Origin of the sequence: Nocardia sp. NPDC051463 (assembly GCF_040681975.1) — a bacterium.
In the GTDB taxonomy this organism is placed as follows: domain Bacteria; phylum Actinomycetota; class Actinomycetes; order Mycobacteriales; family Mycobacteriaceae; genus Nocardia.
Map to the genome: position 1 here is coordinate 689,496 of NZ_JBFBAB010000001.1, position 55,889 is coordinate 745,384.

At 65.7% G+C, this 55,889-nt stretch carries 57 protein-coding genes and 1 riboswitch (1 of these 58 only partly in view); of the genes, 38 read left to right on the forward strand and 19 right to left on the reverse strand.

The annotated features are described in order from the left end of the window. Positions 1 to 139 precede the first annotated feature (139 nt). A complete protein-coding gene (locus AB0M74_RS03045) occupies positions 140 to 1,570 on the reverse strand; it encodes a lipase family protein (RefSeq protein ID WP_364900980.1) in 1,431 nt (476 codons plus the stop codon). A gap of 231 nt (positions 1,571 to 1,801) precedes the next feature. Beyond that, positions 1,802 to 2,977: a lipase family protein gene (locus AB0M74_RS03050; RefSeq protein ID WP_364900983.1), complete on the reverse strand. Its 1,176-nt coding sequence runs from the start codon at positions 2,975 to 2,977 to the stop codon at positions 1,802 to 1,804. Positions 2,978 to 3,253: 276 nt separating this feature from the next. On the opposite strand from AB0M74_RS03050, the gene AB0M74_RS03055 reads away from it, so the two are divergent. From AB0M74_RS03055 to AB0M74_RS03075, 5 genes are all read left to right on the forward strand, one after another. Continuing rightward, complete coding sequence (locus AB0M74_RS03055; protein ID WP_364900986.1) at positions 3,254 to 3,562, forward strand: hypothetical protein; 309 nt, start codon at positions 3,254 to 3,256, stop codon at positions 3,560 to 3,562. A gap of 127 nt (positions 3,563 to 3,689) precedes the next feature. Next, complete coding sequence (locus AB0M74_RS03060) at positions 3,690 to 4,265, forward strand: DUF2599 domain-containing protein (RefSeq protein ID WP_364900988.1); 576 nt, start codon at positions 3,690 to 3,692, stop codon at positions 4,263 to 4,265. 46 nt (positions 4,266 to 4,311) lie between these two features. Then, positions 4,312 to 5,007 (forward strand): SDR family oxidoreductase, encoded by a 696-nt coding sequence (locus AB0M74_RS03065; RefSeq protein ID WP_364900990.1) that lies wholly within the window; start codon positions 4,312 to 4,314, stop codon positions 5,005 to 5,007. 32 nt (positions 5,008 to 5,039) lie between these two features. Then, a complete protein-coding gene (locus AB0M74_RS03070) occupies positions 5,040 to 5,342 on the forward strand; it encodes a putative quinol monooxygenase (RefSeq protein ID WP_364900993.1) in 303 nt (100 codons plus the stop codon). A gap of 308 nt (positions 5,343 to 5,650) precedes the next feature. Next, a complete protein-coding gene (locus AB0M74_RS03075) occupies positions 5,651 to 5,878 on the forward strand; it encodes a hypothetical protein (RefSeq protein WP_364900996.1) in 228 nt (75 codons plus the stop codon). A gap of 337 nt (positions 5,879 to 6,215) precedes the next feature. Here the strand turns inward: AB0M74_RS03075 and AB0M74_RS03080 are convergent, their stop codons facing one another. Then, complete coding sequence (locus tag AB0M74_RS03080; protein WP_364900999.1) at positions 6,216 to 7,103, reverse strand: helix-turn-helix transcriptional regulator; 888 nt, start codon at positions 7,101 to 7,103, stop codon at positions 6,216 to 6,218. 88 nt (positions 7,104 to 7,191) lie between these two features. After that, complete coding sequence (locus AB0M74_RS03085) at positions 7,192 to 7,413, reverse strand: DUF397 domain-containing protein (RefSeq protein ID WP_364901002.1); 222 nt, start codon at positions 7,411 to 7,413, stop codon at positions 7,192 to 7,194. Between the two features lie 325 nt (positions 7,414 to 7,738). Between AB0M74_RS03085 and AB0M74_RS03090 the strand changes: the two genes are divergently transcribed. The 10 genes from AB0M74_RS03090 to AB0M74_RS03135 all read left to right on the forward strand — a co-directional run bounded on the left by AB0M74_RS03090 (position 7,739) and on the right by AB0M74_RS03135 (position 18,667). Then, complete coding sequence (locus tag AB0M74_RS03090; RefSeq protein ID WP_364901005.1) at positions 7,739 to 8,536, forward strand: SAM-dependent methyltransferase; 798 nt, start codon at positions 7,739 to 7,741, stop codon at positions 8,534 to 8,536. A 197-nt stretch (positions 8,537 to 8,733) separates the two neighbouring features. Next, on the forward strand, positions 8,734 to 8,970 hold the full coding sequence (locus AB0M74_RS03095; RefSeq protein ID WP_364901008.1) for a hypothetical protein: 237 nt from the start codon (positions 8,734 to 8,736) through the stop codon (positions 8,968 to 8,970). A gap of 267 nt (positions 8,971 to 9,237) precedes the next feature. Then, positions 9,238 to 10,497, forward strand: coding sequence for a helix-turn-helix domain-containing protein (locus AB0M74_RS03100; protein WP_364901011.1), 1,260 nt, complete (start codon positions 9,238 to 9,240; stop codon positions 10,495 to 10,497). Between the two features lie 111 nt (positions 10,498 to 10,608). Then, the gene (locus AB0M74_RS03105; protein ID WP_364901014.1) at positions 10,609 to 11,043 is read left to right on the forward strand and encodes a CBS domain-containing protein; all 435 of its coding nucleotides are present in this window, start codon (positions 10,609 to 10,611) and stop codon (positions 11,041 to 11,043) included. Positions 11,044 to 11,158: 115 nt separating this feature from the next. After that, positions 11,159 to 12,460 (forward strand): aminotransferase class V-fold PLP-dependent enzyme, encoded by a 1,302-nt coding sequence (locus AB0M74_RS03110; protein WP_364901017.1) that lies wholly within the window; start codon positions 11,159 to 11,161, stop codon positions 12,458 to 12,460. Further along, on the forward strand, positions 12,457 to 13,743 hold the full coding sequence (locus AB0M74_RS03115) for a heavy-metal-associated domain-containing protein (protein WP_364901019.1): 1,287 nt from the start codon (positions 12,457 to 12,459) through the stop codon (positions 13,741 to 13,743). The genes AB0M74_RS03110 and AB0M74_RS03115 overlap by 4 nt, the downstream gene beginning before the upstream one ends. Further along, positions 13,740 to 15,329, forward strand: a complete 1,590-nt coding sequence (locus tag AB0M74_RS03120; protein ID WP_364901022.1) for a decarboxylase — start codon at positions 13,740 to 13,742, stop codon at positions 15,327 to 15,329. The genes AB0M74_RS03115 and AB0M74_RS03120 overlap by 4 nt, the downstream gene beginning before the upstream one ends. Next, complete coding sequence (locus AB0M74_RS03125) at positions 15,329 to 16,651, forward strand: pyridoxal-phosphate dependent enzyme (protein ID WP_364901025.1); 1,323 nt, start codon at positions 15,329 to 15,331, stop codon at positions 16,649 to 16,651. Before AB0M74_RS03120 ends, AB0M74_RS03125 begins: the two co-directional genes overlap by 1 nt. Before the next feature lie 94 nt (positions 16,652 to 16,745). Then, positions 16,746 to 17,375 carry a TetR/AcrR family transcriptional regulator gene (locus AB0M74_RS03130; RefSeq protein WP_364901028.1) on the forward strand — a complete coding sequence of 210 codons (630 nt, stop codon included), beginning with the start codon at positions 16,746 to 16,748 and terminating at the stop codon, positions 17,373 to 17,375. A 167-nt stretch (positions 17,376 to 17,542) separates the two neighbouring features. Beyond that, positions 17,543 to 17,714, forward strand: a riboswitch (M-box (ykoK) riboswitch). 233 nt (positions 17,715 to 17,947) lie between these two features. Continuing rightward, positions 17,948 to 18,667 (forward strand): MgtC/SapB family protein, encoded by a 720-nt coding sequence (locus AB0M74_RS03135; protein WP_364901031.1) that lies wholly within the window; start codon positions 17,948 to 17,950, stop codon positions 18,665 to 18,667. Between the two features lie 203 nt (positions 18,668 to 18,870). Here the strand turns inward: AB0M74_RS03135 and AB0M74_RS03140 are convergent, their stop codons facing one another. Next, entirely contained in the window at positions 18,871 to 21,780 is a 2,910-nt protein-coding gene (locus tag AB0M74_RS03140; RefSeq protein ID WP_364901034.1) for a tetratricopeptide repeat protein, read from the reverse strand. A gap of 278 nt (positions 21,781 to 22,058) precedes the next feature. On the opposite strand from AB0M74_RS03140, the gene AB0M74_RS03145 reads away from it, so the two are divergent. The 6 genes from AB0M74_RS03145 to ligD all read left to right on the forward strand — a co-directional run bounded on the left by AB0M74_RS03145 (position 22,059) and on the right by ligD (position 27,194). Beyond that, positions 22,059 to 22,994, forward strand: coding sequence for a hypothetical protein (locus AB0M74_RS03145; protein ID WP_364901037.1), 936 nt, complete (start codon positions 22,059 to 22,061; stop codon positions 22,992 to 22,994). A gap of 91 nt (positions 22,995 to 23,085) precedes the next feature. After that, positions 23,086 to 23,319 carry a hypothetical protein gene (locus AB0M74_RS03150; RefSeq protein ID WP_364901040.1) on the forward strand — a complete coding sequence of 78 codons (234 nt, stop codon included), beginning with the start codon at positions 23,086 to 23,088 and terminating at the stop codon, positions 23,317 to 23,319. 17 nt (positions 23,320 to 23,336) lie between these two features. Further along, positions 23,337 to 24,437: an SPFH domain-containing protein gene (locus AB0M74_RS03155; protein ID WP_328402575.1), complete on the forward strand. Its 1,101-nt coding sequence runs from the start codon at positions 23,337 to 23,339 to the stop codon at positions 24,435 to 24,437. A 30-nt stretch (positions 24,438 to 24,467) separates the two neighbouring features. Then, positions 24,468 to 24,875 (forward strand): cold shock domain-containing protein, encoded by a 408-nt coding sequence (locus tag AB0M74_RS03160; protein WP_364901043.1) that lies wholly within the window; start codon positions 24,468 to 24,470, stop codon positions 24,873 to 24,875. A gap of 232 nt (positions 24,876 to 25,107) precedes the next feature. Further along, complete coding sequence (locus tag AB0M74_RS03165) at positions 25,108 to 26,193, forward strand: ATP-dependent DNA ligase (protein ID WP_364901046.1); 1,086 nt, start codon at positions 25,108 to 25,110, stop codon at positions 26,191 to 26,193. Then, the gene (gene ligD / locus AB0M74_RS03170; protein WP_364901049.1) at positions 26,193 to 27,194 is read left to right on the forward strand and encodes a non-homologous end-joining DNA ligase; all 1,002 of its coding nucleotides are present in this window, start codon (positions 26,193 to 26,195) and stop codon (positions 27,192 to 27,194) included. Before AB0M74_RS03165 ends, ligD begins: the two co-directional genes overlap by 1 nt. Before the next feature lie 14 nt (positions 27,195 to 27,208). On the opposite strand, the gene AB0M74_RS03175 is transcribed toward ligD, so the two are convergent. Further along, positions 27,209 to 27,964: a DUF4190 domain-containing protein gene (locus tag AB0M74_RS03175; RefSeq protein ID WP_364901052.1), complete on the reverse strand. Its 756-nt coding sequence runs from the start codon at positions 27,962 to 27,964 to the stop codon at positions 27,209 to 27,211. A gap of 307 nt (positions 27,965 to 28,271) precedes the next feature. Between AB0M74_RS03175 and AB0M74_RS03180 the strand changes: the two genes are divergently transcribed. Continuing rightward, a complete protein-coding gene (locus AB0M74_RS03180; protein ID WP_364901055.1) occupies positions 28,272 to 28,622 on the forward strand; it encodes a hypothetical protein in 351 nt (116 codons plus the stop codon). Between the two features lie 38 nt (positions 28,623 to 28,660). Here the strand turns inward: AB0M74_RS03180 and AB0M74_RS03185 are convergent, their stop codons facing one another. The 3 genes from AB0M74_RS03185 to AB0M74_RS03195 form a co-directional block, all read right to left on the reverse strand. Beyond that, entirely contained in the window at positions 28,661 to 29,332 is a 672-nt protein-coding gene (locus tag AB0M74_RS03185) for a helix-turn-helix domain-containing protein (protein WP_364901058.1), read from the reverse strand. After that, positions 29,316 to 30,461: an acyl-CoA dehydrogenase family protein gene (locus AB0M74_RS03190; protein ID WP_364901061.1), complete on the reverse strand. Its 1,146-nt coding sequence runs from the start codon at positions 30,459 to 30,461 to the stop codon at positions 29,316 to 29,318. Before AB0M74_RS03190 ends, AB0M74_RS03185 begins: the two co-directional genes overlap by 17 nt. Before the next feature lie 103 nt (positions 30,462 to 30,564). Then, complete coding sequence (locus tag AB0M74_RS03195; protein WP_364901064.1) at positions 30,565 to 30,744, reverse strand: hypothetical protein; 180 nt, start codon at positions 30,742 to 30,744, stop codon at positions 30,565 to 30,567. A 404-nt stretch (positions 30,745 to 31,148) separates the two neighbouring features. On the opposite strand from AB0M74_RS03195, the gene AB0M74_RS03200 reads away from it, so the two are divergent. The 3 genes from AB0M74_RS03200 (at position 31,149) to AB0M74_RS03210 (ending at position 33,939) form a co-directional block, all read left to right on the forward strand. Beyond that, positions 31,149 to 32,606 (forward strand): SDR family NAD(P)-dependent oxidoreductase, encoded by a 1,458-nt coding sequence (locus AB0M74_RS03200; RefSeq protein WP_364901066.1) that lies wholly within the window; start codon positions 31,149 to 31,151, stop codon positions 32,604 to 32,606. A 70-nt stretch (positions 32,607 to 32,676) separates the two neighbouring features. Continuing rightward, positions 32,677 to 33,456: an O-methyltransferase gene (locus AB0M74_RS03205; RefSeq protein WP_364901068.1), complete on the forward strand. Its 780-nt coding sequence runs from the start codon at positions 32,677 to 32,679 to the stop codon at positions 33,454 to 33,456. A gap of 93 nt (positions 33,457 to 33,549) precedes the next feature. Beyond that, positions 33,550 to 33,939, forward strand: coding sequence for a DUF2784 domain-containing protein (locus tag AB0M74_RS03210; RefSeq protein ID WP_364901071.1), 390 nt, complete (start codon positions 33,550 to 33,552; stop codon positions 33,937 to 33,939). A 44-nt stretch (positions 33,940 to 33,983) separates the two neighbouring features. Here the strand turns inward: AB0M74_RS03210 and AB0M74_RS03215 are convergent, their stop codons facing one another. Beyond that, positions 33,984 to 34,757, reverse strand: coding sequence for an alpha/beta fold hydrolase (locus AB0M74_RS03215; RefSeq protein WP_364901073.1), 774 nt, complete (start codon positions 34,755 to 34,757; stop codon positions 33,984 to 33,986). Positions 34,758 to 34,912: 155 nt separating this feature from the next. Between AB0M74_RS03215 and AB0M74_RS03220 the strand changes: the two genes are divergently transcribed. Next, positions 34,913 to 35,332, forward strand: a complete 420-nt coding sequence (locus tag AB0M74_RS03220) for an anti-sigma factor (RefSeq protein WP_364901076.1) — start codon at positions 34,913 to 34,915, stop codon at positions 35,330 to 35,332. Beyond that, entirely contained in the window at positions 35,322 to 36,140 is an 819-nt protein-coding gene (locus AB0M74_RS03225; protein WP_364901079.1) for an RNA polymerase sigma factor SigF, read from the forward strand. The genes AB0M74_RS03220 and AB0M74_RS03225 overlap by 11 nt, the downstream gene beginning before the upstream one ends. A 27-nt stretch (positions 36,141 to 36,167) precedes the next feature. Here the strand turns inward: AB0M74_RS03225 and AB0M74_RS03230 are convergent, their stop codons facing one another. Further along, a complete protein-coding gene (locus tag AB0M74_RS03230) occupies positions 36,168 to 37,055 on the reverse strand; it encodes an LLM class flavin-dependent oxidoreductase (RefSeq protein ID WP_364901082.1) in 888 nt (295 codons plus the stop codon). A 139-nt stretch (positions 37,056 to 37,194) separates the two neighbouring features. Between AB0M74_RS03230 and AB0M74_RS03235 the strand changes: the two genes are divergently transcribed. Further along, complete coding sequence (locus tag AB0M74_RS03235) at positions 37,195 to 38,541, forward strand: CoA transferase (protein WP_364901084.1); 1,347 nt, start codon at positions 37,195 to 37,197, stop codon at positions 38,539 to 38,541. Positions 38,542 to 38,946: 405 nt separating this feature from the next. Here the strand turns inward: AB0M74_RS03235 and AB0M74_RS03240 are convergent, their stop codons facing one another. Next, complete coding sequence (locus tag AB0M74_RS03240; protein WP_364901087.1) at positions 38,947 to 39,525, reverse strand: TetR/AcrR family transcriptional regulator; 579 nt, start codon at positions 39,523 to 39,525, stop codon at positions 38,947 to 38,949. Positions 39,526 to 39,626: 101 nt separating this feature from the next. Between AB0M74_RS03240 and AB0M74_RS03245 the strand changes: the two genes are divergently transcribed. The 3 genes from AB0M74_RS03245 to AB0M74_RS03255 all read left to right on the forward strand — a co-directional run bounded on the left by AB0M74_RS03245 (position 39,627) and on the right by AB0M74_RS03255 (position 42,821). After that, positions 39,627 to 40,835, forward strand: coding sequence for an FAD-dependent monooxygenase (locus tag AB0M74_RS03245; protein WP_364901090.1), 1,209 nt, complete (start codon positions 39,627 to 39,629; stop codon positions 40,833 to 40,835). Between the two features lie 61 nt (positions 40,836 to 40,896). Beyond that, complete coding sequence (locus AB0M74_RS03250) at positions 40,897 to 41,931, forward strand: nucleoside hydrolase (protein WP_364901927.1); 1,035 nt, start codon at positions 40,897 to 40,899, stop codon at positions 41,929 to 41,931. Next, complete coding sequence (locus tag AB0M74_RS03255) at positions 41,931 to 42,821, forward strand: amidohydrolase family protein (RefSeq protein ID WP_364901093.1); 891 nt, start codon at positions 41,931 to 41,933, stop codon at positions 42,819 to 42,821. The genes AB0M74_RS03250 and AB0M74_RS03255 overlap by 1 nt, the downstream gene beginning before the upstream one ends. Before the next feature lie 12 nt (positions 42,822 to 42,833). Here the strand turns inward: AB0M74_RS03255 and AB0M74_RS03260 are convergent, their stop codons facing one another. Then, positions 42,834 to 43,475: an NAD(P)H-binding protein gene (locus tag AB0M74_RS03260; RefSeq protein WP_364901095.1), complete on the reverse strand. Its 642-nt coding sequence runs from the start codon at positions 43,473 to 43,475 to the stop codon at positions 42,834 to 42,836. 121 nt (positions 43,476 to 43,596) lie between these two features. Here AB0M74_RS03260 and AB0M74_RS03265 point away from each other — a divergent pair, with 121 nt between their 5' ends. Continuing rightward, complete coding sequence (locus AB0M74_RS03265) at positions 43,597 to 44,091, forward strand: MarR family transcriptional regulator (protein WP_364901098.1); 495 nt, start codon at positions 43,597 to 43,599, stop codon at positions 44,089 to 44,091. A 42-nt stretch (positions 44,092 to 44,133) separates the two neighbouring features. Here AB0M74_RS03265 and AB0M74_RS03270 read toward each other — a convergent pair whose 3' ends face one another. After that, positions 44,134 to 44,535, reverse strand: coding sequence for a nitroreductase/quinone reductase family protein (locus AB0M74_RS03270; protein WP_364901101.1), 402 nt, complete (start codon positions 44,533 to 44,535; stop codon positions 44,134 to 44,136). 49 nt (positions 44,536 to 44,584) lie between these two features. Here AB0M74_RS03270 and AB0M74_RS03275 point away from each other — a divergent pair, with 49 nt between their 5' ends. From AB0M74_RS03275 to AB0M74_RS03290, 4 genes are all read left to right on the forward strand, one after another. Further along, the gene (locus tag AB0M74_RS03275) at positions 44,585 to 45,178 is read left to right on the forward strand and encodes a TetR/AcrR family transcriptional regulator (protein WP_364901104.1); all 594 of its coding nucleotides are present in this window, start codon (positions 44,585 to 44,587) and stop codon (positions 45,176 to 45,178) included. Positions 45,179 to 45,201: 23 nt separating this feature from the next. Then, entirely contained in the window at positions 45,202 to 45,804 is a 603-nt protein-coding gene (locus AB0M74_RS03280; protein ID WP_364901107.1) for a phosphoribosylanthranilate isomerase, read from the forward strand. 171 nt (positions 45,805 to 45,975) lie between these two features. Next, complete coding sequence (locus AB0M74_RS03285; RefSeq protein ID WP_364901110.1) at positions 45,976 to 46,251, forward strand: hypothetical protein; 276 nt, start codon at positions 45,976 to 45,978, stop codon at positions 46,249 to 46,251. Continuing rightward, on the forward strand, positions 46,251 to 46,928 hold the full coding sequence (locus AB0M74_RS03290; RefSeq protein ID WP_364901928.1) for a respiratory nitrate reductase subunit gamma: 678 nt from the start codon (positions 46,251 to 46,253) through the stop codon (positions 46,926 to 46,928). Before AB0M74_RS03285 ends, AB0M74_RS03290 begins: the two co-directional genes overlap by 1 nt. Before the next feature lie 49 nt (positions 46,929 to 46,977). On the opposite strand, the gene AB0M74_RS03295 is transcribed toward AB0M74_RS03290, so the two are convergent. Next, entirely contained in the window at positions 46,978 to 48,006 is a 1,029-nt protein-coding gene (locus tag AB0M74_RS03295) for an NAD(P)/FAD-dependent oxidoreductase (protein WP_364901111.1), read from the reverse strand. Between the two features lie 134 nt (positions 48,007 to 48,140). Between AB0M74_RS03295 and AB0M74_RS03300 the strand changes: the two genes are divergently transcribed. Next, complete coding sequence (locus AB0M74_RS03300; RefSeq protein WP_364901113.1) at positions 48,141 to 49,085, forward strand: FAD-dependent oxidoreductase; 945 nt, start codon at positions 48,141 to 48,143, stop codon at positions 49,083 to 49,085. Positions 49,086 to 49,233: 148 nt separating this feature from the next. Here the strand turns inward: AB0M74_RS03300 and meaB are convergent, their stop codons facing one another. Genes meaB through AB0M74_RS03315 form a run of 3 tightly spaced genes read right to left on the reverse strand, consistent with a single transcriptional unit; the run spans position 49,234 to position 54,367 of the window. After that, complete coding sequence (gene meaB, locus AB0M74_RS03305) at positions 49,234 to 50,235, reverse strand: methylmalonyl Co-A mutase-associated GTPase MeaB (protein ID WP_364901115.1); 1,002 nt, start codon at positions 50,233 to 50,235, stop codon at positions 49,234 to 49,236. Then, positions 50,232 to 52,511: a methylmalonyl-CoA mutase gene (scpA, locus tag AB0M74_RS03310; RefSeq protein WP_364901117.1), complete on the reverse strand. Its 2,280-nt coding sequence runs from the start codon at positions 52,509 to 52,511 to the stop codon at positions 50,232 to 50,234. Before scpA ends, meaB begins: the two co-directional genes overlap by 4 nt. Next, positions 52,511 to 54,367 carry a methylmalonyl-CoA mutase family protein gene (locus AB0M74_RS03315; protein WP_364901119.1) on the reverse strand — a complete coding sequence of 619 codons (1,857 nt, stop codon included), beginning with the start codon at positions 54,365 to 54,367 and terminating at the stop codon, positions 52,511 to 52,513. Before AB0M74_RS03315 ends, scpA begins: the two co-directional genes overlap by 1 nt. A 182-nt stretch (positions 54,368 to 54,549) precedes the next feature. Here AB0M74_RS03315 and AB0M74_RS03320 point away from each other — a divergent pair, with 182 nt between their 5' ends. Beyond that, a complete protein-coding gene (locus AB0M74_RS03320) occupies positions 54,550 to 55,242 on the forward strand; it encodes a TVP38/TMEM64 family protein (protein WP_364901121.1) in 693 nt (230 codons plus the stop codon). 23 nt (positions 55,243 to 55,265) lie between these two features. Here the strand turns inward: AB0M74_RS03320 and AB0M74_RS03325 are convergent, their stop codons facing one another. Further along, positions 55,266 to 55,889 carry the 3' portion of a trypsin-like peptidase domain-containing protein gene (locus AB0M74_RS03325; protein ID WP_364901930.1) on the reverse strand. The gene runs 279 nt beyond the window's last position, so only the last 624 of its 903 coding nucleotides appear in the window; its start codon lies off the right edge, out of view — the gene reads right to left on this strand; the stop codon is at positions 55,266 to 55,268.

A 55,889-nucleotide genomic window follows, 5' to 3' on the forward strand; every position in this document is an offset into this window, starting at 1 on the left:
GCACGGCAGTCAGCGCTCGCGGCGCTCGACGGAAAGTCTGGGCACCACAACAACGGATAACATGCATCACCATCACGTGTCATTAATCGCCGATTCCACGGCAATCGCAACGAGTAGGCGGGGCAGACCCGACCGAATCTCAGCATTCGTCGGGCGCAGGCACGCCCTGTAGCCGCTGATCCAGCCAGAGCATCGCCTCCGGATAGCCGAGGCCCGCGGCGATGACATGCTCACCGAGCACACTGCGATAGACCGATGGAACACCGAGGTCGCACTGCTCGTGATAGAGATTGCGAGCTCCCTCGGCCGGAATCCAGAATTCCTGCTCACCGTTGTAGATATAGAGCGGCGTCGCCGACTTCATGTCTTCCATTCTGGTCACCCGATAGATCTCCGCGGCAAGCTCGGAGTGCAGCGGGTCGGCGAAGTTCGCGGCCACATCGATCGGCAGCATGAGCACACCGGCGATCCCGAAGCCGTTGCCGCACAGGTCTTTCACCGGCGAGGTCGTCACCCACTGCGCCAGGTTGTTCATTCGCGCCAGTATCTCCGGACGTTCCCTGCCGATGGCGAAGATTGCGGCCATGAACACCCCCGAGGCGAGATTGCCGTTCATGCTGCGCGCGAGGATCTCGAAATCGGCGGGCACCCCACCCAGCGCGGCTCCGACGATCACCTCGGCCAATTCCGGCGCATAGCTGTCGATCAGCTTGACCGCGCCGTGGGTGGCGATCGCGCCGCCGGAATATCCGGTCATCGCGAACTTGCTGTCCCCGAATTCCTCCGGCCGCAGCTCGCGCACCGCGCGAATCGCGTCGAGCACGGCATGACCCGCGACATACGGCTCCGCGTAGGCCATCCAGGGGCCCTCATGGTCAGGAATGAGCACGGCGTACCCGCGCAGCACTGCTAATTGTGTTGTCGGTGGAATGAAATCGGTGAAGCTGGTCTTCGTCGAGAATCCGTGCGCGAGGCTGTAGCCGGGCGTGCAGTCACGCCCGAGGGCATCGATGGGCAGGTTGTCGACCACCACAGGCCTGCCGCCAAGTCCCGCCCACGCGGTGGTCGGCACAACCAGCGTCGCCGTCGCATACGACGGCAGCCCGTGCGCGTCGGTGGTGCGGAACTTCAGCAACAACACCTGCTTGATGGGGACGACGATGAGCGGCCCTGCGGTGGGGGTGATGTCCCTGACCTCGAGCAACTGGCCCTCGCCGAAATCCTCCAGGTTCGCAGGCCACGCGTCGAAAAGGGGATCACCGACCGGTGCAGGCAGCACGGCGCGCCGCAGCGCGGCGAGCGCGGGCGTCAGACCTGTGGCCGACGGCATCGGGTCAGGTTGGGGCGACAGCGCGACCGGGACCGGAGGCGGGGGCACCACCCGGTCGATCCATTCCTGCAAGCCGGGCAGGAGTGAGCCGTTCTGCGGAATCGACAGCTCGGGCAGCCTCGAAAGATCTGATAGCGCAGGCGGTGCGGTCGGTTCGGGCGAAGGCTCAGCGGCCGCGGGCCCGATGGCCGGCGGGCCCACCAGCAACAGAGCGAAGACCAAGGCACGCAAACATCTCATGACACACCCTCTGCGTGCGACGTCGGTTGCCCTGGTGCTGGAGAGGACGGGACTCTCGACCCCGAAATGCCCCCTGTCGCACCGGGGCTCGAGAAGTCAGGCTAACCCGCCGTGCATGGTCCGAGATTCCGCTGTGCCCGAGTTGTGTGTGTCATGTCGCCATATCGCAACAACCGGGCCGAAGGCGATTCGGTGGAATCGCCTTCGGCCCGTTGGTATCCAGCGGGGTCCTCAGCAGTTGCTGGGTGCAGGCTCCCCCTGAAAACGCGCGTTCAGCCAGCTCAGCGCCGCCGGGATGCCGAGCACCGCCGCAGTCAGATGATCGGGCACCGGCGTCACTTGTGCCTCCACCCGCGCCCCCGCCGCACACCAGCGACGGTCGGTGTTGGTGATCGCGTCGACCGGGATGAGCCCATCGATCGGCGAGTGCCATTCGAAGACCGGCGCTTTCGGCACGCCGTCGTAGAGTTCGAGGCTGTTCTCCTCCACCACCGCGCGGGCGTCGCCGTCCTCGATCATCGACGTCGTTTTCGCGAAGTCCATCGCGCCATGTCCGGCACCCGCGGCCAGGATGTCATTGGTGCAGCTGTTGGCCATGGCCGCGCGGGCGGCGAGCCCACGGTCGTTCAGCTGGTCACTGAGCGGAAACCGGTCGGGGTACTCGCGCTCCAGACCGAGCCCGGCGGCCAACGCAAGCCCGAACGCCGGATGCGAACCGAGGCCGAGCGCCTCCAGCATCTTCACCAGGTTCATGGGCACCCCGCCCATGGCCGCGCCGACGATGTCGAGTTCGGGCGCATACCGTGGCGCCAGTGCGGCCGCCCATGCCGTGGCCATGCCACCGCCGGAGTAGCCGACCATGCCCACCTGGCTCTTCTCCACCTGGAGCTCGGATACCTGCTTGACGGCGCGGACACCGTCCAGGGTGATCTGACCACCCAATTTCGCCGCGCCATAGGCGAACTGGGGCCCGAGGTGATCGGGCAGCGCGACCGTCCAACCCTGCTGCAGCAAAACATTCCACGCCGGCGCCTCACGCACGATCAGATTCGGATCGTCGGTGTAGAGCACCCGTGAGACCGAGCATTCTGCGCCGAGACCGTTGATAATGTGCTGATAGGACAGCAGCGGGCCGTCTTTCTTGTGCCCGCGCGGCGTCAGCACCGTGGTGGTCGCCGCGATCGGCTTGCTCTGGGAGTTGGTCGACCGGAACCGCACCACCGTCACGGTGGTGTCCGGGAAGATCGGCAGTGGCGGCATCGTGCGGGTGGCGATGACGTCGCCGGGCTTCATGTCCGCCAGATTCGCGGGGATCGCATAAAACGGATCCGGATCCGCCGCCGGGTAGATCGGTGCGCTGTGACCGGTCCCCGCCACCGCAACCACCATCAGAAGACCGGCGGCCATCGCACCGACTGTGCGCACCACCCCCCTGCCGGATCTCAACTTGCTCATAGAACGTAGGGCCTGCCTCATCGACGATCCTCCAGATGGGTCCAGCGTTGTGACCATCGTTTACAACAACGGACCACAGTTACATATTTGGAGCGAAACATTTTGACAACTCACAAGTTTCGCGTGATCGGTCTGTGACGATAGTGCATCTGCCCTGGTGAGCAGGCCCTATAGCCCGGCATCCACCCTGTGAGATGTCCAACAGCCAGGCTCACCATATTCCCCACAATGGTGGGGACCTACCGTCTCATTACCAGCGTTGTTGCCGCGCTGGTGGCGGAAGGAGACAGTGGCATGGACGGCACTGCGCGAAAACTGACCGAGCGGGAGTACGCCCAAGAGCCACCCACCCGTCGGATCACCGTCTACTTCGATGGACCGACACCCGACCACGCTCTGATCCTCGAATACGCGGCCACCCACGCCGAGGCCGGGGAGTTCACCTCCGCCGCGGCGCAGGCCGGTCTGGTGGTCACCGTGGACAACAAGGTGCGACCCGAACTTCGGCCGCTGCCGTGCCGTTCACTGTGGCACTGAGAATCGGCGGCACCCTGACCTCGCTCTCACCGCGCCCGGTCTGACCTTCCATCGGAATCGCCCACCACGATCACAGGTGCGCGCCGGCAGATGCCGCACCGGCGAGCCTTGGCTACCCTCGGTGGCGATGGCCATGCGCAGGAACGACAGTGACCCAGTGAACACGATTCCGTCCTATTCGGACAGCCGCCGACCGCGCCCGTCGATGCAGTCCGGCGCGGCACTTCTGCTCGGCACCACCCTGCTGCTCGCGATCAGCGGTTGCACAACCGATCGGCCGGTGTCGCCGGCAGCCACGACGGTCGACCCACCCGCCGTGACGACCACCATCGCCGCCAGCGCGACAGCGATCTCGACGTCATCCGCCGCGACTCCCACCATCGATCCCTATGCTGATCAAGCACTGATCGACCACATCGAGTGGGCAGCAGGCATCGATGGCCCGCGGCTGCTCGTCTTCCCGACACCGGCCGGACGGCACACCACGTTTCCCGGCTCCGAGGACCGCGCCTGGCAGGAAGTGCTCGCGCAGTCCGCGGCGGCCGATACACCCGGCATGCGCGACCAGTTCGTGTGCCACTGGAATTGGGCCCGCATGATGGCACCGAACAAACCGAGTTGGAATCTCGAACCGTGGCGTCCAGCGCTCGACTATCAGGCCATCGTCCAAGCCGGTTGCAACCCGGGCGGACCCGAACGCTGATCACCGCGCCGAATATCGCGCGCCACCGACCGGAGAGGACCACCCCATGCGCGTCGTCATCGCAGGCGGACACGGAAAGATCGCACTGCTGCTCGCCGAATTGCTGACCGAACGCGGCGACAAGGTCGGCTGCTTGATCCGCACTCCGGAGCAGGCAGCCGACATCGCCGCCACCGGCGCGCGCGCCGTGGTGATCGACCTCGAACATGCCGCGCTCGGCGACGTTGCCGCAGCCATACACGGCTACGACGCGGTCGTATTCGCCGCGGGCGCGGGCCCGGGCAGCAGTGCAGAGCGCAAGTACACCGTCGACAAGGGCGGTTCGGTCCTGCTCGCCACCGCCGCCGAGCAGGCCGGCGTGCGGCGTTTCGTCCAGATCTCCACAATGGGTGCCGCAGCGCCGCCCGCGGCGGGCAGCGATGAGATCTGGGCGGCCTACATCGATGCCAAAACCCAGGCCGAAGACGACCTGCGTGCCCGCGAACTGGACTGGACGATCCTGCGCCCAGGCCGCCTCCTCGACGTTCCCGCCACCGGCCTCGTGACTCTCGGTCCGCGGCCGCTGCCGCGGGGCACCATCCCGCGCGCCGATGTCGCCACAGTCCTGGCGGGAATTCTGCACGCCCCGCAGACCGCGGGAGCGACACTCGAACTGATCTCAGGCGCCATTCCGGTGGCCTCCGCGATCAAAAATTTAGATAACCAGTCGGTCGCCGAGGGCGGTACCACCCCGACCGATTGACGTGTGCACGTCCCCGATTGGAGTCTGTCACTGTGTTCAGCCGCATCGTGTCCATGAAGATCCGGCCCGGCTCGCGCTCCGAATTTCTGGCCGCCGTCGGCCGCAGCGCCGCCGCATCGGTGCGTGATGAGCCGGGTTGCCTCCGGTTCGATGTCTGTGCCGACCGCGTCGATCCGCACCGGTTCTTCCTGTACCAGGTATATGTCGACGACGAGGCGGCCGAAGCACATCGATTCACCGAGCATTTCATTGCGTGGCGCAGCGCTGCAGACCGATATATCGAGCCGGGCACCCAGGTTCACTACAGCACCGATGTCCTCGTCAACGCCAACTGAGCCGCCCGACGAAACGCGCTTGCGCCACGCGTTCGCGGGCGGTTAGCAGACACGAAATCGCCTCTGCGCATACGCAATCGATCGTGCAGATGTACTTGCATCTGAAAGGCACACCGACCTAAACTCAGTCCCGCAACGCTATATAGGGGACAACCAGGGGAGGCCGCGTGAGCGAGCCAAGGGCCAATGTCGCCGTGGGTTTGCTGCCGCCAGACGTCAGGGGCGTTCTAATGGACCAACCACTTCACGGCGGCCGGCTCGGAATAGCCGAGGCCGCACTGGCCGACCAGCCAGCGAACGGTACAAATATGAGCACACCGTCGTCACGATCGGGCCAGCGGCCTGCCGCACTCACGCGGGAGACTGCCGTCGCGTTCGTGATCCACGCCGTCGAATCCACCGGCGCGGCCACCCGCCACGATTTCGACATCGACCGGATCGTCACCACCGCACATGCGATGGCCGACGACTGGGATCTCGAGGTTTTGCAGCCGGACGCGTTCTGGCGCATCGCCTCCACTTTTATCAAGCAGTGAGGTAGCGCGCGCTCGCGCAGGCACCGAATACTGTTGTGCCACTGTGCGATACCGAGCGCCCCCCTGCGCTTGCGGTGTTGTGCGCCCATCATGCGCCCGCCGCGTCTCGAGGTGTGCGACACCCCGAACGCACGCGCTTATCCCATACCGAGCGGACGCTGCGCCCCACTGATCCCGCAGACATCTGTGCTCCACGAGCGCGCCGACACCACTTTATCGATCTGCGAAGCCAGATCGCTCAACCAGCGACTCCCCCGATCGGGCACCAGCCGGTATGACCGCACACAAAACGGGCGCGATCGAATGACACCCGGGTCCGACGGCGAACCGCCGGACCTCACTCCCCTTGGGCGTACTCCCGGAGAATCTCCACCGACTTCTCTGGACGCTCGGACTGCACACTCAGTCGGTCCATGACCGACAGGTACAGCGCCAGATCTTGCCGACGATCCAGGTACAGCGCACTGGTGAGGTGCTCGAGGTAGACGATATCGGGTAGCTCGGGCTCGGCGAAGCGCAGAATGCTGAACGAGCTGCCTGCCGCCGCGTGCTCCCCTGCCGCGTATGGCAATACCTGTATCGTGACGTTGGGTAGTTCCGAGAGCTTGATGAGATGTTCCATCTGGTCACGCTGGACGCGCGCGCCGCCGACCGGCCGGTGCAGCGCGGCCTCATCGATCACCGCCCACACGACGGGGGGATCCTGCCGGAACAAGATCTCTTTCCTGCGCTGACGCACTGCGACCCGCCGATCCATGTCGGCGTCCTCATAACCGAGGGAGACGACGGCCCTGGCATATTCGGGAGTCTGCAACAGTCCAGGAATCAAATTCGCCTCGTAGGTGCGAATCTTGTTGGCCGCCTGCTCCAAACCCAGGTAGGTGCCGAACCAGGACGGCAGCAGATCGTTGTAGCGATGCCACCAGCCCGGTTCGTTCGCCTGTCTGGCCAGGTCCAGGAATCGCTCCCGCTCCACGGGGTCGTCGACGCCATAGAGGGTCAGCAAATCTCGGATGTCGCGTTCTTTGAAGCCGGTGCGGCCCAGCTCGAGCCGGCTGATCTTGGCGTGCGAACCACGGATGGCGTCGCCCGCGGCCTCCCGGGTGATACTGGCCTTCTCCCGGAGTTTGCGCAATTGGCCGCCCAGTGCGATCCGAAGCACAGTCGGACCACGTTCAGCGACAACCGATTGCACACGACCGTCGTCATCGGGTTCTGCGATCATGAAGTCATCTCCGATACTCGGGTTTGACGACAGTGTGTCACAAACACCCCAGTTCGAAACACACCGCACCGACCGCCAATGTTACCGCTCAGCTAGTCAGATCGTCGAACTCGCCGGCCTTCGCGCCGCGAACGAATGCATCGATCTCTGGACGGGTGTAGAAGAGGACTCCGCCCTCCGGGTCCCTCGAGTTCCGAACGGCCACCAGGTTATTGGTCGCCTCTGCCACTTCGACGCAGTTCCCGCTCGGGTTGCTGAACGAGCTCTTGCGCCAGCTGCCATCGATCTTGTTCGTAGATGTATCCGACATTTCCCCACTCCTCGGTTACGCCAGTGGATCAACTCGAGTCAGTTCTTGCAGATGCACTCTCAAACGTTCTTGCATCTGCACTGACAACGGGGACGATAGCACGATGTTCACCCCCCGTGCCTACTATTTCGGACCCCGCGGTCCGCTCGGCACGAGCGCCCGATCCGACCTGCGAAATACCGTGCTCAGCTCGCCGATCCCGACCGTCTCCTTGGCCCGAATCTTGTACTGTCACAGTGCACATCGGATGTACCAGTCATTAGCGACACCCGCCGCGCCAGCTCGCCCCGCGTGCCGCACCTGCTTTGCTGAGGAGCCCCCACTCATGCCCGACGACCACAGCCCATTGATCCGCACCGACATTCCCCATTCGGCGCGAATCTGGAACTACTGGATGGGCGGCAAGGACTACTACGAAATCGATCAGATAGCCGGTGACGCCGGCGTCGAAGTCGACCCCGACATCACCACCATGGCCGTACAGTCCAGGCAGTTCCTGATCCGTGCCGTGCGCTACCTCGCCGGCGAGCAGGGGATCCGCCAGTTCTTGGACATCGGCACCGGCCTGCCGACCATGCAGAACACCCACGAGGTCGCACAGAGCGTCATCCCCGAAGCGAAAATCGTTTACGTCGATAATGATCCGCTGGTGCTGACACACGCCAGGGCACTGCTGACCAGCACCTCGGACGAGGGCGTGACGACCTACGTCGACTCCGACTTCCACAACCCGGAGCAGATCGTCTCCGACGCGAAGAACGTGCTGAACTTCAACGAGCCGATCGGCGTCATGTTCATGGGCGTGCTCGGCCACGCCAAGACTTATGACGAACTACTGCGGATCGTGCACACGGTGCTCGACGCCGTGCCATCGGGCAGTTACCTCGTCATGTGGGACGGCACCGACGACAGCCCGGCCTACGTCACGTTATGCGAGAACTACACCGGCACCGGCGGCGATCCCTACACGCCGCGGCCGAAGGCCGAAATCCAGGCTGTCTTCGAAGGTCTCGAGTTGGTCGAGCCAGGTTTCGTCTCCATCACGGAGTGGCGGGCAGGCGACACCGAGGTCGGCGATATTCGGCCCATCTCCGCGTACGGCGCAGTCGCCCGCAAGCCATAGTCGGCACGACAACAGTTCGACACCGGCGGTCCTGGGCCATGTGCCAAGGACCGCCGGTGTTTTCATTCGTCGTTCGTGCAAATGTACTTGCATCTGTAAGCGACAACCGCCTAAACTCGGAGCCACAATCCGGGAGGCACGCAGGGAGTTCGCGCCGGCGCGATCAGCCTCCTCATCTCATATGTGAGGGGCGGTCGATGAGTCAGCCATTCCGGACTCCCCACCGGGTCGCGATTGCCGGCGCCACCGGGATCGAATTGTTGCGGCCACGTGCAGTTCCCGACTTCACACCACCGGATTGCGCCACCGAGCCGCGCGCCCTCACCTACCGACTGGCCCGCGAAATCCTGCACCTTCACGACGTTCATGGACCACAGTGCAGGCAGTGGCTCGCCGCGGCCGCCTACCTATCCGCCGGACTCGACGACGAATAGTCACCGCATCGGTTGGCGCGCAATAAAAAACAGACCGGCCGCTCTTATTTTATCGGCGCTAATTCCACGCGACGATCACTCGAACACCTCCGCCACGACGCCGATACTTTCCGGCATCGCAGTGCGACGGGATTTCGCCCCGGACACACGCGGTGCCCGACAACGGATCTCACGGATCCCTACCCACATTCATCACAATTTCGTATAGTGATGCATACGATTCGGGCTCAGTTCGATTACGCCCGATGTGGTACTGGAGCGACGCGTATGACCTTTTCGACGCTGGATCTGTCCATCAACACGCCTGACACGGCGTTGGAAATCGGCGGGCAACCGGCGTCGGTTCCGTTGCAGAACACCGATCGGGTGGCCTCGCGCATGGTGGGCTACTTCGCCACCTGCATGGCCCCCTGCCGCACGCTGCCCGGCGAGCAACTGCGCGGTGACGTCACCAAACTGACCCGCAGCTGTCTGGCGCTCGCCGCCGAAATGTTCGACAAGCGCGCGGCACCCGGCGACGAGCAGCTCGACGAGGTCCGCGAGGCCACGGCGCAATGGGCACGCGAAGCGGTGCCGCTCGGCACCATCTTGCGCGCCTACCACGAGGGACTCCGGATCGCGTTCGGTCTCGTGACCGCGCGGGCCAAGGCCGATGATGTCGACGAGCTGCTCGTCGCCACCGATCTGATGCTCGAGCTGCTCGAAGCGATCACCGCCGCGGTGTCGGACGCCTATGTCGACGAGCAGCACCTCGTCGCGCGCGAACATCAAACCGCGGCACAGACATTGGCCTCGGCACTGCTCAGCGGACGCAGCAGCTCCGCACTGGCACGACAGGCAGGTATCCCCATTGCCGAGTCGTATCAGGTAGTGGCCCTGTCGATTCCGGAACATCCGGACGAGCGCGACCTTCGGGTCGACGCGCAGGTCGCAGCACGCCGCAAGCTACGCCGATTGCAGTCGGCGTTGGCCACCGTTTTCGACTCCCGCGTCCTGGCGTTGCTCAGCACCAAGGGCGGCACACTGCTGGTCCCGGTCGATGAGGGCGCGGTGATCCTCACCGACGAAGTACTCGCATTGCTCACCGAGGCCGCGGCGGTGCCGCTCACCGCGACGCCGGTCATGGGCGACACCGAGCAGATCCCGGAGGCCGCCGAGCAGGCGCACGAGCTACTCAACCTGGTCCGGGTGGCCGGACGTGCACCCGGCCTGTACCAGATGGCCGACCTGGCCGTGGAGTACCAGCTCACCCGCGGCGGCCCCGCGACCCGGCGGATCGCCACCATTCTCGATCCGCTGGATGCGCACCCCGAATTGTTCGACACGATGCGCGCCTATCTCGGCAACGACATGAACCGCCAGTTGACCGCGAAGCAGCTGTATGTCCACCCGAACACCGTCGACTATCGCCTGCGCCGCATCGCCCAGCTCACCACCATCGACCTGGCCACCTCGGCGGGTATCTCCCAGGCAGCGATCGCGCTGTTGGCCCGCGATCTCGACCGCAGCCACGGGCGTCGTCTGTAGGCTCACAAGCCCAGCTCGAGACCTTGTCGCGACCTGATGCGGATTTGTGCTGGTCACGCGGTCGCGAACGAGAGATCCTTAGAACTGCCGCGACATATGGATGGTGGAAATATGCGAATTGCGGAGATCTTGCGTAGAAAAGGCACCGAGGTGGCCACCGTGCCGCCCGATACGACGGTGCGCAACCTGCTCGCCGCGCTGGCCGAATACAACATCGGAGCGGTGGTGGTATCGCCGGACGGCAGCCGTATCGCTGGCATCGTCTCCGAACGCGATGTGGTCCGGAGCCTGCACGCACGCGGCGCGGACCTGCTGGACACCCAGGTATCGGAGATCATGACCGCCGATGTGCGCACCTGCGCACCGGACGACCTGGTCGACGGACTGCGCAGCACCATGACCGAGCACCGGATCAGGCATCTTCCCGTCGTGCACGACGGGAAGCTGATCGGCATCGTCAGCATCGGCGACGTAGTCAAGAGCGCGATCTCCGAACTCGCCAACGAACGCGAACATCTCGTCGAATACCTTCAGGGCAGATACTGAACGATCGCCGCGCCCATGGCGCGTGAAAGACGTTGTGTGCGAGAAACCTTCGAGCGCAGTTCGCGGAGTGCGTATCGTTGGTGTCGTTCAGCGATTCTCGGAAGGGAGCGACACGTTGCGTTCACCCGCGTCCGGGTCGCACCTCACCCGGCCTACGGCCTCCCGGCCGCCGGTGCTGGAGCCGCCGATCTCCCCGTCCGCCAGCGCGCGCCGGCTCTTCCCCGCCCTCGCCGAATCCACCGCGATCTACCTCGACAGCGCCGCAACTACACAGAAGCCGCTGCCGGTCATCGACGCCATCCACCGGTACCACAGTTCGCGCACCGCCAACGCCGGTCGCGGTACCTACCCGTGGGCAACCAGTCTGACCGGGCAGATCACCAGGATACGGGCGCGTACCGCGGCGTTCATCGCCGCCGAACACCCCGACGAAGTCGTTTTCACCGGCGGCGCGACCGCCGCGCTCAACGCCGTCGCACTATCGTGGGGCCTCGGCGCGCTGGAGGACGGCGACGAAATTCTGTACAGCCCAAGCGATCATGCCTCCAATGTCCACCCATGGCACCATCTGCGCCGAGTGCTCGCCCGGTTCGGTCGCCACATCGAGTTGGTCCCCTATCGGGTGACCGAACTCGGTGAGGCGGACACCGACGACATCCTGGCCAAGCTCACCCCGCGCACCCGGTTGATCACCACCAGTCACCTGCATCACGTCTTCGGCGGACTGACCACCCTGGAGGAACTGCGCGGCAAGCTGGATCCCTCGGTAGTGCTCTGTTTCGACTGCAGCCAGAGCGGCGGGCACCTGCCGGTGGACGTGACCGAACTCGGCGCCGACTTTGCGGTGTTCGCCGCGCACAAGATGTTCGGCGCACCGGGGACCGGAATTCTGTACTGCCACCGTCGAATCCACGATCAGCTGCTGCCGTTCCTCCCCGGTGGCAATTCCGGAGTCGAACTCACCGACGCCGGGCTCGTCCCGACCGGCATGCCGGACCTGCTGGAGGGCGGCACCCAGAACATCCCGGGCATCCTTGCACTCGGCAGTGCATTGGAAGTCCTCGAGTCTCTCGATATCGCAGCGATAGCCGAGCACAATCGCCAGCTCACGCTGCGCCTGATCGCAAATCTGCGCCAGGTGCCCGGCCTGGAATTCCTGCCAGGGCCTGCGCACGCGCCATGTGGGATCGGCTATGGGATCCTGTCGTTCACCCTCGCCGGAATCTCCGCCACCGACCTCGGATTCGTGCTCAGCGAGCTGGGTTTCCTCGTGCGCACCGGCACCCACTGCACACCGGGCGCCACGGCCGACGATGCCGACGATTCGGTTCGGGTCAGCACACACATCTACAACACGCTCGAGGAGATAGACCGCTTCACGGAATGTGTCATGACCATCGCCATGGAGGTCCGATGAGTATCGACGGCTCCCCGCGCTACGATCGGCGGGCCGCTTCCCGAGTGCTGGCCGGACTTGCGCAGCCCGGATTGTTCACAACGCCCATCCCGGTCCCCGCGGCCCGCAGGTTCGAATACACCTGTGCCGCACTGCGTCCCGAACCGAACAGTCATCTCACCTTTTCGCAGCGGCTGTACCTGGAGCGGTTCATGCGTCCGTGCCGCCCCTCCCAGATCACCAGCGCCACACATCGGATCGCCTGGACCGACAGCGACGGTATCCCCAATACCGGCTACTTCCGATCCGACGGGCTCGGGCCGCTCGTTCCGATCGCCATGCGCGAGACGGTGCTGACGCTCTGGCACGCGTTGGCCGCGAATTCGGCTCTCGCCGAACGCATCAGCGCACTCGGCCCGCGCGAGCACGCGGTGCTGGCGGCCACCACCACCGATCATGAGCCCATGGACATCCTTCGCGTGGGCATCGAAGCGACCGGGCGGGCTTTGGCCCAGCACGCGCTGCTCGCCCGGCAGACGCCATATCGCAGCGCGACCGAATTCGCGGAAGGAATGCGCGATTCCGGGCTCTTCGCTGCGGTCGCGACCCGTTGGTACTGGGAGCTGCAAGCCTCGACCTATCGGCGCGGAATGATTCCGGTGACCCTGGCCACCCAGCCCGACGGGACCGTGCGCTACACCGCGGACAGCGTGGCGATGCTGCGCGCGATGAAGGACTCGACCATCGAGGATGCGCACAACGTCATGCGGCGTGCCACCAGGGTGGAGGGGTTGAGCGTCGAAGACGCGATCGCCAAGTACCACGACGATCTCGACCTCATCTCCCGTCAGTACGCACTGTCGCCGTCCAACACCCGGCCCGCCTGCCTTGCCGCGATGCCACACCACCTCGGCGGCGGCCACTACACCCTGTTGCCGCTGGTAGTGGACCAGTTCGTGACCGTCTTCGGATGGCTCGCCGGGCGCTGCGAGATCACCGAGGTGAGCGCCGAGCTCGATGAGCTGACCGCCGACGGCGAGGCGACCGCCGAAGACCAGGTGTTCTATGTGCCGGACATGAACTGCAAGCACTGTGTTCGCACGATCACCGGGGTGCTGGAGTCGATGGGGATCAAGGTCCTCGACATCGATCTGATCAGCAAACGGGTCGTCGCGGAATTCCGTAGCCCGCGCAATCGGGCGCGCGCATTCGAGGCCATTCGCGACGGCGGATACAACCCGGCGGCAGACAAGCCCGCGGCGATCGATACCTCGACAACCGCCCCGTCGGAGACCGCGGTATGACGGCGCCGCTCCCGGCGCTCCCAGCGAAGATCCACCCGCTGGTGCGCGCCTTCCTGGACTCACGCGGCGCCGTCGAAGCGACGGTCACCCGCTTCGGCTCCCCGGTCCACCTGGTGTTCCCGCAGGTCTACGCCGAGAACCTCACACGATTCAGCGCCGTCCTAGACCTGCAGGTGCCGCACTACCGAATCTGCTACGCGCACAAGGTGAATCAGTCGCGGGCGTTCGTCCGGACAGCCGAGCATGCGGGCGTTGCCATCGATGTCGCCTCACCGCAGGAGCTGGGCAGCGCGATCGCAGGGGGTTTCGATGCGACGCGCATCGAGGTGACCGGACCCAAAGGCGAAGCATTCCTACGGGAACTGATCGACTGCGGCGTCACCATCAATGTGGACAATCTGTGGGAGCTGGGCCGAATTGCGGAACTGGCGGGCAGCAGTACGACAGTGCCGGTACTGCTGCGTGTTTCCGGTTTCGACGCGGCATCGTCGAGCCGGTTCGGCGTGCCGCTCGCGCACGTCGAGCGCGCCTTCGATCTATTGGCGACCAGTCGCAGCCGAATCACTTTCCTCGGCTTCGCTTTTCATATCGACTCGGGTGAGCCGGCAGAACGCATCAGAGCCATCGATGCCTGCCTGGGGTTGGTCGAGCGAGCCTACGACCACGGTCTGACACCGTCTGTGCTGAATATCGGTGGCGGCTTCCGTCAGGTCTTCACCGCCGACGCGGACCGCTTCGACGGCTATGTGCTCGCGCTACGCGAGGCACTGCTCGGCCGTGGCGCGCAGATGAGCTGGGGGAACAATACTTTCGGTTATCACGTCGACGGCGGTACGGTGCACGGTATTCCGGTATTCCACAAGTACGCCAATACCGTGCCCGCGACCACGATGCTCGCCGACCTGCTCGCCGCGCCACTGGAGCGCCACGGTGGGCGCACCGTGGCGCAGGTCGCCGGAGACAATATGCTCGAATTGTGGCTGGAGCCCGGCAAGGCCCTGGTCGATCATGCCGGCGTGACGGTGGCGAAGGTCGAGTTCGTCAAGGAACTCGCCGACGGCACCGTGGTGGTCAATCTCGACATCAGCCGTGACCTGGTGACGCCGGCGGATCAAGAGGTCATGGTCGACCCCATCGTGCTGTCCGGTAACGCCCACAGCCCGGATGCGCACGTCGGCCACGCTACGGTGACCCCGCTGCACACTGCGGGCGACACGGCACCGCATCCAAGGCCCGAATCCGGCCCGGTGGCGGTGTATTTCGCCGGTCGGCTGTGCTTGGAACGCGATCTCATCACCGCTCACAAGGTCTGGCTACCGCACCGACCGCAGCCGGGCGACCTCGTGATCTTCCCCAATACCGGCGCCTATCACATGGATCTTTCGGCGGCGACAGCCTCGATGCATCCGGTGCCGATGAAGCTAGCCGTCACCCACCGCGCGGGCAGCTACCAGGCGTGCCGCGACGTCGATTACGAACCGCCCGTGCCGGTCGGACTGCCTCCGGACCGGTCTGCCGAACGCGGTCCGCACCGACCGCCGGTGCTGCGCCACGCCTCTCACGCCGACAACGATGGAGCGCCGTAATGCGCTATGACCACATCACCGAACTCATCGGGAACACTCCGCTGCTGCGCCTCGATCCTGCCGTGCATGGACTCGAGAACGTCGAGCTGTACGCGAAGCTGGAGTCGCACAATCCTTTCGGCTCGGTCAAGGACCGGGTGGCATGGGGCATGATTCGCGACGATCTCGACGAGATCCGGGCGAACAGCCAGACCCTCATCGAGGCGTCCAGCGGCAATACGGCCAAGGCACTGCGGATACTCGGCGCGGTGTACGGCGTCGGGCTGCGCGCAGTCACCAACCGGATCAAAGTCACCGAGGTGCGAGAGCTGTTGCAGCTGTTCGGCACCGACATCGTCGAGCTGCCCGGACTGTCCGAGTGCCCGGACCCGACGACACCGAACGATGTGTATTCGGTCATCGAGGCGACGATGGCCAAGGATCCCGAGGCGTACTACCACGCCTCGCAGTACACGAACGAGAAGAACATCGAGGCCCATCACCACGGGACCGGCCGCGAAATCCACGAGGACCTCGCCGCCGACGGCATCACCCGTGTCGACTACCTCATCGGCGGTCTCGGCACCACAGGATCCACCCGCGGCACCGCCACCTACCTGCGCAAACACAATCCCGAATTACGCACCATCGCGGTGGTCTCCGACCGGACCGACTTCATCCCCGGCATCCGCTCGGAGAGCGAAATGTGGGACGTCGGTCTATTCCGACCCGACTTCTACGACCGTATCGTCACCGTCGACGCCCTGAGTGCCGTCGACGCGACGCTGCGCCTGGCCACCGGCTACGGCATTCTCGCAGGCCCGACCAGTGGCGCCAGTTATGCCGCGGCACTCGAAACCTTGCGCGCCGCAGCGGCTTCCACCAGCAATGGGCCCGTCGTCGCCGTTTTCATCGTCTGCGATCGCCTGGAACCGTACCTGTCCTATATCAAGAAGCGCAGGCCGCATCTCTTCGACCGCACCGAACGCAGACCGCAGCCCACCGCGACCGACTTGGCCGCGACGCCGGCACTGTCCCCCGACGAGCTCACCGATCTCGATCGCACCGCCCGACCGACCATCGTCGACACCCGAGGGGCTATGGCCTACCGCATCGGCCACGTCCCCGGCGCCATCAACATTCGTGACGACCAACTCGACGACATGTTCACCCACGGTATCCCTTTCCCTCGCTCCCGCCCCGTCGTCTTCGTGTGCCCCGTCGGCGAGCTCTCGCTAAGATTCGCCGCCACCGCTCGCACCGCCGGCTTCGACGCCTGCAGTCTGGCAGGCGGCATCGTCGCCTGGCGCGACGCCGGCCTACCCATGGAACGCGGAGTCTGAGCCCGCGGGCACTGTCGGATCGCACCGGCCACTTTCCGGACACCTGGGCAGCCGCGAAAGACGCGGCGGTCTCGACGCCTATTAATGTGAGACGGTGCAGACAGGGCAGGAATCAGACGACGACGCCGGTCCCCGGATCTGGGGCGGCACGACGCTCACCGAGCGCAGGCAGGCGCGGCGGGCCACGCTGCTCGAAGCTGCGCTGGACCTGATCGGTGAGTCCGGCGCTGCCGGGGTCACCATGCGCGCGGTGTGTCGACGGGCCAATCTCACCGACCGGTACTTCTATGAGAGCTTCGCCAGCCGCGACGAACTGCTCGACCAGCTCTATCGCCAGGTGGCCGACGAGTTCCTCGAGCCGATGACCGCATTCGCCGCCACCGACGATCCGGCGCGCGATCATGCGCTTTCCGAAGTGCTCGTCGACAAGGTGCTCGCGGATCCGCGCAAGTCGCGACTGTTTCTGGTCGAGCCGTATTCGAGCACCGGCCTCGGCCAGACCACCATCGCGGTCATGCCGGTGTTCACCCGCCTGATGCAGGACCACTTATTCGCCCATATCGAAGACCCGGTCCGCCGCCGTCTGGCCGCGGTCACCATGGCCAGCGGTAATGCGGGCATGTTCTCCGCGTGGCTCAACGGTTCGCTGCGCGCCACCAGGGAAGAGATCATCGACCACTGCGTCGAAACGATCGCGGTCTACCGCGGCCTCTATCGGTCTTGACGCAGTGTTCTCGAGCACAAAGAAACCCACCACAGTCACCCTTGGACCCCGCACCCGGACGCCGGCAGACAACCGTAGGCGATGAATCCTGGAAAACGCCGGGACGGACGCGTGGCCGGACCTCGCATTGCCAATACTTCCGTTTGGGTGTTTACTGGCCAACGCAAGGTGCCGATCGTTCGCTGAGGCTCCTTCACGGATACAGGCCAGCGACCTCGAACGTCGAGAGACGCCCCGGGTCAGGACAGATCTCCCCGGATTAAGGGGTGATCCCGATTGGCTCCCGACACCTGTCAGGTTTACGCCGTGAAGTGCCAAAGGTCTGACGAGGAGGGTTTCCACCGGCTTGTTTGCCGGATCCCCACGCATACACCGCAGCGATTGCCGAGACCGCGCCCGGCTTTGCCGTGCGCACAACAGCCGAAGGAGGTGAGCCGGATGCCCGACGGAGATAGTCCGAGAACCCTATTAGCCAATTGTTCACCCGGTGACACCTCCACAGCCGATTTCGGAACGGGACGAGCCCCGTAGTCTGCTGTTCGATGGTGCGCCGACCAGTCAGGGAGTGCGTGATGTCAACGGTAGAAATGATCATTCGGCTGCTCGCGGGCGTCGGCCTCGGCACAGTGATCGGCTTCGAGCGGCAGTACCGGGCCAGGGGTGCGGGCCTGCGCACCAATGCCCTCGTCTCCGCGGGCGCGACGCTTTTCGTCCTGCTGTCGGCCAACGGGTTCGAGGGCGCCACCGCCGACCCGACCCGCGTCGCGGCCCAGATCGTGTCCGGAATCGGCTTTCTCGGCGCGGGCGTCATCATCCGCGACGGTTTGAACGTGCGTGGATTGAATACCGCTGCGACACTCTGGTGTTCGGCGGCCGTCGGCGCGCTGGCCGGAGCGGGGATGCTCGGCACCGCACTGGCGGGCACCGTTGCGGTCGTCGTGGTCAACATCGCCCTGCGGGCGGCCGGGCGGGCCGTGGATCGCCAGCCCGACGCGTCGGATGAGCAACCTGCTTCCTACGCCTTCGTCGCCGTGACCGATGACGAGCACGAGGCTCATGTCCGCACGCTGCTGGTGCAAGCATTGACGCGCACCGATTTCCGGCTGGTTTCGGTGGCCAGCGCGAACACCGATCTCCCAGGCCGGGTGGAGGTCCGCGCCGAGCTGACCGGTGACCAGCGCGATGACCGGCAGATGGAGTCGGCGGTGAGCAGGCTGAGCCTGGAGCCGTCGGTGACCAGCGTCGGCTGGCATATCTCGGTGCCCGAGACGGCGGACAGTGCGCAGGCATGACCCTGTCGCGTTGCTACCCTCGCGCGATGCCCTCGATCGGCCGCGCAACCGCACGTCAGCCGCGACCGCATTGATCAGGGCCCATCGCGCGCGTCTCGGCGAGCATGACCATGCCCTTCGAACCGAAACCCGCGTGACCGAGTGGCATCCCGGTGACATCGCCGCACTGCCCGAACGGGTGCCACTCGCCCTCGGGCACCGGGCTATCGGCCTGATTGGGCGCGCCAGAAGTCGAGGTTGGTTCGGGTCAGTTGGGTGTGGGCGTTGTCGGCGCCGAGGACGCGCTCCTGATCGGCGAGTAGTTGTTCGTATTCGACGATTGCGCCGGTGATGTCGCCTGCTTCGCCGTGGCAGGCAGCCAGACAGTTGCGGGTGTAGAGGGTATCGGGGTGGTCCGGGCCGAATATGCGGACCTGGTCGGTGAGCAGGGACTCGTATTCCGCTATCGCCCTCGCCGTTTCGCCGCCCTCCCGCAACCATCGGGCGATGCTGTTGCGAGTACGCACGGTTTGGGCGTGGTCGCGGCCGAGCAAGCGATTCAGATCGGTGAGCAGCTGTTCGAATTCTACAAGGGCACGGTCTATTTCACCCGCCATCGCGCGGCTGCGCGCGAGATCATGTCGGGTACGCAGGGTTTCGGGGTCGGCGGTACCGAGAATCTTCGACTGGTCTTCGATGATCTGCTCGAATTCGGTGATGGCGCGGCGCAGGCTACCGCGTTCGCTGCGCCAATACGCCAGACTGTTGCGCACACGCAGAGTCCACGGATGGTCGGCGCCGCATACGCGCAGGTAGTCGATCACGAGCCGTTCGAGTTCGGCGACAGCGCGCTCCAAACGGCCGGTATGCCCCCGCCAGTCGGCGGTGTGGAGGCGAGTGGTGAGAGTATCGATGTGCTGATCACCGAGCACTCGCGTCAGATCACGGCCGAGATTCTCGAGTTCTTCGATGGCGGTGTTGATGTCGCCACTGCGGCCGCGGCTGTTCGCGAGGCGATTGCGCACACGCAGGGTGTCGCGATGATCTGCGCCCATGACCGCGGTGAAGCTCGGCAGCCACGCCGACCACAGGTCGCGATTGTCGGCGGCGCGCGGCGTCTGGAGTTGCTCGAGGAAGTCGAAGGCGGCCTCGGAACTGCCGCAGGCCAGGTAGTGTCGCACCGCCGCGCCGCGGGCGTAAGTGGTAGCGCTCTTGGTGCCGTTGTCCTCGATCGCCGCGATGATCGCCCGGTGGCCGTCGTCGAGTTCCACTCCGAGCCTGCGGCATTCGGTCCGCAGTCCGGCCAGCAACGCGGCATGGGTCACTCCGACCGCCTCACGGGCGGTGCCCGGACGGCTACGGGTGACCAACGAGCCGAGACCGACCGTGAGGTCACGCAGGCGGGCGAACTTGGTCTGGTGGCCCATCCACGCCATCGCCCCGTCGAGCACCTCGATCGGCAGTGCGGGCCCGACGCCCGCGGCGGCAAGGACACCGAGCAGCGCGCCGATCGTCGCGGCCGTCGCCTCACCTGCGACCTGCACGGCGGCCCCGATACGCAAGGCCACCACATCGTCGAGGTCGACATCGCGCAGCATCGCCTGATCGACCACCGCACCGGGAATCTCGGTCATTAGTCGAGCCATCAGCCAACCGGCTGTCACCGAGTCGGAATCACCACGGGTCGAAGGTGTTTCAGCCAAGAGAACATCCGTCCATGCTGTCCACTCACGCTCGTCGAGCACCATACGACTATCGCGCGCCGACTCCACCGTCGCAGCGATGTCCTCGGCGACCGGCTCGGAGACCACGATGCGATGCATGTGGGCGAGCGCCGGAGCATCCTCGATCCCCATGCCCTGCCGAATGCCGAGGATGACCCGCACATGACGGAGATCATCGCTCCGCGTCAGGTCGGCGATGACGTCGATCAGCAACTGTCGGGTTCCGACTTCCGGATGGTTGAGACCGTCGACGATCACGGTGACACGTCTACCGTCTTTTGCCAACCGCGCCAACGGATGTCGCACCTCGATGTCGAATACGTCATGAGCGGTGCTGTTGTGTTCGTCGAACTCACGTGCGGTCCGCGCGGCCGCGGCGAACCCGGGCACCCTGGCAGTCAACTGCGCCGACAGCTCGACGGCCACCGCGTCGACCGAACTGTTCACCGTCAAAAAGATAGCGGCAGTGATGTATTCGGGCGAGATGGGCAGAGTGTCGACGAGACTTGGCCGGATCAGCATGGCCAGCAGGGTCGACTTGCCGACACCTGGCGGGCCGATGACGCCGCGCAATCGGTTGCCGCCTGCTTCGATGACGTCGTCGAGGGTCTCTCGCACCGCGGCGGTGAGCAACAATCTGCTGGTCAGCTGGTCGACAAACCCCGCGGCCGGCCGGTCGGTGACCGCATCCCGACGGCGTGCGATATTCGGCACCAGCCACAGGCCGGGGTCGCCACCCTCGCTGACGGCAACAGTGCCCGAGGTGAAGGACAGATGTTCGGGCTGCTGCCTGGTGCATACCGTCGCGATCGGGTCGACAAGATCCGACGGCAGCAGATTCTCGCCACGCAACGGCAGCCCGGAAGCGAAGGTGGACAACATCGTTCGAGTGAAGCAGCCCGCATAAGCAGGGCCGTCACCCGCGGCGACCAACAGCTCCATCCGACCCGCCGCCCTGGCCAGCAGTTCCGGCCATCGACGGGCCGCACCGAAGAGGCCCTGTTCGGTCTCGCACGCGTCCACCAGCACCACCAGCCCATCGAGCGCCGACCTGTTCAGTCGCTCCCGAATCTCCTGGGTGAGATGAAATGCCGTGTGGGAGTCCGGCATCGATGGCGAATCCTGGCCGAGCAGAAAGAAGTCCTCGGCACTGGTCGCCGTCCCGTGCCCGATGAACCCGATCAACAGCGTGGCCTGCTGCTGCGCCGCGGCCGCGAATGCTGCGCCGACCGCCGAACTAAGCTGCGCCGCAGTCGGATTGAGCAACGGCCCGTCGGCGCCGGTCGCGGCCCGCCAGCCGCCTGCCGCTTTCAAACTCTCGTACAGACCGGTGGCCAGTTCGCCGGTGAATCCCAGTTCCCCCAGCGCCCCGCATTCGGATCCGACGACCAGCGCGAGCCTTCCTCCCATTCGGGCAACCTACCTTCCCTCTCGAAACGGGAACCCCACATTGGCTGTCTTCCAGCGGCGGCAGCGAGGTCACTGCTGTGCCCGCAGTGAGGAACCCCGACTCGCAACGGGGCTCGGATCCGACGACCAGCTTCCTCCCATCGGGCAACCCCCAGTCCCAGGGAACCCGACCACCGGACCTAGCATCTTTGCGCGGACCGCCACCGCGTTCTTCCGACCGTGATAGGAACGTACTAGAACGCCACACCGTGGCGAGTGACAACCGGGGGCCGTGAAATATGGCAGCGATAGTGCTCGTACACGGCATCGCGCAGGAACAATATGCAGCGGATGTACTGGAGGCCCAGTGGATTCCCGCACTGGCGGGCGGGGTTCGTGCGGCCGGGCATCCCGAACTAGCCGATCGGTTGTGGCGCGGGCCGCTGCCGGGGGCACCCGAGGTTCGGATGGCCTTCTACGGCAACGCTTTTCTGGATCCCAGCGCTCAGGGTGGCGCCGCTGCGATCGGCGACGGCGATCAGGAACTCGGCGAACAGCTCGCCGCGGCGTGGCTCGCGACAGCGGCAGCGCAGGCCGGAAACTCGCGAGACCAGATGGAAGCACGGCGCTACCTCGACAACGCCGCACTCGGCGACGCGGGCCACCAGGGAATCGGCGCGAAGGCCAGGTTCGCCTCCAACGCGCTTGCCAAACTGAAGTGGTTCGCGCCCTTCGGATTCGGGCTCGCGGAAAAGTTCGTCAACCGGTCGCTGGCGCAGGTAACCCGGTACCTTTCCGACGAAGCCGTGCGCAAGTATGCCCAGCAGCAGGTGCTCGACCTGATCGGACCAGAGACCAGACTGGTCATCGGACATTCACTCGGCTCAGTGGTCGCCTACGAGGCCATGCACCACACCGGGGGGCCGGTCACGCTGGTCACCCTCGGATCCCCGCTCGCTGTGCAGTCGATCATCTATCCACGCCTGCGTCCGCAGCCGCCGATGGTTCCACCAGCGCTCGCCCGCTGGGAGAATATCGCCGACCGTGACGATATCGTCGCCGCGCACCTGGACCTGGCCCCTTTCTTCCCACCCTGCCCCGGCGGCACGGTCGTACCGACAACACATCCCGCCATCGACAATGGCGCACAGCCGCACGACGCCGCGCACTATCTCACCAAGCGCTCGGTCGGCCGTATCGTCGCCGAAGCACTGAGCCAACAGCAACACCCGTAATCGACGACCCCACGCCGTTTACTCCGGAGACGAATTCCGCTCCGCCGCGTAGGCTGACAGCCCTGGTGTCTAGTCCGAGGAGTTCACCGCGATGACCGACCCCGTGCGGGGTTTGACGGGTACGCTGACGGCGGCGATTCGGGGTGCCGGAATGTTGGGTGAGGTTTTGGTGGCGATTCGCGGGGGGACGGAGCTCTACATCGCACGGGCGGAGGAGCCGATTCCAGCGGGCACCACCGTGTTGATCATCACCGTCAATCCGGGACGGATCGTCGATGTAGTTCCGTGGATTCCGTTGCAGACGGATCTACCCGAGAGAATGTAAACAAGTAGGGAGTCGACGTGCTGGGGTATCACGTACCTGATCCGGACGAAGCGATGCTCGTCAGTGGCGCCAAGAGCAAGGACGATGTGCCGTTCGGGGTGGTGATCGGACGCGGCAAATGGGTGATGCCCTTCTTCCGCAAGGTGAGCTATCTGTCGTTGGCGATGTTCGAGGCGGAAATCAAGGAGCGCTGCGTCACCAAACAGGCCATCCAGCTCGAAGTGCGTGCGGTGATCGCGTTCAAGGTCGCCAATGATGAGAAGTCGATCGTCAATGCGGCACAACGCTTCCTGTCGGAACAGGAGCGGGAGATGTCGGTGCTCACCGGGCGCATCTTCTCCGGGCATCTGCGCTCGATCGTCGGTTCGATGACGGTCGAGGAAATCATTCGCGAACGGCAGCGCCTCGCCGACGAGGTGCTTGTCGCGTCAAAAGTCGAGATGAGCAATATCGGGTTGTGGGTGGATTCCTTCCAGATCCAGTCCATCGATGACGGCAACCTCGGCTACATCACCGCACTCGCGGCGCCGCACAATGCCGCGGTGCAGCGGGACGCCCAGATCGCGCAGTCACAGGCCGCGCAGCTCGCGGCGGAGGCCGAGCAGGAATCGTTGCGCCGCCGGGCGGAGTACCAGCGCGAGACCGCGATCCTGAAGGCTCAGTATCAGCGCGATATCGACAAAGCCAATGCCGAGGCGGCGCAGGCAGGGCCACTGGCCGAGGCCAAGGCCATGCAGGAGGTACTGACCGCGCAGGCCGAGCAGGCCCGCAAAGAAGCCGAACTGCGTGAGCAACAATTGCAGGCCGAGGTAGTGAAACCCGCACTCGCGGAAGCGGAACGGGTGCGGATCCTGGCCGAGGCCGAGGCCGACCGGACCAGGATCCAGGCCGACGCGGCCGCATCGAACAATCGAATCGCGTTGGACCAGTTGCTGATCGAGCAGTTGCCGGAGATCGTCAAGCAGGCGTCCAACGGACTGGCGAACGCGAACCTCACAGTCCTCAACGGGCCGGACGGCGTCGGGGAATTGGTCAACGGAATGGTCGGTCAAGGACTCACCGTCTTCAATTCGTTACAAAAGGCGCTTTCATCCAACGACGGGGAAAATGCGAGCTAAAGTGGCCGAATAGCAAACGGCGAGGAGCGGGTGTTGGTGTCCATCGGGAAATTGGTGTCGTTCGACAGCTCTCGGGGGTTCGGGTTCATTCGTCCCGATGACGGTGGACCGGATGTGTTCGTCCATGTGAACGACATCGGTCTCGACGAGGACGAGCTGCGCCAGGGTCGGGTGTTCGAATTCGAGGTGACCGAGGGCGACCGGGGACCCAAAGCGGTCAATCTGACCGTGGTCGGTGGCCAGCAGGCAGCATCGGCTCCTCCCCCTCGGCACAAAAAGGACCGATCAGCCGCCCCCGGCCAGCTGACGGCCGCCGAGCACAAGCGCCAGATCACCGAATTGCTCCTGGACGCGAGCCCGGCATTGACCGCGGGCGAAATCCTCACGATCCGCGATCGCCTCACCGCCTATGCCGACCAGCACGGCTGGCTCGACTGACCTCGGCCCGAACACGAAGGTAGCCGCGCTGGAGCTGCGGCCGATCACCGCAGCTCCAGACCGCCGTACACCGGCTGTCCGGCCCGACACCACCGCGGCCCGGTTGCCCGAAGTTCACGACGTTGTCGGACCTGGGACCTACGATCGAGCCGGACCCTCAGCCCTCGATAACCGATGAATTTTCGTCGGCTACGTCGTCGACACGGGTGAGGAACAAACCGAGGAGGAACGCGTGGACCTACCGGTGATGCCACCAGTTCGGCCGATGCTCGCGAAGACAGCCCCGGCGGTACCGCGTGAGCCGGGCCTGAGTTATGAACCGAAATGGGACGGCTTTCGCTGCGTCGTTTTCCGCGACCACGACGAGATCGAACTCGGATCACGCAACGACCGCCCGCTGACCAGGTATTTCCCCGAGGTCGCCGAATCGCTGAAGACGGCGCTGCCGGAGAAATGCGTGGTGGATGGCGAAATCGTCGTGGTCACCGACCAGGGCCTCGATTTCGACACGCTACAGAATCGTCTGCACCCAGCGGCCTCACGGGTGCAGAAACTGGCCGCGGAAACACCGGCCAGTTTCGTCGCCTTCGATCTGCTCGCACTCGGTGACAAGGATCTGACCGGCGAGCCATTCGCCGAACGGAGGCGACTGCTGGCGACCATTCTCGGTACCGAATTCGCCAGGGTGCACCTCACCCCGATCACCGAGGACCCCGAGATCGCCGAGGACTGGTTCACCCGGTTCGAGGGCGCAGGCTTCGACGGCGTCATGGCCAAGTCGAATGATCTGGCCTACCTGCGGGACAAACGGGTGATGCTCAAGATCAAGCACGAGCGCACCGCGGACTGTGTGGTCGCCGGCTTCCGCTGGCACAAGGACGGCGAGGGTGTCGGCTCGTTGCTGCTCGGTCTTTTCGATGACGAAGGGCATCTGCATCACGTCGGGGTGGCGAGCAGTTTCACTGCGGCCAAGCGCAAGTCGTTGGTCGAGGAGCTGAAACCGTTGCGCGAACATGCACTGGAAAACCATCCGTGGCGGAAATGGGCCGATGCGGCCGCGCAGGCGAAGGCCGATGGCAAGATGCCGGGCGGGGTGAGCCGATGGACGGGCGGCAAGGACCTGTCCTGGGAGGCGCTGCGCCCTGAGTTGGTCGCCGAGGTCCGTTACGAACACGTACAGTCGGGCCGCTTGCGCCATGGCGGCAGACTGGTTCGCTTCCGCACCGACCGAACCCCGGAATCATGCACCTACGCCCAGCTCGACGAGGTCGCGCCCGCCGAATTGAGCACCCTATTCACTGATATCCGGGAAAAGTGATGAGCGCGTCCGTCGATATCGAGGTGGACGGCAGAACCGTCGCCATCAGCAATCCAGACAAGATCTATTTCACCAAGCGCGGCGAAACAAAACTCGATCTGGTGCGCTACTACCAGGCGGTCGCCGAACCGTTCCTGAACGTGGTCGGCAATCGACCGCTACTACTCGAGCGCTATCCCGATGGCGCGTCGGGGAAATCGTGGTTCCAGAAGCGGGTGCCGAAATCCGCGCCGGATTGGCTGCACACCGTCGAGGTCTCCACACCCAACGGGACCACCAGCGACGCGCTTGTCGCGCACGATCTCGCGCATATCCTGTGGGCAGTGAACCAGGGTTGCTTGGGCTTTCACGTCTGGCCCAATCAGGTGGACGATCTGAAGATCGCCGACGAACTGCGCATCGACCTGGACCCCTCGCCGGGTATCACCTTCGACGATCTCAAGCATGCCGCCGTGTTGACCCGCGCACTGTTCACCGAACTCGGCATCGAATCCTCGATCAAAACCTCTGGTTCTCGCGGTCTGCATATTTATGTTGCGCTGGAACCGAATTGGGATGGCTACCAGGTTCGCGCCGCCGCGGTGGCCTTGGCTCGTGAGCTGGAGCGTCGCCATCCCGACGAAATCACCGCGCAATGGTGGAAAGAGGAGCGCGGCAGTCGCGTGTTCGTCGACTTCAACCAGAACGCGCCGCACAAAACGGTTTTCGGCGCCTGGTGCGTACGCCCGAAGGTCGGCGCCCAGGTGTCGACGCCGATCGCCTGGTGCGAACTCGATGCCATCGTCCCCGACGAACTCACCATCGCCACCGTGCCCGCGCGGTTGGTCGCGCTCGGCGATCCGTGGGCGAATCGTGCCCCGCAATCGATCGAACCGCTGCTGACGATGTCCGAACGCGATATGGAAGCCGGTCTGATGGACGCACCGTGGCCGCCGCAGTATCCGAAGATGCCCAACGAGCCGCCCCGTGTGCAGCCGAGCCGGGCCAAGAAGGCCGATTGACAGCTACCGCAGCGTTACTCGGTCCACAACACCCACACCTTGTTCTCACACGCGAGCGCATGGCCGTCCGCGGTGCGTGCGCTCTTGGTTGCGCCGGAAACTTCGCATTTCGTCCCGGCCTGCTGCACGGCCGTCGCGATCGAGTACGGCCCTGCCCACTGGTAGCCGCCACTCGCCGGAGTGGCCAGGCACAGCAGGGTGTTCCCGTCCGCGCCCGTACCGATCAGCGCGGGGTCCGAACATACCGTCCCCTTCTTGGGAGTGACCAGGCTGGTCGCCGCGGACGTCGTGGTCACGGGCGGCGGCGCGACCGTCGTCGGCGCGACCGTCGTCACGACGACGGGCGGCGCCGCGACGGTGGACACCTCGGTGACCTTGTTCGCGCGCGAGATCGAATCGGTCCATGACGTTCCGGACAACACCACGAATCCGGCGAGTGCCGTCGCCTCGGCCACCCCGATCAGCAGCGCGGATACCGCCATCGCCTTGCCACGCGGATGACCGAAGGCGATGAAGCCGAACACAATCGCCACCGGAAACAATCCCAGCAACGCGGCAACCAGCGCGACGATCGCATACGGGTTCACGATAGGCGGAATCTCTACCCGCAACCGCCCCGTCCGGCGAGGACCGCGCTGTGGCGCCTCCGCCCAGCGTCCCTCGGCTTCCGTCTCGGGCCAACGCTCCTCGGGTTCCGGTTCCTGCTGCCAGTTCTCCTCGTGCTGCGCCTCTGGCCAGCGCTCGATCTCACGGCGTTCCATCCGTGCCATGCCAGGTCCGTCCCTCTCCACACCACAACCGCGCAGGAGCCTCGGACTGCCCGGACCCGCCCCGATATCGACACAGAATAGGGGCGAACAGCCGCCGGATCATCCGAAACGTCCAATCGGCCGTCATCAAAGCGTAATAACGAAGCCGGAGCAACATTTCGCAGCAGTGGGAACAGTGGGACTTTCCACCGCGCCCGCACCGGAATAACGAACCAGCAAACACCTCTCGCGGATCGCGCGGCCGAGGTCCATGCTGATCACAAGGTGAAATCGCTGATCATGTGCTGACTCGAAATCAGGAGGATACATGTTCGGTAATACCGAATCGCCCCAAGAGCGGCCGTGGCACGCCCACGCGGGCGATCTGCTCGGCGACGACTACAACGTGCCTGGACTGATCCTGTGCGCCCTCGGCGTCGTCGCGATGGCGTGCACCCTCACCGCAGCCGGATACGGGTTCACCGGCTGGACCCAGATCGGCGCGATCGCGACTGCCATGCTGTGGATAGTGGGCATCGGCGCGCTGATCGTCGAGCATCGCCGCGAAGAAGTGATCGAGCTGAAGTACGGCAGACAGGGGCACGCGCCGGGACATGTCCGGCACGTTCGTTACGGCGCCGCACAGCTCGACACCCCGCCATCGGGAGATCGCCCGTGAGCTGACCTAGCAGCTCACCGAGCGGGCCGCCGCCGCGCTCATCGCCGCGGGTCCACTTTCGGCATCGTCTCGGTCATCAACGTCATCAGCATGTCCGCGAGCAGTATGTGTACCTGTTCGCGGGTGAGTGTGCCTCGGGTGATCCATTCCCGCCCGGCCACCTTCACCAGACCACCGAAGGCGCGGACCATGGCGCGCAATTCCGCAGTGTGTGTCGAATCGGCGCGCCCGACCATCAGCAGCATGCGCTCAGCAGCCGCGTCGTCGGCTTGGTCGAGGATGTGTTGCACTTCGGGGTCGTTGCCGACGCCCTCGTGACTTGTCACCTTCACCCACGTACTGCCGTGTTCGGAGATCACATCCAGCAGCCAGTGCACACTGCCGTCGACTCGTTCGCGATCGGTGCCGCTCGGCGTCACCATGTCGTCGAGCCGCGGCAAGGTCACCATCCGGCGCACCACCGCGAGGTAGAGGTCGCGCTTGTTGCCGAAGTAGTGATTGATCAGGCCACGCGCCACGCCCGCACGCTGAGCCAGCTCAGCGGTCGAGACCGCGGCGTAGGGACGCTCGCCGAACATGTCGATCGCGCAGGCGAGGATCTGCGCGCGCCGCTCGTCGGGTTCCAGCCTGCGCCTGCGCGGCTGCGCTTCGTCGGCGGACGCGGCCGCTGACGACGCCGTCTCGTTGCGGACTTCAGAGAGACCGGGCAATGAGATCCTTCATCACCTCGTTGCTACCCGCGAGGATGCGCAGGACGCGGGCACCGGTATAGAGCTGGGAAATCGGATACTCCGTCATGTAGCCGTAGCCGCCGAACAGTTGCAGGCAGCGGTCAACCACGATACCCAGCTGATCGGTGAGCCAGTACTTGGACATAGCAGCAGTGGGAATGTTCAACTCGCCGCGTAGGTGCTTGACGATGCAATCGTCAAGGAAGGTGCGACTCACCGTGGCGATGGTCGCGCACTCGGCGAGCTCGAACTTGGTGTTCTGCATCGCGAACAGCGGCTTGCCGAATGCCTCTCGGCCCTTGGTGTAGTCGACGGTCACCTGGACGGCCTTCTCCATCATGGCCACCGCGATGATCGCGGTCACCAGGCGCTCCTGGGCGAGCAGCTGCATCATTTGGTAGAAACCTTGCCCCTCGGCCGATCCGAGCAGGTTGGAGGCGGGTACCCGCAGGCCGTCGAAGAACAGCTCCGCAGTGTCCTGAGCCTTGCCGCCGATCTTGTTCAGAATGCGACCACGGGTGAAACCCGGGGTGTCGTCGCCGACCTCGGCGAAGATCAGCGAAACGCCCGCGGCACCCTTGGTGGGGTCGGTCTTCACAGCGATGATGATGCCGTCGCAGAGCCAGCCGTTGGTGATGAAGATCTTCGAGCCGGTGATGACGTACTCGTCGCCCTCACGGACCGCCCTGGTCTTGATGTTCTGCAGGTCCGAGCCAGTGCCCGGTTCGGTCATCCCGATCGACAGCACCATCTCGCCGCTCGCGGCCTTGGGCAGCACTCGCCGCTTGAGTTCCTCGGAACCGAATTCGTTCAGATAGGGCGCGATGATCGAGCTGTGCACGGGCATGCCGAGCGCGCCGTCACCGGCGAATGCCTGCTCCTCGATGATCGCCGCGTCGTGCGCGAAAGTGCCACCACCGCCACCGTATTCGCTCGGGAGCGCGGTGCACAGCAGGCCGAGTTCACCGGCCCGGTTGTACAGCGCGCGGTCGGGATGCCCCTGGGCGACGAACTTCTCCTCGTGCGGAACGACTTCCTTTTCGAAGAAGGTCTTGGCCAGGTCCCGTACCGCTTCGACCTCGTCATCACTCCACGCGGCGCGTGCCATCGCTCAATCCTTTGTTCGCCTCGGGGCCGGACTTCACGCCGACTCCTCGCCCATCACATTCCACCACTGTTGGCATGATGTCAACAAGCTGAGCACGCGTCGGTCATCCGCCGCTTTCGCGCGGGTAGCGCAGGTCAGGCGCGGCACCTGCGCATCCCAACCACAGATCGGCGATCGCCACGACCACTCCGACGACTGCCCGCGCCGAATAGTCGATGTCTGTTGCGTCGATCGGGATGGATTCGGCGATTTCGCGCGCCCGTTCTGCGAATCGGCCCGCCACCGCGCGACCGAGATCGATTGCAACACCGACCCATCGTGGCTACCGGTGACCGAGCCACTGCTCGTCGCGGAAGCCATCGCCAACTTCGTCGAAGACCTGCACGCACCGACGCGACAATCCATCGTCGATGAACCGTCGCTCGCCACAGCCGCAGCCCGACAACGGAAAGAGCTGAGGATCAAGGACTTGTACGGGAGAGCGCACCGAGGTGCGTGGCGAGATTCCGGCGGGCCCGCTGACTCGACTCGCCGCGCGCGACCGAGCGCGGTTGGATGGCGACGGCTCAGGTGCTACTCGGGTAGCCCACCGACGATGCGGCCGGGGTGCGGCAGGCGGGCCGCGGCCGCGATGCGACAATGAATGCGTCAACCGCCCCAGTTCACGAAGGATAAACCCGCATTCCGATGCCCGAGAACACCGCGTCGACATCGCCCGATACCCAGGCCATCGACCCGGCCGAACTGGCCATTTGCCTGCGTGTGCTGGAACAGGCGGGGCAGCTGGACAAGGACGATCCCCATTCGATCGCTGTGCAGCGCGCCGTGGGGCACATGTTCAAGAAGCTCAAGCTCCGCCGTCGCAGCGAGGCAAGGGACGCGCTGGCGGCCGCGGATCGCGCGGTGGTCGCGGCGACCGCGACCGGCTCGCCGAATCGGATCGATGACGAGACCGCGGGCATACCGCTGACCTCGAACGCCGCGGGCGCGAGCGCCGGCACCCTGCTGCGGCCGCGCCCCTGCTACATGTGCAAGCAGCGCTACACCCGCGTCGATGCCTTCTACCACCAGCTCTGTCCGGAATGCGCGGCAGGCAGCCACGCCAAGCGAGACGCGAGGACCGATCTGACCGGTCGTCGCGCACTGTTGACCGGGGGTCGCGCCAAGATCGGTATGTACATCGCGCTGCGACTGCTGCGCGACGGCGCACACACCACCATCACCACACGTTTCCCCAACGATGCCATCCGCCGTTTCGCCGCGATGGACGACAGCGCCGACTGGCTGCATCGACTGCGAATCGTCGGCATCGACCTGCGTGACCCCGCCCAAGTAGTCGCTCTCGCCGACGATGTCGCCGCACAGGGCCCGCTCGACATTCTCATCAACAACGCCGCGCAGACCGTGCGCCGCTCCCCCGGCGCCTACAGCGCACTCGTCGACGCCGAATCCGGTCCGTTGCCCGCGGGCGCGCTGCCGGACATGGTGAGCTTCGGCACAACGATGCAGGCGCACCCGACCGCGCTGACTGCCTCGCTCACGCCGAGCTTGACCGCCACGGACGTCGCCGAACTGGCGTTGGTCGCGGGATCGGCGACACCGGAGCGCATTTCGCGCGGCGTTGCGATCGACGCGGGCGGTCTGGTGCCGGATCTGGCGCATACCAACAGCTGGGTGCAGACCGTGGCCGAGGTCGATCCGACCGAACTGCTCGAGGTGCAGCTGTGCAACTCGGTCGCGCCGTTCATTCTGGTATCCCGGCTACGCCCCGCCATGGCCGCGTCGCCGGCGCGACGTAAGTACGTCGTCAACGTATCCGCCATGGAGGGTCAGTTCTCCCGCGCGTACAAGGGTCCCGGCCATCCACACACCAATATGGCCAAGGCCGCGCTGAATATGCTCACTCGCACCAGCGCCAAGGAAATGCTCGAGGAAGATTCGATCCTGATGACCGCCGTCGACACCGGCTGGATCACCGATGAGCGCCCGCACTACACGAAGGTGCGCCTGGCCGAAGAAGGTTTCCACGCCCCGCTCGATCTGGTCGACGGCGCAGCTCGGGTCTACGATCCGATCGTCCAGGGCGAGAACGGCACCGACCTGTACGGCTGCTTCCTCAAGGACTACCAGCCGTCGCCCTGGTGAATCGCCGCCGCGCGACCTCCGACGCGGGCACAATCGCATCGAGACCGACCCGACAACCGTAGGGGGCTCCATGGCGAATCACGGCGGGCTCGGCGCGCTGGTGCGCGACCGGTTGCCGTTGCTGCGCTGGTCGAACATCCGCTTCGCGCTGGGCGGGGTGAGTCTGCTGCGCACGGGGCAGGTCGGCGACGGCCGCGAGGCCGCGCTGCGCGACCATGTGCTGGCCAACGCCACGGCGGGCGATCCGGAGAGCGTGCTCGCCACCATCGATGACTTCGCCCGCAATCGCAGCATGCTGATGAATATCGGAGACGAAAAAGGACTGCTTCTGGATGCCGCGGTCCGACGGGCCGCCCCGACACTCCTGCTCGAACTGGGCACCTATTGCGGCTACAGCGCAGTGCGCACAGGGCGGCTCATATCCGCGGACGCGCGGCTGGTGTCGGTGGAGGCCGGCCCCGCTAATGCCGAGATCGCCCGCGCTGTCATCGAACACGCCGGATTGACGGATCGAGTCAGCGTGGTGGTCGGCAAGATCGGCGACGGCGGTCCAACGGTGCAGCGCCTGCTCGACGAGTATGGATTCGCCGTCGGCGCACTGGATTTCGTGTTCATCGATCATTGGAAGACCGCATACCTGCCGGACCTGAAAACGATCATCGCGGCAAACTGGCTGCATCCGGGGGCGATCGTGGTGGCCGACAACGTCAAAGTGCCCGGCGCACCACGTTATCGGCACTACATGCGCGAGCACGAAGGCACGTCCTGGCGGACCATCGAGCACAAGACTCATGTCGAATACCAGTCACTGCTCAGCGACCTGGTGCTCGAGTCCGAATATCTGGGCTGAACGCCGCCACCGAGCAGGTGCGCTACCGGCAGGCGAGTGGTGCGCTGTTGTTGCGCGCCTGCACCGTGCCGTCCGAACGACTACGCTGAAAACGTGCTCTACCGGCTGCTGGCCGACATTACCGCCGCTGTGCACTTCACGTTCGTGGCCTACGTGGTGGTCGGCGGGTTTCTCGCGTGGCGCTGGCCGCGCACCATCTGGCTGCACCTGATCGCATTCGGATGGGGCTTCGGCACGGTCCTGTTCGGGGTCGATTGTCCGCTGACCTATCTGGAGAATTGGGCGCGCCACCGGGCAGGTATGGCCGGGCTCCCGTCGAGCGGGTTCATCGACCACTACCTGACCGGAGTGATCTACCCGGAAAGCGCGCTCGGATTGGTGCGGGTGCTCGTCGCGGTGTGTGTCGCGGCGTCGTGGGCCGGATTCGCATGGTTGTCGCGCCAGCGGGCCGGCAGCCGGGTACGCACCTCGAGGCAGCCATGATCGCATCGGCTCGATGCCCGGAATGTACTCGCCCCGAAGGGGTTTCATACCACCGGGTGGTGGCGTGTCAAGCTCGCTGTGATCAGCTCCGCCACCTCAGCGACCTTCTGGTCCAAATAGAAATGCCCACCCGCGAACACCGCACGCTCGAACCTTCCCGCAGTGTGATCGCGCCACTCGTCGGCCTGCGCCGGGACCATCGTGGGATCCTCGGTGCTCACCAGCGCGGCGATATCCCCGGCGAGCGGGTCGTCCTGGCGATAGACGTAGGTCTCCACTGCCTGATAGTCGCTGCGGACGGCAGGCAACACCAACTCGGCAAGACCGGGTTCGTCGCGCAATATCCGCACCGATGCCGGGTCGGTCGCCAACCGCTCCAGATCACCGATCAGCTCATCGTCCGACGCAAGGTGCAGCCGCCCCGGTTCCAGGTAGGTCGGCGCCGGACGACCGGAGACGAACAGGGTGGTGACCGGCTGGCCTGCGCGCTCGAGCAGGCGGGCTGTTTCGAATGCCACCGTCGCTCCCATACTGTGGCCGAACAGCGCCAATCGCTCGACCGGCCCTTGACGCAAGATCTCCTCGGCGATCCGACCCGTCAGCGTCTCCATATCCGAGATCACCGGTTCGCCCAGCCGATCCTGCCGACCCGGATACTGCACGGCGGCAACAGCAATACCGAGGCCGAGTTTCGCGGCCAACTCCCGATACGCGGTCGCGGACCCGCCACCGGGCGGCAGGCAGACCAGTTGGTGTCGCGCCGCGGCGTCGGCCCGCAGCACTCGCAACCAGTCCGTGGCTGCGATGGTTCGGCGCACGTCGATCTCCTATCTCGGTCGGAACAGCTCGTGAGCGGACATTCCTTTGTAGCAATTTCGTGCCACGGTGTGGGCCGATGTAGCTGCCACCGGCCGGGTGCGGCGGGTTATTCTTGCCCCTTCGGTGAGCTGTTCGTATCGACGAGGCGGTAGGCATGACGGAGCAGGCCAGTGGATCGACCACCATCGAGATTCGGGTGCCTGCAGTGCTCGAGCAACTGGTGATGCTACGGGCACTCGCCGAGACCGTCGCTCTCATTGCGGATTTCGGGATCGACGAGGTCACCGACATTCGGCTGGCACTCGACGAGATCGCCACCGAGCTGATTCTCGACGCCGCTGCGGACACGACCATCGACTGCCGTTTCACCTATCGCGAGTCCGCGATGCTCGTGCGGGTCTCCTCCGTCGCCGCGTCCGATACCGTACCTGGCCAGGGTAGTTTCGGATGGCACATCGTGCGCACACTCACCGATACGGTGCACGCAGTACAAGCCCCCTTCGACACCGCCACCGGCGGCTATCCGACCGTCGTCGATTTCCACTGGGTGCGGGGCGGCTCCGATGGCCGATGAGCGGGACTCGTCACCGACGCCGCGACCGCGGCGAGCTCGCCCAGGCGCAGATCCGTATGACAACATCGAACCACTGCTCACCGAACTCGCCGTCGTCGACGCGGACGATCCACATCGAGAGGTGCTGCGCGAGCGGGTAATCGAGCGTTGTCTACCGCTCGCCGAGAACATCGCGCGCAAATTCAGCGGCCGCGGCGAGAATTTCGACGACCTGCTGCAGATCGCCAGAGTCGGCCTGGTGCAGGCCGTCGACAGGTTCGACCCGTCCTTCGGTGCGTCGTTCCTGTCCTTCGCCGTGCCGACCATCATGGGTGAAGTACGACGACACTTTCGCGATCACACCTGGGCGCTGCGAGTTCCACGGCGGCTCAAGGAAATTCAGCAGACCATCGGCCCGGCCACCGAGGAGCTGGCGCAGCGACTCGGCCGGATGCCGAGGGCAAGGGAGATCGCCGCGGAAATCGGCGCCGACCTGACCGAGGTCACCCAGGCGCTCATCGCACGCAACGCCTACCAGACCGCCCCCATCGACCCCTTCCCCAACAGCGGCGAGGACAGCACTACGGCCTCGGTACTGGACACCTACGGTGCCGACGAACCGAGTTATCGCACCGTCGAGGACTACCTCGCGGTCGAACCGCTCATCGCCGCGCTGCCCGAGCAGCAGCGTCAGATATTGATCATGCGTTTCTTCGAATCCATGTCCCAGGCAAAGATCGCCGAACAGCTGGGCTGCTCCCAGATGAACGTCTCCCGCATCCTGTCCACAACCCTCGACACGTTGCGCGAGCAAGCACTACGTGACTGATCTGGCACCGCCGAGAGCCGGCGTCGGTCACCCGCACAGCGCGCGCGTGCGCGGCACGACCTCACCGATCCAGCGCCGCAGCTGTGTTTCGTCGGGAGATTCCGGCCAGTAGACAAAGGTGTCGAACCCGGTCTCGACAGCGAGATCGGCCAGGATCCCGGCCCAACCCGCGGCGTCGGTGCGGATCGGCTCCTCACCGTGTAGCGTCACCGGGCCCGTGGTCTCGGAAATGTGGCCGACCAACTGCGCCATCCGAGTGATGTCCGCGGGGTCGCGACCAGCATCGACCGCGGCGGCGGAGATGGTGTGTTGCGCGGCCTGCCATTTCTCATAGGGCAGGTAATGCGGAATCGGCGCTGCCCAGCCGTCAGCGATCCGCCCGGTCATGGCGTTGGCCTTCGGTCCAACGCTGCCGAACCATATCCGCAGCGGGTGGGCGGGGGCCGGACCGGACTGCACGCCGTGCACCGAGTAGTGGGTGCCGGACTCGTCGGCCTTCCGACCGGGAACCCACATCGCCCGGATGATCCGAGTGGCCTCTTCCAGTGCCTGCAGCGCCTCGGGGTTCGTTCGCGTCGGCCCGCCCATCGCGGCAATGCCCTGCCAGAACGCTCCGGCACCGAGCGCGAGTTCGAAACGCCCACCGCTGAGCAGATCCAGCGTGGCCGCCTGCTTTCCGAGCAGCGCAGGCCCGCGCAGCGGCAGACTCGCGACGTCAGGGAACACACGCAGCTGCTTGGTCTCGGCGAGCACCGTCGCGATCACCGCGAAAGTATCGGCAAGCGCCCCGGAATATGGGTGGTCCTGAATGCCCAACAGATCCAGTCCCTCCCGGTCGGCCAGTCGTGCCAGTTCGCGAAGCTGCCCCAGCTCCGTCGCGGTCGGGGCGAGTTGTATGCCGAATCGTAGATCCACGAGGTGATCATCGCAGCTTCCCGAGATAGTCGCCGAGGCGCGCCGAAGTCGTTGAGGGCCAACGAGACCACACTCGCGCCCTGTGACAATATGGGCAGTCGTGAGTCGCAAAGCCGCTGCATCTAGAGTGTTCGATCCGGTGAACGCGCATGAGCGGCTGCTGCACGACTACGAATCCGGCATCGGTGTCCCCGGATCCAGCATTGCGCCGCCCTTCGTTCCCGGCAGATATCTCGCCGCCACCCTGCCGGTCTGGGCACTGGCCGCCGGATCGGTCGCGGCGCTCAACACCGCGGCGAACCGCATCCGGGTCGCACACGGCCTGCATCCGGTGGCGTATCGGCTGGACCCGGACCGCATCACCGCTGCATTCTCCAGCGAACGCTTGTTGCGTATCGACGGACAGCCGCCGACGATGTTCGCTGAGCTGTCCGGCTTCTTCCCCACATTCGACGGCTGGGTCCGCACGCACGCCAACTACCCGCATCACCGCATCAGCCTGCTCGACGCACTCGGTCTGCCCGCCGACGTCCCGATCGATGTGGCTGTCGCGCAGATGGCGATGAGCCGCGCCTCCGATATCGAGGAGCGGGCCGCCGAGGCGGGCGCGATCGCCGTACGGGTGCGCACCGAACAGGAATGGGCCCGGAGCCCGCAGGGACAAGCCGCCGCGGCCGGACCGCTGGTCGCGATCAACTCGCGTGACGACCGTGGCGAGTCCGGATTGCCCATCGGCGCAACGCCTTTGCAGCCGCTGCGCGGCGTCCGTGTGCTCGATCTGACCCGTGTGATCGCCGGGCCGGTGGCGACCCGCACGCTGGCGCTGCTCGGCGCCGAGGTACTACGGGTCGATCCGCCGCCGCTGCCCGAGATCCCGTGGCAGTTCGCCGACACCTGCCAGGGCAAACACTCCACCCTGATCGACGTGCGCGGCAAGCTTGCTGTGCTCGATGGCCTGCTGGCCTCCGCCGATGTGCTGATTACCGGATATCGACCGGGCGCGCTCGAGCAAGCGGGGCTCCACGCGGCCGCGCGCCCCGGACTGGTGCACGGCCGGGTCAGCGCGTGGGGCGAATCCGGCCCATGGGGCGACCGTCGCGGTTTCGACAGCATTGTGCAAGCCGCAGTGGGCATTTCGATCATCGAGGGCGCTGCGGCGGTCCCCGGCACACTGCCCGCGCAGGCCCTCGACCACGCCTCCGGCTACCTGCTCGCCGCCGGTGTCATCGATGCGCTCGTCGCCCGGGCCTCCGACGGTATCGGCCGCGATGTCCGAGTTGCCCTGGCGCGCACCGGTTCCTGGCTGCTCGACGCACCGGATCGCATGCCGAGCCATCCACCGGCCGCCGCGCCCAACCCCGCCGCGACCGTAATGCACGGAAATGTGGTCACCGCCGCGCCCGCGCTGCCCGAGTATCCCGATTACGCTTGGCCTGCTCCCGCCTACGGCGCGGGGGCGCCCGCGTGGCCCGCACGCACGCGCTGACCGAGCCCGGCGATCCGTTGTCCGCGTGAGCGGGCGGTAGCTGGAAATCTTCGACACCCCAGGAACAGGCGGGCGCTACCCCCGGCGGGTCGGAGACGGGCGCCGAACTCGGTGGCGCGTTGGGCACTTCGATCCTCGGCAGCATCGGCATCGTGCCCTACACCGCGACCTCGCCGAGTCACGAGGCGAACGCTCGGTGCGTGACATCCTCTGCGCCGCCCATCGAGGTCGCCGCGAGCTTGCCGGAGCGATCGGCGAGTTGGTCCTGCCGGCAGCGCGCGAAGCATTCCTGCACGGCGTGCATGTCGCCGCGTCATCGCTACCCTTGCCGCACTGGCGATTTCGGTGGTCATGGTGGTTCGGTCGCGCCCTATTCCCGCTGCGCACCCGAGCAGGACCGATCGGTCAGGTGCGCAGATCCTGGGCGAGCACCGCGATCGCTTCGGTGAGCCGAGCCCCGTCCGGCAGATTCTTGCCGCGGGTGATCATCCACAGCACACCGAGCCCCTGAGTGAGCACGAAATACAGCTCGGCTACCGCCCGCGCGACGTCCTCGTCCAGTTCGGGATGTGCCTGCTGGAGCGCACGCGCGATGTCGGCGTATGCACCGGTGAGGCTGTCGGTCATGAATTCCTGCGACTCCGGCGTGCGCGCGACGCGCAACAGGTTCTCCAGGCTCGCCAGCATCCCTTCACGATTGTTCTCGAACACCTCCGGCATGCCGTCCCACATCTGCGCGAACGCTTCCAGCAGCGGCTTACCGCTGGTGTCGCTGATCAGCGCCTCCATACTGTCGCCGATACCGCTGCCCAGTGCCTCCGCCAGCGCCTCGGTGATCAGCCGCTCCTTGGAGCCGAAGTGGTAACCGATCGCCGCCAGGCTCACCCCCGCCGCCGTGGCGATATCTCGTGCGGTGGTCTTCGCGACACCGCGTTCCAAGATGGCCTTACGTGCTCCCGCCAGTAGATCTTCTCGGTTTCCCATACTCCCAGGGTACAACGTCTAAGACATTCGTACTAGACGCACGTGCCAGGATTGTGTTAGACATACGTCTAACACAAATGTACTCAGAAGGAATCGGGACCATGAGCACCACCCGCTCACGTCATGTCCTCGTCAGTGGCGGCGGAATCGCAGGCAACGCCGTGGCACTGCAACTGCTGCGCGCCGGCATTCACACCACCGTGGTAGAGCGGGCACCGGAGCCGAGGCCAGGCGGCCAGGCCGTCGACCTCCGCGGACCGAGCCGCGAGGTAGCCGAACGGATGGGATTGATGCCGGGCATCCGCAAATACCAGCTCGACGAGCGCGGGATGGCCTATGTCGACGAGAACGGCAGAGAGTTCGCGCGGATGCCCGCCGAAATGTTCGACGGCAAAGGCCCGATCGCGGAAATCGAGATTACCCGCGGCGACCTGAATCAGGTAATACTCACCGAACTCGCCACGGCGGGAAGCGAACTCGACTACCGCTACGGTGACTGGATCGAGGGCCTCGAACAGGACGACACCGGTGTCGAGGTGAGCTTCGCGTCGGGTGCCACCGAACGCTTCGATCTCCTCATCGGCGCGGACGGCGTGCACTCGGCAACCCGGCGACTGGCGTTCGGTCCAGAAGAACAGTTCACGACCTACCTCGGCGGCTACACATCGTTCTTCACCATCCCAACTCCCGCAGGCGCCGAGCCGGGCTGGTTCAAGATGCACTCGGTCCCCCGCGCCGCGGTGGGCATCCGCCCGGACGCCGAGCCCGCCACCTCGAAGGCGATCATTACGCTGCGGACCGCGGCCGATCCGATGCTGCGCCGCGATGTCGCCGCACAACACGAGCTCATTCGGACCATGCTCGCCGAGGCGGGCTGGGAAGCACCCGCAGTGCTGTCGGCGATGGCGACGACGCCAGACTTCTACTTCGACGAGTTGGCGCGCGTCGACATGCCGTCGCTTACGGCAGGGCGGGTCACCCTGCTCGGCGATGCAGGCTTCTGTGGCTCCCCGATGACCGGCATGGGCACCGCGATGGCCATCGTCGGCGCCTATGTACTGGCCGGCGAAATCGCCGCAACCCCGGACGATCTCGCCGGTGCGCTGGCCCGCTACGAGATCGTTGTCACGCCGTTTCTCGCCAAGGCCAAGGAACTGCCCGGCGGCGGCATCAAGATGATGCTGCCCACCTCGCGTCTGGGCACCACAATGGCTCACGCCAGCATGAAACTGATGACTTCACGGCTGTTCAAGCCACTGATCATGAAGATGATGACCGACACCGACGACTACGCGCTGCCGACGTACTGAGCCTCCAGCCGGACGGCCCGAGGACGCTCGCTACGCTCGCAGTGTGCGGCAGCAGATCATCATGGACGTCGATACCGGGATCGATGACTCCCTCGCGCTGCTGTATCTACTGGCCTCCCCGGAGGCCGATATCGTCGGTATCGCCGCGACCGCGGGCAATGTTCCGGCAGCGCGCGTGGCGGCGAACAATCTCGGGTGGCTGGATGTGTGCCGAGCGCCCGACATCGAAGTCGCGCTCGGCGCTGCCGATCCTTTGGCCATCCCACTGCGCACCACCGAGGACACGCACGGGCCGCAGGGCGTCGGATACGCGGAACTGCCGGAATCCACACGTCCGGTTTCGCGCCGCTCGGCCGCCCAGATGTGGGTCGATCTGGTACGCGAACGCCCCGAGCAGATCGTCGGCCTGTGCACCGGACCGCTGACCAATCTCGCACTCGCCCTCCGCGTCGAGCCCGAGTTGCCTCGGCTGCTGCAGCGACTGGTGATCATGGGCGGCGCGTTCAACCACCCCGGCAACACGACGCCGACCAACGAATGGAACGTGCACGTCGACCCGGAGGCGGCCAAGGAGGTCTTCGATGCCTTCTCGGCCGCGCCACCCGACCGCCGACCGATCGTGTGCGCCCTCGACGTCACCGAGACCATCGAGATGTATCCCGTTCACCTTGCGCTGCTGGCCGAACGCGCGGGCAGCCTGCCGGTCGAACAGGTGTCGGACACCGATTCGCCCGAGGATCGCTCCGGCACGAGCAACCCCATCGTGCGACACCTGACCGACGCTGTGCGGTTCTACTTCGACTTCCATCGCACCTACGACCAGGGATACCTGGCACATATGCACGACCCGTTCGCGGCGGCGATCGCCCTCGACCCCACCTTCGGCGCCACCCGCCCAGCGACCGTCGATGTCGAACTGATCGGAACGCTCACTCGGGCAACCACAGTGGCCGATTGGGCCGGGATGTGGGGCCGGGAACCCAACGCCGACATCGTGATCGGCACCGATCCCGCGGCGTTCTTCGACCGAATGATTACCAGGATCGGCGATTACGCCCGAGCCGTTTACCCGCCAACGACACCCGAGGATGCGTAATGATCGGCGACAGCAACGACGACTATTCCTACCTCGCCGACTTCTGCACCCGGCTGGACCTGCCCGGAATCATCGACGTGCATACACATTTCATGCCGCAGCAGGTGATGCGCAAGGTGTGGGCATACTTCGATTCCGCGGGTCCGTTGACCGGCAAACCATGGCCGATCGCCTACCGCGACGACGAGCAGGTCCGACTCAAAACGTTGCGCGGCTTCGGTGTTCGCGCCTTCACCTCGCTGGTGTACCCACACAAACCAGATATGGCGGCGTGGCTCAATGAATGGACCGCCGACTTCGCCGAACGGACCCCGGACTGCTTGCACACCGCGACGTTCTACCCCGAACACCACGCCGCGAGCTACGTCGAGGCGGCCATCGAGCGTGGTGTCCAGGTGTTCAAGGTGCACATCCAGGTCGGCGACTTCCATCCCGCGGATCCCTTGCTCACTCCGGTCTGGGGTCTGATAGAGGACGCACAGATCCCGGTGCTGATCCACTGTGGTTCCGGACCGGCGCCCGGCGAATACACCGGACCCGAACCCATAGCCATACTGCTGCAACGTTTCCCGCGGCTACAGCTGATCATCGCCCACATGGGCACACCGGAGTATTCCGAATTCCTCGATTTGGCACAGGATTACCCAGCCGTCCGCCTCGACACCACGATGGTGTGGACAGATTTCAGCGAGGCCGATTCACCCTTCCCCAGCACCGAACGCGGCAGGCTGCACGACTTCGGTGACCGTATCCTCTTCGGCAGCGACTTCCCGAATATCCCCTACCACTACGGTCATTCGATCTATGCGCTGGAGCGGCTGGAGCTCGGCGATACCTGGCTGCAGCAGGTCTGCTATCGAAACGCCTGTCGGCTTTTCGGGATCGAATGACCGTCGAAGTCATCAGACCGACGCGACGGTGAACCTGGCCTTGGAGTGCGCCGGACGCTCGGCCTCATCGAGGAGCGCGACTGCGAAATCCTCCATGGAAATCGTCGAGATCCCCTCTGCGCCCGCGAGCAGCTCGTCGACGCCGAGCCGGTAGGTGCCGGTTCGCCGCCCCGGCACCAGCTCAGCAGGCGGGCTGAGGTAGGTCCAGTCCGCGTCGGCGTCAGCACGGCAGATCGCCAGCTGATCGGCGCAGGCGTGCGCGATCGGCTGCAACTCGGCCGGGAAATCGGGGATTTCGTGCAGCATCGCACCGGCGGCGCCCGGCACGGTCAGCGTGGATGCGCCCCCGACGACCAGCAGCCGAACGCCGTTGCGGGCCGCACCGGCCAACAACACCGAGGTGAGTGCGGGCAGTTCGTGCTCGAGACCCGACGCAGGCCGCGTCGCGGTGATCATCACATCCGCTGCAGCGCCGAGCATCTCGACGTCGGCAGGATTCGAGGCATCGCCGGTGCGGAGCTCCGCTCCGGAAGGCACCGCCGCCGCGCGCGCCGGGTCACGAACCACCGCGACGACCTCATGACCTCGCGCGAGCGCCTCGGCCACCACCCGGCTGCCCACCTCACCCGCCGCGCCGAACACTGTGATGCGCATGATGTCTGCCTCCTTGGGGCCATCGCCCGCCACGATTGCTTAGCTCTAAGAAACATAGCTTAGCGCTAAGTAAAATCTCTATGAGATAACTCACCACTGAGATACTCGCTAGGCTGCAGAGGTGGCCGATCATGTCGAACAGGTGCTCATGCAGTGGCAAGCACAACGCCCTGACCTGGACGTCTCCCCCATGGCCGTCTTCGGACGGCTCAGCAGGCTTTCCCAATTGGCAGGCACCGAACTGCGCAAAACCTTTGCCACGCATGAACTCGACGCCGCCTCGTTCGACGTGCTCGCCACCCTGCGCCGCAACGATCCCCCACACTGCCTCACCCCCACCGAGCTCATGCGCTCCGCCATGGTGACCTCCGGCGCCATCACCCAACGCCTGGACCGCCTGGAGGAGCGCGGCCTGGTGAGCCGTGCCCGCAACGAGCACGACGGCCGCGGCATCCTGGTGACACTCACCGAGGCCGGGCGTGAACTCATCGATGCCGCGCTACCCGACCACGTGGCGACCGAACGACGACTACTGAAGCCGCTGTCCACCTCGCAACGCGACGCGCTCGCCGAAATGCTGCGCATACTGCTCGAAACCTTCGGCGATACCACCTGATCCGGCACGCGCCACCGAGCCCACGGCGCCCCTCGAGGGTGCTCAATCGGCCAAGTCGATCCGAATCGTCAGCAAGTTGGTGCCGAATGCGCGGACCATCGCGCTGTTCATGCGCGGCAGCGTGGCCAGTCGGGCGCCGGCATCGTCCTCGGGCATCAGGTGTGCGACGCCATCGTGCCATTCGTTCTTGATGCGCACGCGCACAGCGGGTTTCGCCTTGATATTGCGGACGTAGTCGGAGCGGTCACCATGATTGGACACCATCCAGAAGGTGGCGCCCACTTTCTTCCCGCCCACCGGCGTACGGCGTGGCACGCCGGACTTGCGCCCGGTTGTCTCCAACAGGATCTGGTCCCGCATCCGGGTGGTGATCGGGTTGGCGAGGCGACGATGGAAGGCGTGATCGAGTCGAAGGCGCCACGAATTCGAAGTCGGGGAAGTCATGATTCGAGCATTGTCGAGACTGCGAGTCTCGTCAAGCTAGGATCTCTCTATGCCCGACACAACGAGGACCCGCACGCACACCGGATCGCGCCGCAATGAAGCGGCCCGCGAGGCGATCCTTACCGCGGCCGCCGAACTGTTGTCCGAGCACGGGAGCTCGGGCGTCACCGTCGACCGCATCGCCGCACACGCCGGGGTCGGCAGGCAGACCATCTATCGCTGGTGGCCCTCCAAGGACGCGGTGCTGCTCGACGCGCTGGTCCATTCGGCCCAGCAGGCGGTGCCGATCCCGGACACCGGCGCCCTCGGCAACGATCTCGATGTCTTCCTGCGCGAGACTTTCACCGCGGCCGGGGTCGAACGCAACCGCCAAGCTTTGATCGCGGCAGTCATTGCCGCCCAGGATGATTCAGATCTCCAACAGTCACTGCACGAGTTCCTGGCCCGCCGCCGCGCCGTCCTCGCCGAGGTGATCGAACGCGGCAAGACCCGCGGTGACATCCCCTCGCACGCCGCTGTCGAGGCGGCCGTGGAGCAAGCTTTCGGCGTGCTCTGGTACCGAATCCTGTTCCAGCCGCACGCGCTACACGCCGCGGCGGCGAGCGAACTCGCCGCCGCGCTGACCACCCAGCTGCGCGCATAGCCGGGTTTGGTTGACTCAGAGCCATGAGCGAGCTCTTCGTCAAGATCTGCGGCCTACGTACCGAACAAGATGTGGACATCGCGGTGGCGGCGGGGGCCGACGCGATCGGCTTCGTTTTCGCGGCGAGTCCACGCCAGGTCGATGCAGCGACCGCCCACCGACTCGGGCAGCGGGTGCCCGCCCAGGTGCTGACTGTCGGGGTCTTCCGTGGCCAGTCCGTCGACGAGGTCGTGCAGGTGACGCGGGACAGCGGAATCCGCGCCGTCCAACTGCACGGCGACGAGGGCCCTGAGTACTACGAGGCGCTGCGCGCGCCCGGCCGCACCCTCATCCGCGCCACCGCCGCCACCCAGGTGCCGGCCCGATGCGGCGAACTCGGCGAAGACCTCCTGCTGCTCGATGCACCCGATCCCGGCTCGGGCAGGCCATGGAACTGGGCGTCACCGGAGTTCACGGTGCCGATCGGCCGGTGGCTCCTGGCAGGTGGCTTGCACCCCGGCAACGTCCGCCATGCGGCCGAAGCGACCGGCGCGTGGGGCGTCGATGTTTCGAGCGGGGTGGAAAGCGAACGAGGCGTGAAGTCCCCGGACCTGATCCGCGCCTTCCTCGCAGCGGCGCGCGGATAACCACGCTCGGGCCTGCCCAGCGGTGGTTTGCGCTACTGGGCGAGCGACAGCGCGGCGGAGCCGTAGACGACCGCACGACCAGGCGGTCGCACTCCGGGCCGAGCCCCGCGCGAAACGACGGTCGGTCCGCTCCTCAACGCCGAGCGCGCACTCCTGCCTCGCCCTGACCGGTTGAGCGGGATTTGCGACGGCGAATTCGACTGGGCGACGGTGGTCGAGGTGACACCGCGCTGGGACACCCCGGTGACGCACCTGTCGATGCGGTTCGCCACCGACCGTATCGCCTTGGCAGACATGGTGATCCCGAAGGGCGAGGGCGTGGTCAGGTCTGTACGACTCGCCGATACGGCTGCTGAAAGAGTCTCCGGCCTCTTGTACACCGTCGACCTGTCTGCGAAAGTGATGGCCCGTCAGTACAAAAGCGGAAGTAGGCGAACTCGACGGTGATGTCGCTGCTGTGGATCCTGTTGCCTTACAGCGCCTTTCTCTCTTTCGCCGTAGGCCACCTATGGCGATACCGACGCGACCGATTCCGCTCCTACTTCGCGCACCAGGACATGGACCGCGCACAACGCCTCGGATCGATGGTGTTTCCCCTCGGCTTCGGCATCGTGGTTGCCGCACGCATCACCGACATGATCTCCTCCGGAGCACACAGCCGCCCCGAAGGCGCCATCTATGTCGCCATCCTCGTCGTCGAAATGATCGCGGGCGTGGTCGCGACGACGGGCGCGGTGTTGCTGTTCGTTCCCGATCTGATCGCCAGCCCCACGCGGCCCGCGATCACCTGGGTGGACCGCATTACGCTGCCGGTCTTGGTTGCGGGCCTCTTGTCCGGCGTGATGATCAGATTCGACCCGAACTCCTCCGACAACGGATACCGAACCGCCGAATCATTGTTCGCCTGGTTCCGCTCGCTGTTCACACTCCATCCGAACCCCGAGGCCATGCAACACGCCCCGCAGATCTATCAGGCTCGTGGTCTTATCCTGTTACTGCTCATCGCAATGTGGCCTTACACCCGCCTCGCCGGGATCTTCGCAGGCCCGGTCATCCGGTTGTCCCTGCGGGGCCGCCACCAGCTCCGGCAACCGTTCGGTACACCAACGGCACCGGACCATTGAGCGCACGCATCGGCAGGCGCAGATGCCATTGCATCGGTGCGGCCCATGCTCAGCCGTGACGTCTGTCGCCCATCACAAGTTCACCGAGTCGTGCTTCGGATTCGGGTGAGAACGGGTGCTGCTGCGCCCGATATGCGGCAACGGCTTGCCTGGTGTCCTCGGCGACCAGGTCGGCGTTGATCTGGGCCGCGGTGGCCGCGCCTGCCGCCGCGGCGGTACCCACCTGCGCGGTCGGATCGGTGAGGTTGCCTGCTACCCACACTCCGGGCGTTTCGGTGCGGCCGGTGGGGTCGGCGGGCAGAAATTCACCCATTCCCGATGGATGCTGCGCCGGATGCAGTCCGAGCGAGGCGAGCATGTCCACCCGCGCCACCATCCGCGATTGGACCGCGAGTGCGGTTCTGCGGACCACGGTGCCGTCACTCAGTCGCACGCCCGCGAGACGGTCCTCGACGACTTCCAGGGCGGCAACCTGACCCCGCACTACCCTGATGCCCCGGGCCGCAAGTTGCTCAGCCTCCGCGCCGGTCGGCGGCGGCATGGTGTGCGAGAAGAACGTGACCTCGGCACTCCACTGCCGAAACAACAAGGCCTGATGCACCGCCATCGGACCGCAGGCGAGCACACCGATGGCCTGGTCGCGGACCTCCCAGCCGTGACAGTACGGACAGTGCAACACATCCCGTCCCCACCGCTCGCGCAGGCCGGGTAGGTCGGGAAGCTCGTCGATCAGCCCGGTGGCCACCAGCAGCCGACGCGCCCGCACCGATCTGCCGTCGGCCAGCGCCACCCGGAACCCCTCGGCCTCGCGACCGACCACGCCGGCCTCCCCGGCAACGACATGTCCGCCGTAACCGCGGACCTCGGCTCGACCGCGCTCCAACAGTTCGCCCGGCGCGATCCCCTCCCGCGCGAGCAGCCCATGCACGCCCGCGGCGGGTGCATTGCGCGGGGCGCCCGCGTCGATCACTACTACCCTCCGCCGTGCTCGGGCCAGCATGAGCGCTGCACTCAACCCCGCAGCGCCACCACCGACAATCACCACGTCATAGCCAGCACTCAGTCGATCGGTCACCATGACCACCTCCTCGGTTCCACCATGGGAGTCAGCCAACGAATTCGGCAAAATTGTTTGCCGATCCGGCAAACCGGAGGAACGCACCTCCCGCCGACGGCGGTGCCGCACCCGCCTCGCGCGGTAGGCTCGGCCAGATGCATGTCGTCGTCATCGGTTCGGGGATCTCGGGTCTCTCGACAGCGGCCGAGCTACTCCGCGCCGAGCACGAGGTCACCGTTGTGAGTGCGGAACCGATCAGCGCTACGACGTCATTTCTTGCTGCGGCGGTGTGGTTTCCGACCGCGGCGGGTCCGGCCGACCGTGTCGGCGCGTGGAGCACGGAGACATTCGCCCATCTGGAGGCCCGCGCCGCCGCCGGTACGCCCGGGGTGCGCATGTGTGAATCGCTGGCGTTGTATCGGGGCGAACCCCGGATACCCATCTGGTCGGACACCGTGCGTGCCTTCCGCGCCGCTGACAACGACGAGCTCCCGCCCGGCTATGGATTCGGGTTCGGATTCGCCGTTCCGCTCGTCGAGATGCCCGTGTTTCTGCCGTATCTTCACGACGAGGTCGGTGCGGCAGGGGCGCGATGGATCCGGCGCCTGGTGCGCCGGCTGGATGACGTCACCGATCTGGCACCGGACGTCGTGGTCAACTGTGCCGGATTACGCGCAGGAGAACTGGTCGACGACCCGACCATTTATCCGATTCGCGGGCAGATCGTCCGCGTGACCAACCCAGGGCTGACCGTATCGGTCCGCGACGAAGCGCATCCACTCGGTCGTGCGTATGTCCACCCGCGCGAAAACGACTGTATCCTGGGCGGCTCCCTGGATGCCGACGAGTGGGACCTGACCCCGAATCCCGCTCTGACACAGTCGATCCTGGACAGGTGTCGCGATCTCGCCCCGCAACTGGCCGCAAGTCGAGTGATCGAAACGCTCGTCGGCTTGCGGCCGGGCCGCAGCGAGGTTCGACTCGAGCTGGACCGCGCTACTCCGACACCCGTAATCCACAATTACGGTCACGGCGGATCCGGCATCACCATCGGTTACGGCTGCGCACGCGAGGTCGCGACAATCGTCGACAGCCTCTGACCGCACACACTCTCGGCGGGGAACACCGTGGCGCCCACAGCCGATTCCTCCGGCCACGATCGCCGGCGAGAGCCGCACCTCGTCGTACGGCTGTCCGATCGTCTGGCCGATTCCGAGGACCCGACCGAACATGTGCCGTACGTCGACCTCAGCTGTCGAAGGCGTCGAGGATCTCTTCGGCGGCCAACGCTGCGGTAAGAGTGCCGTCGCGGACCTGTTTCTCCACCTGGGCCCGAATCGCTTTCACGTTCGGGTTGTCCGCGAGGCGGCGCAACAACTGATCATGAACCATGGTCCAGGTCCAGTCGATCTGCTGGCGGCGGCGCTTCTCGTCGAATTCCCCTGCGTCGGTAAGAACTCGGCGATGTTCGAGGACGGTGTCCCAGAACTTGTCCAGGCCAAGGCCTTCCAGACCGCTCATGGTGAGAACCGGTGGGCGCCACAGAGCGTCGTGCGAGTGGATCAGGCGCAGCGCACCCGCCAGTTCGCGGGCGGCGGTCTTGGCTTCGAGTTCGTGTTTGCCGTCGGCTTTGTTCACCGCGACCAGGTCCGCGAGTTCCAGGACACCTTTCTTGATGCCCTGCAACTGATCTCCGGTCCTGGCCAGGGTCAGGAAGCAGAAGACGTCGACCATATTGGCGACCGTCACCTCGGACTGGCCGACGCCGACGGTCTCGACCAGGATCACGTCGTATCCTGCGGCTTCGAGCAGGACAATGGTTTCGCGCGTCGCCTTGGCGACGCCGCCGAGGGTGCCCGCCGTCGGTGACGGGCGGATGTAGGCGTCGCGCTCCAACGACAGTCGGGCCATGCGGGTCTTGTCGCCGAGTATGGAGCCGCCGGTCCGGGTGGAGGACGGGTCGACCGCCAGTACCGCGACACGGTGACCCTTACCGATCAGATCCATGCCGAGCGCGTCGATGAAGGTCGACTTGCCGACGCCGGGAACACCGGTGATACCTACACGGTTCGACACCACGACATTCTCGGAGCCGGCCTCGGGAGTCAGCTGCAGTAGCAGCTGCTGCGCCAGGGCCCGGTGATCGGCCCGTGTCGATTCGACCAACGTGATCGCCCGCGCCAGGGCGGCCCGCTCGTTGTTGCGGACCGCCTCGGCGAGTACGTCTACGTCGATGACGCGTCTGCTCATTCGGCGCTGGTGGAGTCCACAGCGCCGCTACCGATCTCGTGTCCGAGCTCGCCTGCGAGCTTCTTCAACAGATCGATCGCCGCGTCGGCGATGACGGTGCCCGGCGGGAAGATGGCCGCCGCGCCTGCCTCGTACAGCTCGTCGAAGTCACCGGGCGGGATGACGCCGCCGACGATGACCATGATGTCGGGTCGCCCGACATCGGCCAGTGCCTGCCGCAGGGCGGGCACCAGCGTGAGGTGGCCCGCCGCGAGCGAGGACACACCGACCACGTGTACATCGTTGTCGGCTGCCTGCTGCGCCACCTCTTCCGGAGTCTGGAACAGCGGGCCCACATCGACGTCGAAGCCGAGGTCGGCAAAGGCCGTGGCGATCACCTTCTGACCTCGGTCGTGCCCGTCCTGGCCCATCTTCGCGACCAGGATGCGGGGGCGACGGCCCTCCGCCTCGGCGAACTCCTCGACCAGATCGATCGCCTTGCTGATATTGGTCACCTTCCCGGCCTCGTCGCGGTACACACCGGAAAGCGTACGGATTTCGGCCTGGTGGCGGCCGTACACCTGCTCCAGCGCGTCGGAGATTTCGCCGACGGTGGCCTTGGCGCGCGCCGCGTTGATAGCGAGCGCGAGCAGGTTGTTCTCCATGCCACCCCCGGAAGAGGCTGCCGCACGGGTCAATTCGGCCAGCGCCCGCTGGACCTGCGCCGAATCGCGTTCGGCGCGCAACCGTTGCAGCTTCTCGATCTGCTCGGCGCGCACCCGCGAGTTCTCGACCTTGAGCACCTCGACCTGCTGGTCCTCTTCGACCTGGTATTTGTTGACGCCGATCACCGGCTGCTGGCCGGTATCGATACGCGCCTGGGTACGAGCGGCGGCTTCTTCGATGCGCAGCTTCGGGATGCCCTCGCCAATGGCCTGCGCCATGCCGCCGTGTGCCTCTACCTCGGCGATATGGGCGCGGGCACGGTTGGCCAGCTGATGGGTGAGCCACTCGACGTAGTACGAGCCGCCCCACGGGTCGATCGGCCGGGTGGTGTTGGACTCCTGCTGAATCAGCAGCTGGGTATTGCGTGCGATGCGGGCGGAGAAGTCCGTCGGCAGCGCGAGCGCCTCGTCGAGGGCATTGGTGTGCAGCGACTGGGTGTGCCCCTGGGTCGCAGCCATCGCCTCGATACAGGTGCGCGCCACATTGTTGTAGGCGTCCTGTGCGGTGAGCGACCAGCCCGAGGTCTGCGAATGGGTGCGCAGCGATAGCGATTTCGCACTCTTCGGTTCGAACTTCGCGACCAGCTCGCTCCACAGCAGACGTCCGGCCCGCAGCTTGGCGACCTCCATGAAGAAGTTCATGCCGATGGCCCAGAAGAACGATAGCCGCGGCGCGAACTTGTCGACCTCCATGCCCGCGGCGATTCCGGCGCGGATGTACTCGACGCCGTCGGCGAGGGTGTATGCCAACTCCAGGTCGGCGGTCGCGCCAGCTTCCTGAATGTGGTAGCCGGAGATGGAGATCGAGTTGAACTTCGCCATCTTCGCGCTGGTGTAGGCGAAGATGTCGGAGATGATCCGCATCGAGGGCTCGGGTGGATAGATGTAGGTATTGCGGACCATGAACTCCTTCAGAATGTCGTTCTGAATGGTTCCGGCCAGCTGCTCCGGCGTCACGCCCTGTTCTTCGGCCGCCACGACATACAGCGCCAGGATCGGCAGCACCGCACCGTTCATGGTCATCGAGACGCTGACCTGGTCGAGCGGAATGTGATCGAACAGCTGACGCATGTCGAGGATGGAATCGATGGCGACGCCCGCCATTCCGACGTCACCCTGGACGCGCGGGTGGTCGGAGTCGTAGCCACGGTGGGTCGCCAGGTCGAACGCGACCGACAACCCCTTCTGCCCGGCCTGCAGGTTGCGGCGGTAGAAGGCATTGGAGTCGGCGGCGGTGGAGAAGCCCGCGTACTGCCGAATCGTCCACGGCTGGTTGACGTACATCGTCGGGTACGGGCCGCGTAGGAACGGTGCGATGCCCGGCACGCTGTCGAGCGGATATCCTTCCGCCGCAACGGCATCCCGATCGGCTTTGGTGAACACCGGTGGCACCTCGATGCCTTCCGGTGTCGACCACACCAGCTGCTCGGGGGCGTAGTTGTTGGCGTCGGCCGCCTCCTGCACGAAGGCATCGACCTGCGCAGCGTCCACCGCGGCGGGTTCCGCGGGATGCTCGGCCAGCGGAACCTCGGCGAAACTGCCGATCACGTGCTTGATTTCGCGAGTGGTCATCAGGCTCCTACTTTCTCCAGCAGGCCGGACAGGGCAGCGACCGCGTCGATACGGGCCGCGAGGTAGCCGTCCGGGCGCTGCGCGCCGCTCAGCTCCGCGACTGCCTGCTGCGAGCCTGCCAGCAGCACCGTCTCGATGCCGGCCGCACGCAATGCCTCGACCGCCGCGCCCGCATCGGTGCCGTAACGCTTGTCCGAACTACACAGCACTGCGATCGTGGCACCGGATTCCATTGCCGCCGTGACGATTCCGTCGTTCGCAAGCGGGCCGGGATTGATCGACTCGATGCCGCCGGAGGCCAGCAGGTTGGCGATGAAAGTGACCCGCACATTGTGCTCGGCCACCGAGCCGAGCGGCACGAGCAGCGCACGTGGCCGGCAGCCCTCCGCCGCCAGGTAGGCGTCCGAGCGATTACGCAGCGCCTCGAACCTGGCTCCGTAGCGGGCGATCCGCGATTCCTGACGCGCGTCCTCCGACAGCGGTTGTTCGGCCAGGTTCGGGAACTCGTTCACCCCGGTGACAGCGGTCTTGCGGTGCGCGACATCGGAATCCCGTGCCGCCCTTGTCGCGGCGATCCGCTCGGCGAGCAGACCGGAGTCCAGCGCGGCCCGGTAGCCGCCCGCGGCCTCGAGCTCCTGCATGAACTCCCACGCCGTCGCGGCGAGCGCGGCGGTCAGGTCTTCGACGTACCAGGAACCAGCGCCCGGATCCTGCACGTGACCGAGGCGTGATTCCTCGAGCAGCAGCAACTGCGTGTTGCGAGCCATGCGGTCGGCGAACGGCTTGGAGACGCCGAGCTCACCTGCGGGCAGTGCCGAATCGAACGGCAGCACCGTCACGGTGTCCGCACCACCGACACCCGCGCCGAACGCGGCGAGCGTGGTACGCAGCATATTCACCCATGGGTCGCGCTGGGTCATCATGGCCGCGGAGGTCACGGCATGTTGGGGTGCACCACCGAACGCGGGTGCACCGCAGACGTGCGCGACACGGGCCCAGAGCTGTCGGGCTGCACGGAGTTTCGCGATGGTGGCGAACTGGTCGTCGGTCGCGGCGAAGCGGAACTCGAGCTGACCCAGCGCATCCGCGATGTCCTGTGTCTCGGTGAGGGCCCGCAGATACTCCAGACCCGCTGCCACCGCAGCCCCGAGTTCCTGGGCGTCCGAGGCGCCCGCATCGTGGAAGACGGTGCCGTCCACGGCAATTGCGCGTACGGTCTCGGCTCGGGCGATCGCCTGCCCGGCCAGGCCGAGCGCCTCGGCCAGATCGACATCCGTGGTCGACGCGAAGCGGCTGGTGAGCGGGGCCGCCCCGAGTCCGACCTGAATGTCCGCGCGCGCGGACAGCTTGTAGCCATCGAGAACGGTGAAAATCTGCGTGGCAGCGGCGGTGGCCGCGCCACCGGCATCCAACGTCAGCGGAGCCAGTTCGAACAGCATCCCCGACAGGGCCGCGGGCACTTCGGCCACCGGCACGCCGCGCTCACCGACGCCGAGCCACACCGCGCTGATGCCGTTCGCCAGGCCGAACATGATCTCGCGGTTTGCCGCAGCGGCATCGTGTGCGCCTACATAGGCGCTCACGTACCAACCACGGTTTACGTCACGAGTCGCGTCCCGACCACGCACGAACGGGAAGGCGCCGGGCAGCGGCTGTTCCGGGCGCTCGTCTCGGCGGGTGTAGAGCGGGTTGACCGTCAGCCCGTCATAGGTGGTTTCCGCGAGCAACCGCTCGGGCTCGTCGGGAAGATCGGCGGGGTCGATCTTGCGGGCCTTCGCCAGCACCCCGGCCACGCCCTTGCGCCATTCGGCGTATTCGGGCACCGGATCCGCCGTCGGATCTGAAGCAATCGGCATAGCTGCTTTTCCTCTTCCACTCGATGACGGGCGCACCCACTGCGTGCACCCGATACCGCCGTATTCGCCCAGCTCAGCGAGTACTTAGGTTAACGAGCATTCATCCCGTTTCCTTTGATGCTAGCGGGAGGTATCCGGTCGGTTGACCGTGGCCGCCACTACCAACCGGTAACCTCGCACGGGTGACCAGATTGATCCGTGACCCCCGTATCGTCGCGTTGCTCGTCGGCGGCGGCGTGGTATTCGTCGCGGCGATGCTGGTCCCGCTACCGAGCCCGCAGCAGATGCAACAGTGGGCGAGCACGGTCGGTCCGCTCTTTCCGCTGCTGTTCTTCGTGGTGCACGCACTGGTCACCGTAGCGCCGGTACCGCGCACGGTATTGACGGTGAGCGCCGGGGTGCTCTTCGGTCCGGTACTCGGCATCGCGCTCGCGGTCTCGGCCACCACCGTCAGCGCCGCCCTGGCGATTCTGCTCGTGCGCGCGCTCGATCGGGACCGAGTGGCGGCGCACCTCACCCACCCGGCCGTGCGCGCGATCGACACTCGCCTGGAACGCCGTGGCTGGCTGGCCGTCGGCTCGCTGCGGCTGATCGCGTTCGCGCCGTTCTCGGTGATCAACTACTGCTGTGGGCTGTCCTCGATCCGATTCTGGCCCTACATGGTCGCCACCGTCGCCGGCATTCTGCCCGGCACCGTCGGCACCGTCATCCTCGGCGACGCGCTCACCGGCGGCACCCATCCCGCCATGTTCGTGGTCTCGGCCATCTGTATCGCCATCGGGATCGTCGGCCTCGTCGTCGATGCGCGATGGACGCAGACCCACGAATCCGCCCCGGCGGCGGCTACCCCTGCGCAGGTCTCGGTGTCCGAGTAGGGCACCGAGACCCGTACCGCGCGTCAGTCCACGGTCAGCTCGATAGGCACCGCGAACACGTCCACCATAGCTCCGTTGCGCAGCACCGTCACGGGTAACGAGACCCCGATCGCATCGGCGAACAGTTGACGTTGAATGCCTTGCGCATCACGCACTTCCGAGCGCGCGACGCTGAGCACCAGATCACCGCGGCGCAATCCGGCATGGTCGGCGGGACCGCCGCGCACCACCTCCACAACACGCACGCCCGCAGGCTGCCCGGTACGCGCGGCGACATTCGCAGGCAGCGGCGCGGGCACCCCGACCAGGCCGAGGTAGGCCCGGCGCACCCGCCCCTCGCCGAGCAAGGTTCTGATAATGCGCCGGGTTGTCGCGTTGATCGGAATTGCGAGGCCGAGACCGACCCCCGCCACCGCGGTGTTCACCCCGACGACTCGACCCGACGAATCTGCCAGTGCGCCACCGGAATTGCCGGGATTCAGTGCCGCGTCGGTTTGGATAACGTCCTCGATCACCCGCCCGGCGCGCCGCGACGCGACCGGCACGGCACGGCCGAGCGCACTGATCACACCCGCGGTGACCGAGCCCGCCAAACCCAGGGGACTTCCTACCGCAACCACCAACTGGCCGACGACCAGCTTGTCGGC

Coding starts and splice junctions, on each gene's coding strand:
- AB0M74_RS03115 (WP_364901019.1), top strand. CDS start 12,457: ATGAGTATCGACGGCTCCCCGCGCTACGATCGGCGGGCCGCTTCCCGA.
- AB0M74_RS03085 (WP_364901002.1), bottom strand. CDS start 7,413: ATGTCGGATACATCTACGAACAAGATCGATGGCAGCTGGCGCAAGAGC.
- AB0M74_RS03220 (WP_364901076.1), top strand. CDS start 34,913: ATGACGGAGCAGGCCAGTGGATCGACCACCATCGAGATTCGGGTGCCT.
- AB0M74_RS03280 (WP_364901107.1), top strand. CDS start 45,202: ATGAGCGAGCTCTTCGTCAAGATCTGCGGCCTACGTACCGAACAAGAT.
- AB0M74_RS03100 (WP_364901011.1), top strand. CDS start 9,238: ATGACCTTTTCGACGCTGGATCTGTCCATCAACACGCCTGACACGGCG.
- AB0M74_RS03260 (WP_364901095.1), bottom strand. CDS start 43,475: ATGCGCATCACAGTGTTCGGCGCGGCGGGTGAGGTGGGCAGCCGGGTG.
- AB0M74_RS03270 (WP_364901101.1), bottom strand. CDS start 44,535: ATGACTTCCCCGACTTCGAATTCGTGGCGCCTTCGACTCGATCACGCC.
- AB0M74_RS03175 (WP_364901052.1), bottom strand. CDS start 27,964: ATGGCACGGATGGAACGCCGTGAGATCGAGCGCTGGCCAGAGGCGCAG.
- AB0M74_RS03255 (WP_364901093.1), top strand. CDS start 41,931: ATGATCGGCGACAGCAACGACGACTATTCCTACCTCGCCGACTTCTGC.
- AB0M74_RS03065 (WP_364900990.1), top strand. CDS start 4,312: ATGCGCGTCGTCATCGCAGGCGGACACGGAAAGATCGCACTGCTGCTC.
- AB0M74_RS03150 (WP_364901040.1), top strand. CDS start 23,086: ATGACCGACCCCGTGCGGGGTTTGACGGGTACGCTGACGGCGGCGATT.
- AB0M74_RS03145 (WP_364901037.1), top strand. CDS start 22,059: ATGGCAGCGATAGTGCTCGTACACGGCATCGCGCAGGAACAATATGCA.
- AB0M74_RS03200 (WP_364901066.1), top strand. CDS start 31,149: ATGCCCGAGAACACCGCGTCGACATCGCCCGATACCCAGGCCATCGAC.
- AB0M74_RS03295 (WP_364901111.1), bottom strand. CDS start 48,006: ATGGTGACCGATCGACTGAGTGCTGGCTATGACGTGGTGATTGTCGGT.
- AB0M74_RS03205 (WP_364901068.1), top strand. CDS start 32,677: ATGGCGAATCACGGCGGGCTCGGCGCGCTGGTGCGCGACCGGTTGCCG.
- AB0M74_RS03105 (WP_364901014.1), top strand. CDS start 10,609: ATGCGAATTGCGGAGATCTTGCGTAGAAAAGGCACCGAGGTGGCCACC.
- AB0M74_RS03240 (WP_364901087.1), bottom strand. CDS start 39,525: ATGGGAAACCGAGAAGATCTACTGGCGGGAGCACGTAAGGCCATCTTG.
- AB0M74_RS03045 (WP_364900980.1), bottom strand. CDS start 1,570: ATGAGATGTTTGCGTGCCTTGGTCTTCGCTCTGTTGCTGGTGGGCCCG.
- AB0M74_RS03080 (WP_364900999.1), bottom strand. CDS start 7,103: ATGATCGCAGAACCCGATGACGACGGTCGTGTGCAATCGGTTGTCGCT.
- meaB (WP_364901115.1), bottom strand. CDS start 50,235: ATGAGCAGACGCGTCATCGACGTAGACGTACTCGCCGAGGCGGTCCGC.
- AB0M74_RS03290 (WP_364901928.1), top strand. CDS start 46,251: ATGTCGCTGCTGTGGATCCTGTTGCCTTACAGCGCCTTTCTCTCTTTC.
- AB0M74_RS03250 (WP_364901927.1), top strand. CDS start 40,897: ATGGACGTCGATACCGGGATCGATGACTCCCTCGCGCTGCTGTATCTA.
- AB0M74_RS03125 (WP_364901025.1), top strand. CDS start 15,329: ATGCGCTATGACCACATCACCGAACTCATCGGGAACACTCCGCTGCTG.
- AB0M74_RS03135 (WP_364901031.1), top strand. CDS start 17,948: ATGTCAACGGTAGAAATGATCATTCGGCTGCTCGCGGGCGTCGGCCTC.
- AB0M74_RS03245 (WP_364901090.1), top strand. CDS start 39,627: ATGAGCACCACCCGCTCACGTCATGTCCTCGTCAGTGGCGGCGGAATC.
- AB0M74_RS03275 (WP_364901104.1), top strand. CDS start 44,585: ATGCCCGACACAACGAGGACCCGCACGCACACCGGATCGCGCCGCAAT.
- AB0M74_RS03060 (WP_364900988.1), top strand. CDS start 3,690: ATGGCCATGCGCAGGAACGACAGTGACCCAGTGAACACGATTCCGTCC.
- AB0M74_RS03190 (WP_364901061.1), bottom strand. CDS start 30,461: ATGGCACGCGCCGCGTGGAGTGATGACGAGGTCGAAGCGGTACGGGAC.
- AB0M74_RS03120 (WP_364901022.1), top strand. CDS start 13,740: ATGACGGCGCCGCTCCCGGCGCTCCCAGCGAAGATCCACCCGCTGGTG.
- AB0M74_RS03140 (WP_364901034.1), bottom strand. CDS start 21,780: ATGGGAGGAAGGCTCGCGCTGGTCGTCGGATCCGAATGCGGGGCGCTG.
- AB0M74_RS03300 (WP_364901113.1), top strand. CDS start 48,141: ATGCATGTCGTCGTCATCGGTTCGGGGATCTCGGGTCTCTCGACAGCG.
- AB0M74_RS03090 (WP_364901005.1), top strand. CDS start 7,739: ATGCCCGACGACCACAGCCCATTGATCCGCACCGACATTCCCCATTCG.
- AB0M74_RS03315 (WP_364901119.1), bottom strand. CDS start 54,367: ATGCCGATTGCTTCAGATCCGACGGCGGATCCGGTGCCCGAATACGCC.
- AB0M74_RS03095 (WP_364901008.1), top strand. CDS start 8,734: ATGAGTCAGCCATTCCGGACTCCCCACCGGGTCGCGATTGCCGGCGCC.
- AB0M74_RS03180 (WP_364901055.1), top strand. CDS start 28,272: ATGTTCGGTAATACCGAATCGCCCCAAGAGCGGCCGTGGCACGCCCAC.
- AB0M74_RS03050 (WP_364900983.1), bottom strand. CDS start 2,977: ATGGCCGCCGGTCTTCTGATGGTGGTTGCGGTGGCGGGGACCGGTCAC.
- AB0M74_RS03075 (WP_364900996.1), top strand. CDS start 5,651: ATGAGCACACCGTCGTCACGATCGGGCCAGCGGCCTGCCGCACTCACG.
- AB0M74_RS03225 (WP_364901079.1), top strand. CDS start 35,322: ATGGCCGATGAGCGGGACTCGTCACCGACGCCGCGACCGCGGCGAGCT.
- ligD (WP_364901049.1), top strand. CDS start 26,193: ATGAGCGCGTCCGTCGATATCGAGGTGGACGGCAGAACCGTCGCCATC.
- scpA (WP_364901117.1), bottom strand. CDS start 52,511: ATGACCACTCGCGAAATCAAGCACGTGATCGGCAGTTTCGCCGAGGTT.
- AB0M74_RS03055 (WP_364900986.1), top strand. CDS start 3,254: ATGGTGGGGACCTACCGTCTCATTACCAGCGTTGTTGCCGCGCTGGTG.